General features: G+C 69.7%; 41 protein-coding genes and 2 tRNA genes (2 of these 43 only partly in view). 10 read left to right on the top strand and 33 right to left on the bottom strand.

All coding sequences use genetic code 11. From position 1 onward, the window contains the following. The 9 genes from OG413_RS18770 to rplU all read right to left on the bottom strand — a co-directional run. Positions 1-473, bottom strand: partial view of a hypothetical protein gene (locus OG413_RS18770; RefSeq protein ID WP_073723111.1) — the 5' portion only. Its footprint begins 16 nt before the window's first position; 473 of the gene's 489 nt are visible here — the first part of the coding sequence; its start codon is at positions 471-473; the stop codon falls past the left edge of the window. 132 nt (positions 474-605) lie between these two features. Beyond that, on the bottom strand, positions 606-1,724 hold the full coding sequence (gene proB / locus OG413_RS18765; RefSeq protein ID WP_266810236.1) for a glutamate 5-kinase: 1,119 nt from the start codon (positions 1,722-1,724) through the stop codon (positions 606-608). Between the two features lie 278 nt (positions 1,725-2,002). Then, the gene (locus OG413_RS18760) at positions 2,003-4,753 is read right to left on the bottom strand and encodes a CDP-glycerol glycerophosphotransferase family protein (protein ID WP_266807009.1); all 2,751 of its coding nucleotides are present in this window, start codon (positions 4,751-4,753) and stop codon (positions 2,003-2,005) included. 231 nt (positions 4,754-4,984) lie between these two features. Then, a complete protein-coding gene (locus OG413_RS18755) occupies positions 4,985-6,223 on the bottom strand; it encodes a glycosyltransferase family 2 protein (protein WP_266807007.1) in 1,239 nt (412 codons plus the stop codon). Between the two features lie 304 nt (positions 6,224-6,527). Beyond that, positions 6,528-8,657 (bottom strand): hypothetical protein, encoded by a 2,130-nt coding sequence (locus tag OG413_RS18750; protein ID WP_266810234.1) that lies wholly within the window; start codon positions 8,655-8,657, stop codon positions 6,528-6,530. A 196-nt stretch (positions 8,658-8,853) separates the two neighbouring features. After that, entirely contained in the window at positions 8,854-10,353 is a 1,500-nt protein-coding gene (locus OG413_RS18745; RefSeq protein WP_266807006.1) for a bifunctional cytidylyltransferase/SDR family oxidoreductase, read from the bottom strand. Between the two features lie 473 nt (positions 10,354-10,826). Further along, entirely contained in the window at positions 10,827-12,263 is a 1,437-nt protein-coding gene (gene obgE / locus OG413_RS18740; RefSeq protein WP_266807004.1) for a GTPase ObgE, read from the bottom strand. Between the two features lie 146 nt (positions 12,264-12,409). Then, positions 12,410-12,667 carry a 50S ribosomal protein L27 gene (gene rpmA / locus OG413_RS18735; protein WP_015608479.1) on the bottom strand — a complete coding sequence of 86 codons (258 nt, stop codon included), beginning with the start codon at positions 12,665-12,667 and terminating at the stop codon, positions 12,410-12,412. A 14-nt stretch (positions 12,668-12,681) separates the two neighbouring features. Next, on the bottom strand, positions 12,682-13,002 hold the full coding sequence (rplU, locus tag OG413_RS18730) for a 50S ribosomal protein L21 (RefSeq protein WP_073723125.1): 321 nt from the start codon (positions 13,000-13,002) through the stop codon (positions 12,682-12,684). Positions 13,003-13,137: 135 nt separating this feature from the next. Here rplU and OG413_RS18725 point away from each other — a divergent pair, with 135 nt between their 5' ends. From OG413_RS18725 to OG413_RS18710, 4 genes are all read left to right on the top strand, one after another. Next, the gene (locus OG413_RS18725) at positions 13,138-13,881 is read left to right on the top strand and encodes an ALF repeat-containing protein (RefSeq protein ID WP_266807001.1); all 744 of its coding nucleotides are present in this window, start codon (positions 13,138-13,140) and stop codon (positions 13,879-13,881) included. Between the two features lie 84 nt (positions 13,882-13,965). Beyond that, entirely contained in the window at positions 13,966-14,562 is a 597-nt protein-coding gene (locus OG413_RS18720) for an acyltransferase (RefSeq protein ID WP_266807000.1), read from the top strand. 16 nt (positions 14,563-14,578) lie between these two features. After that, positions 14,579-16,087 carry a glycosyltransferase gene (locus OG413_RS18715; RefSeq protein ID WP_266806998.1) on the top strand — a complete coding sequence of 503 codons (1,509 nt, stop codon included), beginning with the start codon at positions 14,579-14,581 and terminating at the stop codon, positions 16,085-16,087. Next, positions 16,084-18,342, top strand: a complete 2,259-nt coding sequence (locus OG413_RS18710) for a glycosyltransferase family 4 protein (protein WP_266806997.1) — start codon at positions 16,084-16,086, stop codon at positions 18,340-18,342. The genes OG413_RS18715 and OG413_RS18710 overlap by 4 nt, the downstream gene beginning before the upstream one ends. Before the next feature lie 92 nt (positions 18,343-18,434). On the opposite strand, the gene OG413_RS18705 is transcribed toward OG413_RS18710, so the two are convergent. The 17 genes from OG413_RS18705 to OG413_RS18625 all read right to left on the bottom strand — a co-directional run bounded on the left by OG413_RS18705 (position 18,435) and on the right by OG413_RS18625 (position 43,147). Continuing rightward, positions 18,435-19,718, bottom strand: coding sequence for a nucleotide sugar dehydrogenase (locus tag OG413_RS18705; RefSeq protein ID WP_266806995.1), 1,284 nt, complete (start codon positions 19,716-19,718; stop codon positions 18,435-18,437). A 5-nt stretch (positions 19,719-19,723) separates the two neighbouring features. After that, positions 19,724-21,343: a glycosyltransferase family 2 protein gene (locus tag OG413_RS18700; protein WP_266806993.1), complete on the bottom strand. Its 1,620-nt coding sequence runs from the start codon at positions 21,341-21,343 to the stop codon at positions 19,724-19,726. Further along, the gene (locus OG413_RS18695; protein WP_266806991.1) at positions 21,340-22,365 is read right to left on the bottom strand and encodes a Gfo/Idh/MocA family protein; all 1,026 of its coding nucleotides are present in this window, start codon (positions 22,363-22,365) and stop codon (positions 21,340-21,342) included. The genes OG413_RS18700 and OG413_RS18695 overlap by 4 nt, the downstream gene beginning before the upstream one ends. Next, positions 22,362-23,480 carry a DegT/DnrJ/EryC1/StrS aminotransferase family protein gene (locus OG413_RS18690; protein ID WP_266806989.1) on the bottom strand — a complete coding sequence of 373 codons (1,119 nt, stop codon included), beginning with the start codon at positions 23,478-23,480 and terminating at the stop codon, positions 22,362-22,364. The genes OG413_RS18695 and OG413_RS18690 overlap by 4 nt, the downstream gene beginning before the upstream one ends. Before the next feature lie 331 nt (positions 23,481-23,811). Continuing rightward, complete coding sequence (locus OG413_RS18685) at positions 23,812-28,011, bottom strand: Rne/Rng family ribonuclease (protein WP_266806987.1); 4,200 nt, start codon at positions 28,009-28,011, stop codon at positions 23,812-23,814. A gap of 228 nt (positions 28,012-28,239) precedes the next feature. Continuing rightward, complete coding sequence (locus tag OG413_RS18680; RefSeq protein WP_266806985.1) at positions 28,240-29,022, bottom strand: TIGR03936 family radical SAM-associated protein; 783 nt, start codon at positions 29,020-29,022, stop codon at positions 28,240-28,242. Positions 29,023-29,145: 123 nt separating this feature from the next. Beyond that, positions 29,146-30,324 carry a hypothetical protein gene (locus OG413_RS18675; protein WP_266810232.1) on the bottom strand — a complete coding sequence of 393 codons (1,179 nt, stop codon included), beginning with the start codon at positions 30,322-30,324 and terminating at the stop codon, positions 29,146-29,148. A 137-nt stretch (positions 30,325-30,461) separates the two neighbouring features. Next, on the bottom strand, positions 30,462-32,387 hold the full coding sequence (locus OG413_RS18670; protein ID WP_266806983.1) for a TIGR03960 family B12-binding radical SAM protein: 1,926 nt from the start codon (positions 32,385-32,387) through the stop codon (positions 30,462-30,464). A 52-nt stretch (positions 32,388-32,439) separates the two neighbouring features. Beyond that, complete coding sequence (locus OG413_RS18665; RefSeq protein ID WP_266806981.1) at positions 32,440-34,011, bottom strand: CYTH and CHAD domain-containing protein; 1,572 nt, start codon at positions 34,009-34,011, stop codon at positions 32,440-32,442. A gap of 60 nt (positions 34,012-34,071) precedes the next feature. After that, positions 34,072-35,265, bottom strand: a complete 1,194-nt coding sequence (rodA, locus tag OG413_RS18660; RefSeq protein WP_073723151.1) for a rod shape-determining protein RodA — start codon at positions 35,263-35,265, stop codon at positions 34,072-34,074. Continuing rightward, positions 35,265-37,430: a penicillin-binding protein 2 gene (mrdA, locus tag OG413_RS18655; protein WP_266806978.1), complete on the bottom strand. Its 2,166-nt coding sequence runs from the start codon at positions 37,428-37,430 to the stop codon at positions 35,265-35,267. The genes rodA and mrdA overlap by 1 nt, the downstream gene beginning before the upstream one ends. A 49-nt stretch (positions 37,431-37,479) precedes the next feature. After that, positions 37,480-38,142, bottom strand: a complete 663-nt coding sequence (mreD, locus tag OG413_RS18650; RefSeq protein ID WP_266806977.1) for a rod shape-determining protein MreD — start codon at positions 38,140-38,142, stop codon at positions 37,480-37,482. A gap of 9 nt (positions 38,143-38,151) precedes the next feature. After that, positions 38,152-39,303, bottom strand: coding sequence for a rod shape-determining protein MreC (gene mreC / locus OG413_RS18645; RefSeq protein ID WP_266806975.1), 1,152 nt, complete (start codon positions 39,301-39,303; stop codon positions 38,152-38,154). 98 nt (positions 39,304-39,401) lie between these two features. Further along, positions 39,402-40,421 carry a rod shape-determining protein gene (locus OG413_RS18640; RefSeq protein ID WP_073723157.1) on the bottom strand — a complete coding sequence of 340 codons (1,020 nt, stop codon included), beginning with the start codon at positions 40,419-40,421 and terminating at the stop codon, positions 39,402-39,404. Positions 40,422-40,711: 290 nt separating this feature from the next. Then, positions 40,712-41,125, bottom strand: a complete 414-nt coding sequence (gene ndk, locus OG413_RS18635) for a nucleoside-diphosphate kinase (protein WP_266806971.1) — start codon at positions 41,123-41,125, stop codon at positions 40,712-40,714. Positions 41,126-41,269: 144 nt separating this feature from the next. Continuing rightward, positions 41,270-41,620, bottom strand: coding sequence for a DUF4233 domain-containing protein (locus OG413_RS18630; RefSeq protein WP_266806969.1), 351 nt, complete (start codon positions 41,618-41,620; stop codon positions 41,270-41,272). A gap of 3 nt (positions 41,621-41,623) precedes the next feature. After that, positions 41,624-43,147, bottom strand: coding sequence for a folylpolyglutamate synthase/dihydrofolate synthase family protein (locus OG413_RS18625; protein ID WP_266806968.1), 1,524 nt, complete (start codon positions 43,145-43,147; stop codon positions 41,624-41,626). 115 nt (positions 43,148-43,262) lie between these two features. Here OG413_RS18625 and OG413_RS18620 point away from each other — a divergent pair, with 115 nt between their 5' ends. The 3 genes from OG413_RS18620 (at position 43,263) to OG413_RS18610 (ending at position 46,767) form a co-directional block, all read left to right on the top strand. Next, the gene (locus OG413_RS18620) at positions 43,263-44,033 is read left to right on the top strand and encodes a response regulator transcription factor (RefSeq protein ID WP_266806967.1); all 771 of its coding nucleotides are present in this window, start codon (positions 43,263-43,265) and stop codon (positions 44,031-44,033) included. A gap of 136 nt (positions 44,034-44,169) precedes the next feature. Beyond that, a complete protein-coding gene (wecB, locus tag OG413_RS18615) occupies positions 44,170-45,321 on the top strand; it encodes a non-hydrolyzing UDP-N-acetylglucosamine 2-epimerase (protein ID WP_266806965.1) in 1,152 nt (383 codons plus the stop codon). Positions 45,322-45,396: 75 nt separating this feature from the next. Continuing rightward, positions 45,397-46,767: a glycosyltransferase gene (locus tag OG413_RS18610; RefSeq protein WP_266806963.1), complete on the top strand. Its 1,371-nt coding sequence runs from the start codon at positions 45,397-45,399 to the stop codon at positions 46,765-46,767. 73 nt (positions 46,768-46,840) lie between these two features. Here OG413_RS18610 and OG413_RS18605 read toward each other — a convergent pair whose 3' ends face one another. Beyond that, positions 46,841-49,462: a valine--tRNA ligase gene (locus OG413_RS18605; RefSeq protein WP_266806961.1), complete on the bottom strand. Its 2,622-nt coding sequence runs from the start codon at positions 49,460-49,462 to the stop codon at positions 46,841-46,843. Positions 49,463-49,599: 137 nt separating this feature from the next. Here OG413_RS18605 and OG413_RS18600 point away from each other — a divergent pair, with 137 nt between their 5' ends. Continuing rightward, on the top strand, positions 49,600-50,607 hold the full coding sequence (locus OG413_RS18600; RefSeq protein ID WP_266806959.1) for a hypothetical protein: 1,008 nt from the start codon (positions 49,600-49,602) through the stop codon (positions 50,605-50,607). Between the two features lie 95 nt (positions 50,608-50,702). On the opposite strand, the gene clpX is transcribed toward OG413_RS18600, so the two are convergent. The 5 genes from clpX to OG413_RS18575 form a co-directional block, all read right to left on the bottom strand. Beyond that, a complete protein-coding gene (gene clpX, locus OG413_RS18595) occupies positions 50,703-52,004 on the bottom strand; it encodes an ATP-dependent Clp protease ATP-binding subunit ClpX (RefSeq protein WP_073723175.1) in 1,302 nt (433 codons plus the stop codon). A gap of 156 nt (positions 52,005-52,160) precedes the next feature. Further along, entirely contained in the window at positions 52,161-52,844 is a 684-nt protein-coding gene (locus OG413_RS18590; RefSeq protein ID WP_073723177.1) for an ATP-dependent Clp protease proteolytic subunit, read from the bottom strand. A gap of 79 nt (positions 52,845-52,923) precedes the next feature. Continuing rightward, the gene (locus OG413_RS18585; protein ID WP_073723895.1) at positions 52,924-53,529 is read right to left on the bottom strand and encodes an ATP-dependent Clp protease proteolytic subunit; all 606 of its coding nucleotides are present in this window, start codon (positions 53,527-53,529) and stop codon (positions 52,924-52,926) included. A gap of 291 nt (positions 53,530-53,820) precedes the next feature. Continuing rightward, on the bottom strand, positions 53,821-55,215 hold the full coding sequence (tig, locus tag OG413_RS18580; RefSeq protein WP_266806957.1) for a trigger factor: 1,395 nt from the start codon (positions 55,213-55,215) through the stop codon (positions 53,821-53,823). A gap of 150 nt (positions 55,216-55,365) precedes the next feature. Next, positions 55,366-55,442, bottom strand: a tRNA-Pro gene (locus tag OG413_RS18575). A gap of 168 nt (positions 55,443-55,610) precedes the next feature. On the opposite strand from OG413_RS18575, the gene OG413_RS18570 reads away from it, so the two are divergent. After that, positions 55,611-55,684, top strand: a tRNA-Gly gene (locus OG413_RS18570). 113 nt (positions 55,685-55,797) lie between these two features. On the opposite strand, the gene OG413_RS18565 is transcribed toward OG413_RS18570, so the two are convergent. Next, complete coding sequence (locus tag OG413_RS18565; RefSeq protein WP_073723181.1) at positions 55,798-55,992, bottom strand: hypothetical protein; 195 nt, start codon at positions 55,990-55,992, stop codon at positions 55,798-55,800. 521 nt (positions 55,993-56,513) lie between these two features. On the opposite strand from OG413_RS18565, the gene OG413_RS18560 reads away from it, so the two are divergent. Beyond that, a protein-coding gene (locus OG413_RS18560) for an acyltransferase family protein (protein WP_266806956.1) crosses the window boundary here: on the top strand, positions 56,514-57,671 show its 5' portion. It continues 9 nt past the right edge of the window; only the first 1,158 of its 1,167 coding nucleotides appear in the window; it begins with the start codon at positions 56,514-56,516; its stop codon lies beyond the right edge, outside the window.

Below are 57,671 nucleotides of genomic sequence, written 5' to 3'. Positions count from 1 at the left end.
CCGACCGGTGCCGCGGGCGGCGGCCCGTACCCCTCGGCGATGCGCTGGTGGTACGTCTCCCGATCGATCACTTCCAGCCCGACGATCTTCCAGGGCGGGAGCTGGGCACTGGAGCGGTGCTCACCCCACAGCCGCAGGGCCACCGCCGCCGCGTCGTGCAGGTCGCGGGCCTCTTCCCAATAGCGGATCTCCGCATGGTCGTTGGCGTAGCGGCTGGTCAGCAGGAAGGGGTGGTCGTGCGCCAGCTGTTCCAGGCCGCGTCTGACCTCCTTCAGCGGAGTCTCGGTTCCCGAGACGCAGAGGGTGATGTGCCACAGCTTCGACTGGGTGTGTTCCTCCTTCGCCGTCACCGGCTCCTGCTCGGTGGTGCGGTCCGCGGGCACACTCCTGTCGAAGTCGGCCCCCGCTCCGACGCTGGTCAGGGCGCGGCTGCCCGATCCGCGGGGCGGCGCCCCCGGGCGCGCTCGTCTCACCGGCGGCCTCCTGTGAATGTGTTGCTGTGCTGTGTACCCCTGGTGTCCCCGCTACAAAGTTGACCAGTCCGAGGCCGGGCGTGGGGCGGTTTTGGGGAAGCTCTCTGCCCTGAGGCCGGACTTTCAGCCGATTCAGGGGGCGAGGCGGGGCGTGAGAACGACCAGATCGTCCCTGTGTACGACCTCGCGCTCATAGGCGGGGCCCAGCTCTCTGGCCAGGTCGCGGGTGGAGCGGCCGAGCAGCTGGGGGATCTCCTTGGCATCGAAGTTGACGAGTCCGCGGGCGACGGGCCGGCCGCGGAGGTCGCGCAGCTCCACCGGGTCGCCAGCGGTGAACTCGCCCTCGACGGCGGAGATTCCGGCGGGCAGCAGCGAGGTCCGGCGCTCCACCACGGCCCGTACGGCTCCGTCGTCGAGGGTCAGGGCGCCCCGCGGGGTGGAGGCGTGGGCCAGCCAGAGCAGCCGGTCGGCGGAGCGGCGTCCGGTGCGGTGGAAGTACGTACCGGTGTCGCGGCCCGCGAGGGCGTCGGCGGCCCGGCTCGCGGAGGTGAGGACGACCGGGATACCGGCGGCGGTGGCGATCCTGGCCGCCTCGACCTTGGTGACCATGCCTCCGGTGCCGACGCCCGCCTTCCCGGCTTTGCCGATCGTGACGTCGGCCAGGTCCTCGGGGCCGCAGACCTCGGCGACGCGGGTGGTGCCCGGGGTGCTCGGGTCCCCGTCGTAGAGGCCGTCCACATCGGAGAGGAGGACCAGCAGGTCGGCGTGGACGAGGTGGGCGACGAGCGCGGCGAGCCGGTCGTTGTCGCCGAACCGGATCTCCTCGGTGGCCACGGTGTCGTTCTCGTTGACGACGGGGAGGGCGCCCATGTCCAGGAGCTGGTCGAGGGTGCGGTAGGCGTTGCGGTAGTGGGCGCGGCGGCTGGTGTCGTCGGCGGTGAGGAGCACCTGGCCGACGCGTACGCCGTAGCGCGCGAACGAGGCGGTGTAGCGGGCCACGAGCAGTCCCTGCCCGACGCTGGCCGCGGCCTGCTGGCGGGCCAGGTCCTTGGGCCTGCGGACCAGGCCGAGCGGGGCGAGTCCGGCGGCGATGGCACCGCTGGAGACGAGGACGACCTCCCGCTCGCCGCCGCTCCTGACCTTGGCCAGTACGTCGACGAGGGCGTCGACCCGGTCGGCGTCGATGCCGCCCGCCGCCGTGGTGAGCGAGGAGGAGCCGACCTTGACGACGATCCGGCGGGCTTCGGTCACTCCCGGCCTTGCAGCTGACACGTGCTTCCTCGCTCTGGCTCGCCCGGTGGATCCGTGGGGCCGGCCGTGGGCGCCGTGAGGTGGTGGTGATGCCGGGGCCCGCCCCGGCTCAGCACAGTACGCGAGCGGCCACGCCCCGCGCCCGCCCATTCCGTCCGGTGGACAGCGGCGGACGACGGGAACGGCGGGCAGCGGGAACGGCGGGCGACGGGACCGGCGGGCACCGGGGCGGCGGGAGCGGCGGGCGGACGCGGGGCGGGAAGCGGCGAGGCCGCTCCTCAGCCGTCGTTGACCGTCAGCATGCGGTCGACGACCCGGGCGGCGGCCCGGCCGTCGGACGGTTCGCAGAAGTCCACCCGGAACTGGGCGTACTTCTCCTTGTACTCCTCCGTCACCGCGCCGATGTTCCGGATCGCGGAGACGAGGTCCTCCGACGTCTTGATCAGCGGGCCCGGGGCGCGCGAGGTGAAGTCGAAGTAGAAGCCGCGCAGGGTGTCGCGGTAGTGCTCCAGGTCGTACGTGAAGAACAGCATCGGCCGCCCGGAGTGCGCGAAGTCGAACAGCACCGAGGAGTAGTCCGTGATCAGCACGTCGGCGATCAGGTAGAGGTCGGCGATGTCCGGGTAGTACGTGACGTCCCAGACGAAGCCCTGTCCGGCGCCGGGGATGCTGTCGAGGACCTTGTGGTGCTTGCGGTACAGCAGCACGTGGTCCTCGCCGAGCTCCCGCTGGGCCGCGTCGACGTCGATCTGGTTGTCCAGCTTGAAGCGGCGGCCACCGTAGCGCTGGTCGTCGCGCCAGGTCGGCGCGTACAGGACGACCTTCTTGCCCGCGGGGATGCCGAGCTTCTCCCGTACCGCCGATGCCCGCTTCACCCGGTCCGGGGCGTGGAAGACGTCGTTGCGCGGGTAGCCCGCCTCCAGCACCTCGCACTCCAGCCGGAAGGAGTTGGTCATGATCGGGGTGGTGAAGGAGTTGGGCGTGATGAACAGGCTGTACTGGCGGGAGCGTTGCGGCAGGCTCGCGATGTAGGCCAGGTTCGCCTTCGGAGTGCCGAGGAGGTCGGCGCCGATGCGCTTGAGCGGGGTGCCGTGCCAGGTCTGGACGACGACCTGGCCCTCGCGGCGGACGAACCACTCGCGGATGCCGCCGTTGGTGACGACGTAACGGCTGCGGGCCAGCGCCTCGTACCACTCCTTGCTGCCCCACTCCACGCCGCGTACCCCGGGCGGCAGGACGACCTGCTGGTCGTGGACCATCGCGATGTGCTCGACCTCGGTCCCGCGGCGCACCAGTTCCTCGTAGACGGCACGCGGCGAGTCGGAGAACTGCTTGCCGCCGAAGCTGTTGTAGAGCACGGCTTCGCGCAGCGGCAGCGCGCGCTGCTCGGGGGTGTACACGTCGCGCATCAGCCGCTGGCGGTAGGCGCCGCGCAGTTCGGGGTCGAGGACCGGCCCGGACTCCACGAAGATCCGGTCGAAGTCCAGCCGCTCCACGGTGTACGTCCGGTGGGCGCCGCGGTGGGTCAGCGGCACGGTGTCGACGAGGTCGGGGCGGATCGTGACGGGGATGTCGCGGGTGTGGTCCCATTCGGCGCGGGCGCGCAGGAAGGGCAGCCAGCGCCCGGCCCGCAGGGGCAGGGTGCCCTCGTACGCGGGCATGCTGTCCGGTGTGACGCGGGCGGTGAACCGGCCGTCCTCGAACTCCGCGGGGAGCGGCCGGTCCTCGTTGCGGCCGGTGTGGCGCAGGATCAGCTTCATCGCCCCGGCGGGGCCGGTGTACGTACCGGAGAGCACCAGTTCGCCGTCGGCCGACCACTCGACGCGGTCGACGACCGGCTGGGTGGACCGCAGCTGCGGGGTGAAGTTGCCCGCTCCGTCGGTGAGGACGGCGAACTCCAGTCCGCCGGGGAGCGGGTGCACACCGGTGGCCGGCCGCTGTCCGATGGTGGCGCGGCGGGTGGTGCCGTCCTCGAACACGATGAGCGCGCGGTACTTCCTGGCCCGGCCGGGGGTGACCCCGTCGACGGGGAGGTCCGCGAAGGACAGGCGGGCGGTGTGGCGGACCCAGCCGTCGGCGCCGGTGTCGCCCTTCTCCAGCGGGAGGTCGGTGGCGTACCCGCTGGCCTCGTGGTCGATGCGCAGCGCGGTGGGCTTCTTGCCCGTGGCGCGGGAGCGGAGCGTCACGGTGAGGGTGTCGGCGTCCGCTTCCTGGGCCTCGACCTCGGCGGGGACGACGTCCACGGTGAGCTTCAGCCGGTTGCGGTCGAAGCCCGCGACGAGCCGTACGCCGTCGTCGAGCACGTGGACCTGGCTGTGGCCCGCGGCGCCCGCGTTGTTCTTGGTCACGCTGCCGACGGACATGCCGCCGGGGCGCGGGATGCCGACGCCCAGGCGCCAGGTGCCCGGCTGCCACTGGCCGCGGGTGCGCAGGCGGGCCGGGTCGATGCCGATCTCGAAGCCGGACCAGTCGTAGTTGTGCAGGGCGCCCTTGGCCTCGGCGGTCGCCCTGGGCTCCTGGACGGTGCGCACGCGCAGCGGGAGGGTGCTCCGGCTGCCCTGGCGCCGCAGGACGGCGACCCGCAGCGAGCGCTTGCCGGTCGCGGAGGGGACGTTGGGGATGTACGCGTACCCGTGGACGACCAGCCGGCCGTCCTTCCAGGTCAGGTCCAGCAGCTTGCCGCGTACGGGCAGCTCGCTGCGGTTGAAGTTGCGCACGGTCGGCGGCAGCGAGGAGTTCTCCAGGCCGGGCAGCTCGATCCGGGCCCGCCGCAGGCCCCTGACGGAGAAGGCGCCGGGGTTCTCGCGCTCGTAGTGGAGCAGGCCCTCAAGCTCGTCCCCGCGCCCGCTGGCCGCCAGGTGCCACTTGACCCGGGCCATCGGCGAGAACTTGCGGACGAGCTTGGGCGCGGCCTGTGCCAGGAAGTCCTTGGCCGCGCTGTGGAAGGCGGGACGTTCCTCGACCGGGGTCTCCGGAAAGTACTTCATGAGCCGACTGAGCTCTTCGGGAATCGCTTCGAGGGACGCCACGGCGGGAGGGCCTTTCCGGGGGGACGTACAGAGGTGAACCCCAGGAAGACGGGGCGTAAATGAGACGCCTACAACGGTCTCATGGTTGCCCCACAGTATGACGTGACACCAGTCACAGGATCGACCCGCCCCCGGCACTTACGGGACGGGCCTCCGGTGGTGGACCGCCGTACCGCGCGCGAGCGCGAACCCGCCGCACCGCGCCCGGAGTTGAGCGCGGTGCGGCGACTGTCAGGCGCGGCGGGCCCGCGGTGCGCGCAGGGCCGCCAGCACCGTACGGCGGGCCTTGCGGACCACGCGCCGGGCGAAGGACACAGCGGGCCGCGGCTCCGGCGGCAGGATCCGCTCGCCGCCGACCCACTCGGTCACGGTCACCGCGTACGCCTCGTCGGGCAGTCCGGAGCCGTCCCCGAAGTGCGGATACGCCAGGTAGAGCCGGGCCGGGTCCGCCCTGCGGACGAGTTCCGGGTCCTCCTTGGCCCGCAGGAAGCGCAGGACGTCGAGCAGCAGGTCGAGCCGGCCCTTCGCCACGCAGACCAGCCGGAGCCGCTCGTGGACCTTGAGGCGGTGCGCGAGCCCCGGTGTCCAGTAGGACTCCATCAGCGGGGCCGCGAGCGCCATCTTCTTCCGGTGGACCGCGGCCGTCTGCTTCAGCATTCTGGGGCCGAACTGCGGCAGCAGGGTGATGACGAACGGCCGGACCATCAGGGCGTCGCGGCGGGGCCCGGCGGGCACATGGGTGGCGATGAGCCCCATCAGCGCCCTGGCCGAGTCGAACCGCAGGACGTAACCGCCGCTCTTGGTCACGTGCTTGCCGTCGTCACGGCCCACCAGGTAATAGCAGGTGTAGTCGGCGACGACGGAGACACCGTTGCCCCGCAGGTACGCCTCCATGGTGAAGAGCGCGTCCTCACCGGTCTTCAATTCCTCGTCGAATCTCATCCCGAGCCGCACGAGAAGCTCGCGCCGGAACAGCTTCTGGGCGCTCAAGGTGAATTTGATGTTGGAGGAATACAGGTCGGCACGCTCGACCGTCTCCTTCCACATCGACTTGGCCGCGCCGCGATTGACGCCGACGATCTTGCCGAGCACCACATCCGTACCGGCCCGGTCGCCCATCGCGACCATGCGTTCCAGGGCTTCCTCACCGAAGTAGTCGTCGGCGTCGAGGAAGAAGACGTACCGGCCGCGGGCGAGCCCGAGGCCGACGTTACGGGGCCCACTGGGCCCGCCGGAATTGGCCTGCCGGATCACTCTCATGGGGATGTCGGTCCGGGCGGCGAACTTCTCCAGGTACTCCCCCGTACCGTCCGTGGAGCCGTCGTCGATCGCGACGATCTCCATGCGCCCGGCGCCGAGCGTCTGCGCTTCGACGGACTCCAGACAGCGGACCAGGTAGGGCATCGCTTCGTAGGCGCCGATGATCACGCTGACATCGGGCTCGCTGTTCTTGGTCGGCATTTCGGCCATGCTGCACACCTGTCGATTTGATCATGATTGAGGACCAATTGTCCGACTATCACACTTGATGTGCATCAACATGCCGAACGGCCCGTACGTCTCTCCGGAGAGAGAGACGTACGGGCCGTTGCGGTGGTTGCTCTATTTTCGGCCAGTTTTGACCGTCTTTGCCAGCTGGTGAACGGAATCGACCGGGTCGGTCTGAACAACCCGGTCGGCCCAGTCGGCCGTGGGGCAGTCGGCCGTGGGGCAGTCGGCCGTGGGGCAGTCGGCGCACGGCCGCGGTGCGGTCAGCGCACCACTGTGGGGACGGTCAGCGCACCGTCGTGGGCCCTGCGGCGATCGGGGCGTCGCCGCCGGGCGCGCCCACCGCGTCCGCGTCGGCCGTGGTCGCGGCCTCCGCGAGGATCTCCGCCTCACCGGTCCCGGCGCCGCTGGAGACGGCCTCCCGGTCGGGCTGTGCGACGACCTGCTCGGAGACGCGCTGCGCGACGCCCGCGTTGCGCGCCTCGGCCTTCGCCGCGAGGGCCACCACCGCGGCGTTGAACTGCTCCATGGAGGTCGGCTCGTCCGGGCCCAGGAGGTAGCTCTTCAGCTCGCGGCGGGCGTCGGCCAGCGCGTCGGCCGCCGGATCGGTGACCGCTTCCAGCAGCTCGCCGATCTCCTCGGCACTGTTGGACAGGATGACCGCGGCCCGCACGGCGGTGTTCTGCCGCTTGAACTCCTCGGCACCGAGCCGGGCGGAGTCGGTGACCGCGTACGGCTTGCCGCTCGCGATGAAGTCGGAGACCACGCTGGAGATATCCGAAACCATCGCGTCGGACTCGTTGAAGCAGTCGTACAGCTTCGGCTGGGCGCCGGACACGGTCCGGTGCTCCCACCAGCCGAACGAACGCCAGTAGGCGTCGTCCCACTCGGCCCGCAGGGCGGCCGTCTCGGCCTCTTGCGCGGGGTCGGCGAGCGAGACCCGCGACTCCTCCGCGTCGTCGCCGCCGGACCGGCCGGGCGCCGAGAGCGCGGTGAGGCGGGCTTCGATCCGGGCCAGCTCGGCCTTGGCCGCGCTCTGCCCGGCGGCGGCCGAGGCCGCCTCCTTCGCCCAGCGGGGTTCGGCGGCACGCTCGGCCGCCGCCTGGTCCAGCATCGCCTTGATCCGCGCGTTGACGGCCTTGGCCTTGGCGCTGCGAATACCGGTGAAGGGGTGCGGCTTGTAGATGATCCGGACCGGACGGTCGGCGGCCAGCAGCCGCCGCACGATGTTCTCGCCCGCCAGCAGCAGGGAGGTGTTGCCCGGGTTGTCGTCCCAGCCCTCCCAGGTGGGGGCGTACAGCACGGTCGGTACGGCGTTCTTCGTGGTGCCGGTCCAGCTCTCGATGGGCGCCAGCTGCGGGCGTCCGACCTCGACGATGTCCTCGTCGCGGATGCCCACATCGGCCAGGGCGTACCGGTCGCGGCCGGCCCGGCCCGCGGTCCACACCTCGTCGTACACCTTGGAGTACGGGTTGACGCTGGCCAGCTTGTCGCTGTCGCCGTGGCCGATGAAGACGTGCTTCATGGTCGGGACCCGCAGCATGTGGATGTTCTTGCCGACATTGGCGGGGTAGAGGCAGACCCGCACGGTGGAGAGGTCCAGGTTCATCAGGTGGGTGCCCGCGGGGACACAGATCACCGGTACACCGGTCTCGGCCAGCTGCGGCACCAGACCGCGCTCACGCATGATGATCAGCGGGCGGCCCTCGACGCGCGCCATCGTGTCGAGCCACATGTTGCCCTGGTACGCCGACTCGTTGGAGCCGGAGAAGTAGAGCACGACGGTCGGCTGGTACTCACGCAGCCAGGTGTCCACGGCCTTGAGCACGGCGGGGGCCGGCGGGACCAGCCGGCCGCGACGCAGGTACGGGACGAGCACCGCGTTGTACAGAACGGCCAGCACCAGCGTGATCGCGGCGCCCACGTAGCCGATGACGTCCTTGCCGGTCTCGGCGGCGATCAGTATCCCCACGACGGCCGGGATGTCGAGGTGGAGCATCTTCTCGGCGGGGCGGTGCAGCAGCACGTTCGGCGGGGCGTCGGGGATGCGGACGGCGTGCAGGTCCACGTTGCGGGTGACGACCGGCATCGTGCGGCGCATCCGGATCAGGGTGGTCAGGGCGCCGTGCGGGGCCTGAAGTCCGTAGAAGATCAGGAAGCAGGCGACCGCCGTGTAGAAGAGCGGCTCCTCCGCGAGATCCAGCCGGGCCAGCAGCAGGATGACCATCAGCTGGCGGAGCAGGAAGCGGATGGGCAGTCCGGCCCGCACCTTGCCGAGCCGGTTGACCAGATAACTCCCCCGCTGGTGCAGGTACCAGTCCGCGACATACGTGAGCGCCCCGGCCGCCGCGAAGAACCAGATATTGGGGAGAAGAGCGGCGACCATGACGCAGGGATATCCCAGCCCCATCAACATTGCTGCCGCCAGTTCCGACCTGCTGCCCACACGGGCCAGGCGAATGGCTGTCGAAATCACGAAGAACCTGCTCCAGGGGGGTGCCGGTTGATTCACCTATTGAGGGAAATGTGAAGGTGCGGCTTCACGCATTCGGGCCTCTGCGATCGCGCTAAGCGATCACAGAGGCCCGGAAAAGCACAATTTTCAAGAATTATTACACATCTTCTTGACGATCAAGCACCGAGGCCAGTGCCTGCTCGAACCCGGAGGATTCGGCGGCCTCGCGCGTCGGGTCCTGCTGCCGTACGTCGATGACATGGCCGGTCAGCGCGGAGAGGAGCACGTCCAGCGAGGTACGCGCCACCGCCTCCGAGGAGAGCAGCGAGCCCTCGGGCTCCTGGCCGAACGCCTTGGTGCGCATCGGCGTCGCGGTGCGCTCCGGGTTGACGCAGTTGACGCGGATGCCCTCGCCCGCCCACTCGTCGGCCAGCGCCTGGGTGAGGTTCACCATCGCGGCCTTGGTGGAGGAGTAGAGGCTGTACTCGGCACGGCCCCGGGTGTAGCTGCTGGAGGTGTAGAGCAGCAGCTGGCCCTTGGTCTCCGCCAGATACTTGTACGAGGCGCGGGCGATCTGGACGGGCGCCAGGTAGTTGACGTTCAGCGCTTCCTGGATCGTCGTGTTGTCGGTCTCGGCCAGCTTGCCGATGCGCAGCACGCCCGCGGTGTTGATGACGTAGTCGACGCGGCCGGTCTCCGCGTACGCCTTGGAGAGCGCGTCGTCGACGTGCTCCGGGTTCTCGACGTGCGTACCGGTGGTGGAGCGGCCCAGCGCGTACACGCTCGCGCCGTACTGCTCGGCCAGCTTGGCGATGTCGGCGCCGATGCCGTACGAACCGCCGAAGACGACGAGGGTCTTGCCGGAGAGCAGCTCACGGTAGGCGGCCTCGTCGGCCTGGCGCGGGGCGGCGGTGGAGGCCAGCTGGAAGAGCTTGTCGGTGATGAAGACGTCGACCGGCTGGGTCACCTTCATGTTGTACTCGTCGCCCGCGACCACATAGATCGGCACGTCGGGGAGGTACTTGAGAACCACCGAACAGTCGTCGGTGGCCTGGAAGTTGGGGTCTCCCGCCGCGATCCGGTACGCCTTGCGGATCGTGGAGAGCTTGAACGCCTGCGGGGTCTGCCCCCGGCGCAGCCGGGACCTGTCGGGCACGTCGGTGATGAACTCGCCGTCCCCGCCGTGGGTGCGGGTCACGATGATCGTGTCCGCGGAGGGGATGGCGACATCGACGGCCTCGTAGCGGCCGAGTGCGTCGACGCAGTCCTTGATGACGCGCTGTGACAGGAGAGGCCGGACCGCGTCATGGAAGAGGACGTTGCGGTCCTCGCCCTCGGCGAGGCCCTCGCCGAGCGCCGCGATGGCACGCTCGGTGGTCTCGTTCCGGGTGCTGCCGCCCTCGATGATCCTGGTGACCTTGGTGAGCCCGGCCTTGGCGACGATCTTCTCGACCTCGGGCACGAACCCCGGCGCCATCAGCACGATCACATCGTCGATGCCCTCGGCGTTCTCGAAGATGGTCAGCGTGTGCTCGATGACTGCCTTGCCGGCGATCTTCAGCAGCTGCTTGGGGATCGACAGTCCCACGCGCTGACCGGTACCACCGGCGAGCACGACTGCTGTGGTCCGGGGCTTGGCTTCATGCGGCACAGACACAGACGACCTACCTTGCTATGACGAGGGAACAGTGTGATGGTCGCACTCTCCGTGACCGTCTCGCAAGGCGGACGTCGATCGTCGCATGCCCTGCGGATACCCGCAGTTCACGGCCTGGCCAGGGAGGTTGGGCTTCACAGGGCCGGTACGCGAGGTGACCGAGCCCACAGAGGTGTTGCGTAATCCGCACATCTACCGCACGGATACCGGCCGTCACCAGGCAATTCCCGGTGCGGTACGGGCCAATGGGCGCCGCACGGCGGGCGGGACTCCTTCACGGACCGGTCGGACCGGGGCCGGACCGGACAGAACAGGTCCGTACCGACGAGCGGATCCGTACCGATGACGAGCCGGTCCCACACGGCGGACCCGTACCGATGACGAACCGACCGCGCACGGCAGACCCGGGCCCGGACCGGCCGGGCCCCGCCGCACGATGCCTCTCGCGGCGGGGCCCGGCCGGTCGCTCCGGCCTAGAAGGGGTCGAACTCGTCGTACTCCTTCTGCGCGTCGTCCCGCTCGGAGTCCCGGTCCCGGCGGCGCTGCGCGGCGGGCCGCGGCTCCTCCAGGCGGTGGTCCTCGCCGCGGCGGCCCAGCATCTCGGCGCCGGCCGTCACGGTCGGCTCCCAGTCGAACACGACCGCGTTCTCCTCGGGGCCGATGGCGACGCCGTCACCGGCGCGGGCGCCCGCCTTCATCAGGGCGTCCTCGACGCCGAGGCGGTTGAGCCGGTCCGCGAGGTAGCCGACGGCCTCGTCGTTGTTGAAGTCGGTCTGCCGGACCCAGCGCTCGGGCTTCTCGCCGCGCACGCGGTAGATGCCCTCGTCGTCCACGGCCACCTGGAAGCCCGCGTCGTCGACGGCCTTCGGGCGGATGACGACCCGGGTCGCCTCCTCCTTCGGCTTGGCGGCGCGTGCCTCGGCGATGATGCCCGCGAGCGCGTACGAGAGGTCCTTGAGGCCCTTGTGCGCGATGGCCGAGACCTCGAAGACGCGGTAACCGCGGTCCTCCAGCTCCGGGCGGATCATGTCGGCGAGGTCCTGGCCGTCGGGGATGTCGACCTTGTTCAGGACGATGACGCGCGGCCGGTCGTCGAGACCGCCGTACTGCCGCAGCTCCTCCTCGATGATGTCGAGGTCGGAGACGGGGTCGCGGTCCGACTCCAGCGTCGCGGTGTCCAGGACGTGCACGAGCACCGAGCAGCGCTCCACATGGCGCAGGAACTCCAGGCCGAGGCCCTTGCCCTGGCTGGCGCCCGGGATGAGCCCGGGGACGTCCGCGATGGTGTAGACGGTCCCGCCCGCGGTCACGACACCGAGGTTCGGTACGAGGGTGGTGAACGGGTAGTCCGCGATCTTCGGCTTCGCCGCGGAGAGCACGGAGATCAGCGAGGACTTGCCCGCGCTCGGGTAGCCGACGAGCGCGACGTCGGCGACGGTCTTCAGCTCCAGGACGATGTCCCGGTCCTCGCCCGGCTCACCGAGCAGCGCGAAACCGGGCGCCTTGCGGCGGGCCGAGGCCAGCGCCGCGTTGCCGAGGCCGCCGCGGCCGCCCTGACCGGCGATGAAGGTGGTGCCCTGGCCGACCAGGTCGGCGAGCACATTGCCCGCCTTGTCGAGGACGACGGTGCCGTCGGGAACCGGCAGGACCAGGTCCTGGCCGTCCTTGCCGGAGCGGTTGTCACCCGCACCGGGCTGGCCGTTGGTGGCCTTGCGGTGGGGGCTGTGGTGGTAGTCCAGCAGCGTGGTCACGGCCTGCTCGACGACGAGGATCACATCGCCGCCGCGCCCGCCGTTGCCCCCGTCGGGGCCGCCCAACGGCTTGAACTTCTCACGGTGGACGGAGGCGCAGCCGTGGCCTCCGTTACCCGCGGCGGCATGCAGCTCGACGCGGTCCACGAAGGTGGTCATGGTTGGTGCCTCCAGGTACTGCGGAAAAATACGGGATTGTCTCTGTCGTAACACGCCGAGGGCGGACCCGCTTCCCCGTTTACCGGGAAAGCTGAGATCCGCCCTCGGAAGGTGCTGTGTGTCGCTCTGCGTGCGCCGAAAAAAGATCAGACGGCGAGCGGAACGATGTTCACGACCTTGCGGCCACGGTGCGTACCGAACTCCACCGCACCGGCGGTCAGCGCGAACAGCGTGTCGTCGCCGCCACGGCCGACGCCCGTGCCCGGGTGGAAGTGGGTGCCGCGCTGGCGGACCAGGATCTCACCGGCGTTGACGGCCTGACCGCCGAAGCGCTTCACGCCGAGCCGCTGAGCATTGGAATCGCGCCCGTTCCGAGTGGACGATGCGCCCTTCTTATGTGCCATGTCTCCTCAGTCCCTTACTTCGCAGCCGCGGGGATACCGGTGACCTTGATCGCCGTGTACTGCTGGCGGTGACCCTGGCGACGGCGGTAGCCGGTCTTGTTCTTGTAGCGAAGGATGTCGATCTTCGCGCCCTTGTGGTGGTCCACGATCTCGGCCTGAACCTTGATCCCGGCCAGGACCCACGGGTCACTGGTGACGGCGTCGCCGTCGACCACGAGCAGCGTAGAGAGCTCTACGGTGTCGCCGACCTGGGCGGTGGGAATCTTGTCAACCTCAACGATGTCGCCGACAGCTACCTTGTGCTGGCGACCACCGCTGCGCACGATGGCGTACACGCGGATCTCTCTCTCGCTCGGAACGGATCCCCTGATGCCAGCCGCTCGCACGGGCCGGAGCCCGGGACGATCCGGAAGGATGAGCGGCCTCTCCCGTGACGGACGGCGCGAACGCCGGCCGGGTCCGGAAGGGATGTGCTCAGGGGTAGGTGCGTACAGAAACACACCGAGGGTCAAGGTTACGGGGCGGGGTACGGGGGGGTCAAACCGGGCCGGGACCGCCGGGCGACGCCCCGCGCGGGCCGGGCGTGGGGCGGGCGCGGCCCGCTCGGCGGCGGACGGCGGAGCGACCGCCACAGCAGTCACCGTACGTGTTCACCTCGTCGCGACCGTGGCGTCGCGGGCCCTCCCGCGGCCTCCGCCCTCAACAACGGCGGCGTCGCGGTGAAGCGCGAAGCGGCCAAGGCCCTGGACGCGAACACCAAGGAAGCGCTGGAGACCGTCCTCACCACGACGCGGTACACCGCGCAGCAGGAGGACGACCGGGTGGCGGTCTTCACCATCCTCGGCCCCGCGTCGCCCGAGGTGAAGAAGTACGCGGAGCGCGCCCTGGAGGACGGGTCCCCCGAGGCGATCCGGCTGTTCCCGTCCTGCGGCCAGTACATCGCCCGTGCTCGCGACGAGGAGACCGCGACCATCGAGCAACTGGTCGAGATCGTGGAGCAGGAGGGCAAACGCGCCCCGCGGACGACGGACAAGGCCGTCGCCTTCTCCGAGCGCGCGAAGGAACCCGCCGAGAAGGCCAAGGCCGCCGCGCTCAAGGCCGCGGAAGAGGCCAAGGCCGCCCAGAACGACGTCCGTAAGTCGGCCAACGCGGCGAATTCACCAGCACCGGTACCGGCATCAAGGCACCCGTACTGCACTGGTCCGGCAGCGTGATCCGACCGTATGCCCTCACGCCTTCCGGGGAATGGAGGATCGTATGCTCTGCGGCATATCCGCTCTCCGGAAGGCGCACAGTACGTGAACTACAGGATCCAGCCCACCGCCCAGGTCGATGAGACCGCCGAGATCGGCAACGGCAGCAGCGTGTGGGAGCTCGCCCAGATTCGCGAAGGCGCCAAGCTGGGTGAAGGATGCGTGATCGGCCGCGGCGCCTACGTGGGTACGGGCGTGCAGATCGGCAACAACGTCAAGCTTCAGAACTACGCCTTGGTCTACGAGCCCGCCGAGCTCGGCGACGGCGTCTTCGTCGGTCCCGCCGTCGTCCTCACCAACGACCACAACCCGCGCTCCGTCGATCCCGACGGCAAGCAGAAGCGCGGGGGCGACTGGGAGGCCGTCGGCGTGAAGGTGGCCGAGGGCGCGTCGCTCGGTGCGCGTTCCGTCTGCGTCGCCCCGGTGCGGATCGGACGCTGGGCGATGGTGGCCGCAGGTGCGGTGGTCACCAAGGACGTGGCGGACTTCGCCCTGGTCGTGGGTGTACCGGCCCGGCGGATCGGCTGGGTGGGCCGCAGCGGGGTGCGTCTCGTCGAGCGAGCGGGTGAGCCCGGCGTATGGGAGTGCCCGCAGAGCGGTGCGGCTTACCAGGAGACGGACGGAACGCTCACCGAGCTGTGATCGTCATTCCCGCTGTGTGAGTGGTCACCCGAATCGTCGGGCGGCCCAATATGCCCTGGCCCTGGACGTCGGTGTATCAATCGAAAGACAGGCGACCGGCAAACCCACCGCTGCCCAAGCTCAGCACAATATGGGCTACCGCTCGGGTAAGCTCACCATCACCGCACCTTCAGGAAAGGTCCCACATCCCATGCCGCCTGGTCAACGTGAACGCCCGCTGCGCGTTCTCTACCTCGCGTATTTCTTCCCGCCCAGCCGCGCGAGTGGTGTTTTCCGGGCCAGGGCGACAGCAAATCATTTTGCTCAGGCCGGCTGGGACGTATCCGTCTACACGGCTCCGCGAGAATTCTTTGAGACATATCTCGGGAATGCCTGCGACCCTTCGCTCGAAGAAACGGTCGACCCTCGCATCAACGTGACCCGCCCTCCCATGTCCTACTACGGCTGGGAAAAGGATATCCGTCAGTACGGCAAGCTGCGCCGAAACTTCCCGACGGTGTCCGCGAGTCTCTACAAGATGTTCCAGGGCAAGGCGATTCCCGAACACTACGCGACCTGGATTCCTGGAGTCATCTCCAGCGCCATGAAGGCACACTTCAGGAAGAAATTCGACCTCATCATAGCCACGGGAAACCCTTTTGCGTCCTTTGTGGCCGCACAAGCATTGGGGCGCCTGCTCAAGGTACCTTATGCGGTGGATTATCGGGATTCCTGGACTTTCAACCAGTTCACCGAGACGCTGAAATTCGCGGAGGGCAGCAAGGCGTTCGAGTGGGAGGCCAAGGTCCTTCGCGACGCCGCCGAGATCCTCTATGTGAACGACGGAATGCGGCAGTGGCATGCCGATCGCTATCCGTTCGCGTCCGATCGCATGACCGTGGTTCCGAATGGCTGGGAGCCTGAACTCCTCGGCGTGAGCGAATACGTGCCGCCGAGCGAGAACCGCCCGTTGCGCTTCGGCTACCTGGGCACAGTGACCTCCTATCTGCCGCTTGAGGAGCTATTCGACGGATGGCGCCTCGCCCGCAGCCACCCGCTGCTGCAGGATGCCGAACTCGACATTCATGGCCACCTCGGATTCTTCCCCGGCGATGCGACTCCCCTGATGGAGCGGATTCCTTTGGAGGAGGACCTCGGCGTGCGCTACCACGGCGCCTTCGAGAAAACCGACGGAAAGGCGCTCTACGCGCAGACCGACGCGCTGGTGTTCTGTGTTCCCGGCGCGCGTTATGTCACTTCCGGAAAAATCTTCGAGTACATGGCATCGGGCAAGCCGATCGTCTCGGTGCATCAGCCCGATATCGCGGCCGCTGAAGTCCTGGAGGGCTACCCTCTCTGGTTTTGCGGAAAAGAACTGACGGCGGAAGATGTCGCCCAGTCGTTCATCGCGGCGGCCAAGGCCGCGCGTGCGGTGGACCGCTCCCAGTACGCGCTCGCTGTGAAGCACGCCCACTCGTACACCCGCGCTGCCACGCTGGGGCCATGGGAAGAACGCATGCGTCAGCTGGTGGAGGAAACCCGATGAGCGCGAGCACACACGTCCTTTATCTGGCGCTCGGCGAATCTCGCGTACGGGCCACGCGCGCGCATGTCGAGAGCCTGACGGCCCAAGGCCGCGATGTCGTTCTGGTCATCGCCGATCGCGAGGAATGGAACGACCTGCCCGAGAATCCCCGTGTACGGGTGATCCGGGCCTCGCGGAACAGAAAGGGGGCCGCCTGGCGCGCCGCACGCGGCATCATCACCTCCAGGAACGGACCCCTGCGGCACGCGGACCTCCTCGTCGCAGGTGACGCACAGGCGCTTCCGGCGGCGTGGGCCGCCCTGCGACGGCGTCCGGACCTCGACTTCCGCCTGGAGCCGTACGCGGAGTCCGGCCGGCCCACCGAGCCGGCCGACCTGGCGGTCGTCACACCCTGGTACCCGTCGCCGAACAATCCCTTCGCCGGGGCGTTCGTGCAGGCGGCCGTCAAGGCCGTGGCGGGCGACTACGAGCGCATCTCGGTCCTGCACACCGAGGACTGGGCCGGCAAGGCCGACCCGGCGCTCGAGGACGCCATCAAGATCACCTCGGACCGGCTCCGGGATCAGCATGCCCTGATTCCGGTGCTCGACACTCCGGAGGGTGCCGTCACCCGGGTCCCCGTACCGTTGACCACCCGCCGCCGCTACGCGAATTGGGCCGGAGCTCAGACCGCCGCGCTCCGCCGGGCGCTGCCGACCGGCCGGATCGAAGCCCCCGTCATCCACGCTCACACCGGGATCTACGGCGGAGTGCTGGCCATGCGCCTGGCCCGGCCCGACGCGCGCATCGTGGTGACCGAGCATTCGAGCTTCCTGGCGAAGGTCTTCAAGCAGTCGGCCAGTCGCAAGCTGTACGACCAGGTGCTGCACCGAGCCGATGAGTTCCTGTGCGTCAGCACCTATCTGCGCGACCAGATCGTGCAGGAGTTCCCGCATCACGTCGGCAAGATCCGCATCGTGCCGAATGTCATCAACTTCGAGCAGTTCACACCCGAGGCCAAGCCCTCCGAGAAGCTGCTCAAGTGGCTGTATCTCGGCCGGCTGATCCCGACCAAGGGCGTGAGCACGCTCCTCGAAGCCTTCGCGGAGGTCGCCGGGTCCGAGCCGGAGGCCACGCTGACCATGGTCGGCACCGGCAGCCTGCGGGAGGACCTGATCGCCCGGGGCCATGAACTCGGGCTGGGAGACCGGTTCCGGGTCCTGGCGCCGGTACCTCCCGAGGAGGTCAACAAGCTGATGCACCAGTACGACCTCCTGGTGCACCCCAGCCACTTCGAGACCTTCGGCATGACCGTCGTCGAGGCCAACGCGGCGGGCCTGCCCGTTCTGGTGACGCGCAGCCACGGACCCGAAGACTCCCTGGAAGGCATCGAGGAGCTCGCGGGCGCGTTGATGGACGTGGACGAGGACCCGAGCATTATCGTCACTGCTTACTGGGGCCTGCGTGAACGCTACTCCGGCCTCGACCTCGCGAAGGCGCGCGCGACTCTGGTCGGGAAGTACAGCCGCGAGGTCATCGGCCATCAGCTCGTGGAGCTCTACGAGGGCCGGGCGCCGGCCATCGAGCCCGCCGTCGAGGAAGTGAGCCGCAACGCCGGGCCCGCGGTGGCGTCCGGCGCCAAGGCGGCGTCCCTCCCGGCGAAGACCGGGACGAGCGCCGTCGTGGCGGACGCCGTTCCCGGCCGGGTGGTCCTGCTTGCCTTCACACCCGCCCGTGCGCAGGCCATCGCCGAGTTCGCCAACTTCCTTGCTGCCAGGGGCGTCCAGATCGACCTGGTGACCGCGCGGAAGGGCACCCTGGCCCGTGCCGCACTCGACAGTCGTGTACGCCTCGTCGACGTGGAGCCCGCCGAACGTCGGCTGGTGATCCCCCGCGGAGAACGGTTCGTCGTCTACCGGGTGCCGCGCGCGGTTCTCAAACGAGCCGACCGACTGGCCAAGAAGCACCAGGACAAGCTCGCACCGGAACTGGCCGTGAAGGCCGCCAAGCGCGCTCACAGCAGGATGGCGGACGGCTTCCACAAGAAGGTGTTCCAGCCCAGCTACAGGACGATACGTCCCCGCGTCTTCGCCAAGATCGCACAGCGTAACGCCCTGGAGCAGCTGGAGCTCGACCAGACGGACCATGTGTTCGTCTGCGACACGAACGCGACGCTGACGGGGTGGCGGATAGCACGGGCTCACCCCCATCTGAACGTCACCACCCATTTGTCCCACGCCTTGTTCGAGCACCTTCCGGTCCTCGACAAGCCCTGACGCCCGTACCCGTAAAAACATCAGGCGGGCGGCCCCTTCCCGTGGGAAGGGGCCGCCCGCCTGATGTTTTTCGAGAATCCGCTCGGCCGGGCTCAGCCGCCGATGACGACGCGTCGAACGCCTTCCCAGTTCGCCGGGTCCGTCGTCCGGCGCCCGTCGACCAGGACGCGTACGTCCGGCAGGTCGGCGGCGGCCAGCTCGCGGTACTCGGCGTGGTCGGCCTGGAGGACGGCCGCGGTGACGGTCTGTCCCTCGTGCGGCACGAGGCCGTGCGCGATCAGTTCCTCGGGCGTGTACATCGGGTCCGAGACGAACGGCATCGCGCCGCGTGCCTTCAGCGCCTCGACGACTCCGAAGACACCGGAGAACGCGGTCTCCTTGACCCCGCCGCGGTAGGCGGCACCCAGCACCAGCACGCCGGCACCGTCCAGGTCGCCGTAGGCGGCGGCCAGCAGGTCCACGGCGTACTCGGGCATCGCGGCGTTGGCCTCGCGGGCCGAGCGCACGACGGTCGCCTCCGGGTCGTTCCACAGGTACATCCGCGGGTAGATCGGGATGCAGTGGCCGCCGACGGCGATGCCGGGCTGGTGGATGTGGCTGTAGGGCTGGCTGTTGCAGGCCTCGATGACCTTCTTGACGTCGATGCCGGTCCGGTCGGCGAACCGGGCGAACTGGTTGGCCAGGCCGATGTTGACGTCGCGGTAGGTGGTCTCGGCGAGCTTGGCGAGCTCGGACGCCTCCGCCGTACCGAGGTCCCAGACGCCGTTGGAGCGCGGCAGGTCCTCGCGGTCGTCGAAGTCGAGCACGGCCTCGTAGAACTCGACGCCGCGCCGGGCGGACGCCTCGTCGATGCCTCCGACGAGCTTGGGGTAACGGCGCAGGTCGGCGAAGACCCGGCCGGTCAGCACGCGCTCCGGGGAGAAGACCAGGTGGAAGTCCTCGCCCGGGGTGAGACCGGAGCCCTCGGCGAGCATCGGCGCCCAGCGGGTGCGGGTGGTGCCGACCGGCAGCGTGGTCTCGTAGCTGACCAGGGTTCCCGGCTTCAGCCCCGCGGCGATCGCCTTGGTGGCATTGTCCATCCAGCCGAAGTCCGGGGTGCCCTCGGCATCCACGAAGAGCGGGACGACGACCACGACGGCGTCGGACGCGGCGACCGCGGCTGTGGTGTCCGTCGTCGCGGAGAGCAGCCCGGCGCCCACCGTCTCCTTGAGCTTGACGTCCAGGTCGTGCTCGCCGGGGAACGGCTCGGTGGCCGCGTTGACCAGCTCTACGACCTTCTCGTTGACGTCCGCGCCGATGACCGTGTGGCCCTTGGCGGCGAACTGCACGGCGAGCGGAAGCCCGATCTTGCCGAGCGCGACTACGCAGATGTTCATCGGTGTTACTTCCTCTTCCGACCGGACAGCTTGCGGCGCAGCCGCGCCAGCGTCCCGGACTTGGTCTCCCACAGCGGGGCCGTCGTGATCACGAGCCGGCCCTTGGTGTTCGGATTCGCGGCGACGCGATACGGGACGACTCGGCCCCATCTGCGTGCCAGCGGCATCGGCAGCCCGTCGGTGCGTACGGGGATCTCGTACGTCGAGCCCGCCACGTCGGCGTAGACCCGGACTCCCCGCTTGGCCTTGACGGGCCGGATCGGGATGCGGGCGCTCAGCAGGGTCCCGCGGTCGTCGCCCACGGTCTCCCTGACGAACTCGCCGACCGCCTCGGGGCGTCGGGCGTCCTTGGACATCCGCAGCGCTCCCGGTTTGTCCGCGCTCTTGGGCATCGCGCCCTGGGCCAGCGCGACCACGGCCGAGGACGTGTCGCCGATGATGCCGAGCCGCACCTTCAGGGCGAGTGACAGCTCCGCCCCGTCCTGCTCCCACGCGGCCGACTCCAGCTCCGTCCCCTTGGAGAGCCTGCCCGGCACCGCCTCGCCCAGCACCTCGTAGAAGCGGTCGGCCAGGCCGACGGCGTCGTCCCGGAAGCCGGGGTAGGAGGCGAAGGCCCGGTCGCCCTCCAGGAAGAAGGGCGGTGCGCCGTGCTCGGTCTCCTCCGCGATGGCGCGGCTGAGCTCGTCGACGGCACCGCGCTGGGCGAGGCCGAAGCGCACCCGTCGCGTCACTCCCGTACCGTCACGCAGTCCGTCGGTGTAGTACGCGTCCACCAGGGCGGCCAGACCCTCGCACACCAGGCGCTTGGTGCCGGTGTCGAGGGCGGGGAAGTCCTTCTGCAGAAGCTTGGACAGCTCCCAGTCGAAGTGCCGCTTGAAGACGGCGTCGCGCTGCGGTCCGGGCTCGATGAGACCGGCCGTGTGCTTCATGATCTTCGTGGTGCACCGGAGCCGGGCCAGATGATCGGCCCGGTAGGTGATATTGCTCGCGTCGCCGCGCTTGACCGCGTAGTAGTACGTGTAGTCGGAGAGCACGGAGATCTTGCGGGCCCGGACGCACGCCTCGATCGTGAACGGCTGGTCGCTGCCGACCGGCAGGTCCTCCGGGAAACGGAGCCCGTGCTTCTCCACCAGTTCGCGGCGGAAGAGCTTGGTGTTGGCCAGCGTGTACGGAAGAGCCGACTCATAGAGGCTGATATCCGGATTGTTCCCGGAATACAGCTTCTGGTGGACATAGCGGCCGTTCGTGCCGACCATCTTGCCGATAACCACATCGGATTCATGCTCGTCGGCGCAGGACACCATCCGTTCCAACGCCTCTTCACCGAGATAGTCGTCGGAACCGATGAAGTAGACATAACGTCCGGTGGCGATCTCCAGGGCCCGATTACTGGGAGCGGCCGGCCCGCCGGAATTCTCCTGGTGAATGACCTTGACCGTGTCCGGGTAAAGCGCCGCGAAACGGTCCAGTTCCTGCCCGCTGTCGTCGGTGGACCCATCGTCCACCGCGATCACTTCGAGCCGTTCCCGTCCGATGCTCTGCCCCACGAGCGAATTCAGGCACTCGGTGAGATACGGCATGGTGTTGTAGACGGCTACGACGACGGTGACAGCCGGTTCGGTCAACTGGCCACACCCTCAAGCGGTGCGTCCAGGGCCTTCAGCGATACCGCGAGTCCGGTCGACGCCGATTCGAGCACGGCGGCGGCCACCTCGACGGTACGCAGGCCCTGACGCAAGGTGCAGATGTCGGACGGCTTGCCCTGCACGGCGTCCCGGAAAAGCTCGTGCTCGACGAGCAGCGGCTCACGCTTCGGGATGGCGTAGCGGATCATGTCGCCCTCGGAGACCCCGCGGAACGCGCGCAGCGCCTCCCACTCGGTGGTCACCGACGCGTTCGAGTGGAACGTGAGGTCGGCGGTGAGGGTGTCGGCGATGAAGCAGCCGCGCTCACCGGTGACCGAGGTGAACCGCTCCTTGAGCGGGCTCAGCCAGTTGACCAGGTGGTTGACCATCGTGCCGTCGGAGAGCTGGCCCACGGCGGAGACCATGTCCTCGTGCGGGCGGCCGGACTTCGACACGGTGTGGGCCGCGATCGAGTTGTACGTCTGACCGGTCACCCACCCCGTCAGGTCGATGTCGTGGGTGGCGAGGTCCTTGACCACGCCGACGTCGGCGATCCGGTGCGGGAAGGGTCCCTGGCGCCGGGTCACGACCTGGTACACATCGCCGAGCTCACCGGCCTCCAGCCGGGTGCGCAGCGAGCGCAGGGCCGGGTTGCAGCGCTCGATGTGGCCGACACCGGCCACCAGGTCACGCGACTCGAAGGCCTCGACGAGGCGGCGGGCACCGTCGACGGTGTCCGCCAGCGGCTTCTCGATCAGCGCGCAGACACCGGCGTCGGCCAGTTGCAGGCCGACTTCCTCGTGCAGTCCGGTGGGACAGGCCACGACCGCGTAGTCGATGCCGAGGCCGATGAGTTCCTCGACGGTCGACAGGACGGGTGCGCCCTGCGCCCAGCCGTTCTTGTCCCCCATCGGGTCGACGACGCCGACCAGGTCCACGCCCTCCAGGCCGGCGAGCACCCGGGCGTGGTGGCGGCCCATGGAACCGAGGCCGACGAGCCCGGCCTTCAGTACGGCGGTCACAGGTTCTCCCCCAGCGCGTTCACGGCGGCGGCGATGCGCTCCAGGTCGCTCTCGCCGAGCGACGGGTGGACGGGCAGCGAGACGACCTCGGCGGCGGCGCGCTCGGTCTCCGGAAGGTCCCAGGTGCGGCCGGCCTTCTGGTCCGGCTCCCAGTACGGCTTCAGCCGGTGGATCGGCGTCGGGTAGTAGACCGCGTTGCCGATGCCCGCCTCGGTGAGCTTCGCCATCGCGGCGTCCCGGTCGCCCAGCACCCGGATCGTGTACTGGTGGTAGACGTGCCGGGCGCCCTCGGCCACCGGCGGGGTCACCACGTTCGGGGCGGTGATGTGCGCGTCGAGGTACGCCGCGTTGGCCCGGCGCCGCTCGGTCCAGCCGTCGAGCTTGGTCAGCTGTACGCGGCCGACGGCGGCGGCCACGTCCGTCATACGCATGTTGGCGCCGACGATCTCGTTGGCGTACCGCTGCTCCATGCCCTGGTTGCGCAGGAGGCGCAGGGTGCGGGCGATCTCGGCGTCGCCCGTGGTGACCATGCCGCCTTCGAGCGAGTGCATGTTCTTGGTCGGGTAGAAGCTGAAGGTGCCGCCCGCGCCGAACGCGCCGACCGGGGTTCCGTTCAGCGCCGCGGCGTGCGCCTGGCAGGCGTCCTCGACGACGGCGAGCTTGTGCTTGTCGGCGATGGGCATGAGCTTGTCCATGGCCGCCGGGTGACCGTAGAGGTGCACCGGCATGATCGCGGCGGTGCGCGGCGTGATCGCGGCCTCGACCGCGGCCGGGTCGAGGCCGAAGCTGCCCGGCTCGATGTCGGCGAACACGACATCCGCGCCGACCAGGCGGACCGCGTTCGCGGATGCCGCGAAGGAGAAGGAGGGGACGATCACCTCGTCGCCCGGACCGATGCCCAGGGCGAGCAGCAGCAGGTGAAGTGCCGATGTGCCGGAGTTCACGGCGACACAGTGCCGGCCGTCGACCAGGTCCGAGAAGCCTTCTTCGAAGGCCGCGACCTCGGGCCCCTGGACGACGCGGCCGCTGCGCAGCACGCGCACCGCGGCCTCGATCTCGTCTTCCCCGATGACGGGGCGGGCAGCAGGAATCGGCTGCTCGTTGATGCTCGTCATGGACGTCCTCCTTGAACACCGCAAGAGCTCTTGACAGGCAGAGGTCTGGGGTGCGGGGACGTCTCACGAGGCCGCGCCCAACCCCACCGGCGCAATGCCGACGCCCTGCCGAGGATTCTGGGTCCGGTCTGTCCATCACCGGGCCGGTCACCGATTGTAGTTTCTGTTAAGAACAGATTCAGGACAGCGACCGCCGTCACATTATCAGGGATTTCTCGGCCGATTTCGGGCCTGTTAACCCGTGCCTGCATCAGTTCTGAAACAAAACCCGTGTCCCGCCCCAAAGCGATCGGGGCGGGACACGGGAGATGAACTACCGGTTACGGATTCGTCAGCTGTCGGACGGCGCGCCCTTCGCGGACGGCGCCGAAGCGGTCACGGAAGGCGACGACTGCTCTGCGGCAACCGTCTTCTTCGTGGCCTTCTTCGTGGTCGTCTTCTTCGCGGCGGTCTTCTTGGCGACCGTCTTCTTCGCAGCCGTCTTCGTGGCGGTGGCCTTCTTGGCCGTCGCCTTCTTGGCGGTCTTGCGCGCCGTCTTCTTCGCCGGGGCTTCCGGGGCCTCCGGGGCTTCCGCCTCGGTCCGCGCGCCGTCGGCCGGAGCCTCGGACTCGGGCGTGGTCGTCACGACGACGACCGCCGGCTCGTCGGCACCCGCGGGCGAGCCCGCCGGGGCGGTGGCCTTACGGGTCGCCCGGCGCCGGGCACGCGGCGGGGCTGCCGGGGTCTCGGTGACCTCGGCCGCGGGGGCCTCGGAGACCGGAGCCGCGGCGGCCGGCGCCTCGACGACCGGGTCCTCGACGGCGACCGGGTCCGTGGTGGGCTCGGCCGGCTGGACCGGCTCCGCCGCCTCGGCCTGCTTCGGCGAACCCGCCGGGGCGGACGCCTTGCGAGTCGCGCGGCGACGCGTCCGGCCCTGCGGAGCCGCCTCGGCCTCGGGGGCCGGAGCGGCCTCCGGGGTCTCGACGACCGGCTCGGGCTCGGGCCGCTCCTCGGCGACCGGGACACTCTCGGTCACCGGGGCGGGGGCGGCGGCCTTCGGGGCACCGGCCGGGGCCGTCGCCTTACGGGTCGCACGCCGACGGCCGCGGCCGCGCGTGGCGGCCGCCTCGGCCTCGGCCGGGCTGCTGTACAGCTCCTCGTCCGGGACGAACTCCGGCTCGGGCAGCGCCACCGGGGCGGCGACCTCGGCAGCCAGCTCGGCCTCGGTCTCGGCCGCGTGCTCCGCCTCGTGCTCGGCGTGCTCGGTGAACTGACCGCTCTCGTGGTCGTGCTCCTGGCCCGAGCCGCCGCGGCGCTTCTTGGAACGCTTGCCACCGCCGCCGCCACCGACGGACGTCGGCTGCTCCATGTGCACGATCACGCCGCGTCCGTTGCAGTGGACACAGGTCTCGGAGAAGGACTCCAGCAGACCCTGGCCCACCCGCTTGCGGGTCATCTGGACCAGGCCCAGCGAGGTGACCTCGGCGACCTGGTGCTTCGTACGGTCCCGGCCCAGGCACTCCAGCAGTCGCCGCAGCACCAGGTCCCGGTTGGACTCCAGCACCATGTCGATGAAGTCGACGACGACGATGCCGCCGAGGTCGCGCAGCCGCAGCTGACGCACGATCTCCTCGGCCGCCTCCAGGTTGTTCTTGGTGACGGTCTCTTCCAGGTTGCCGCCCTGGCCGGTGAACTTGCCGGTGTTGACGTCGACGACGACCATCGCCTCGGTCTTGTCGATCACCAGCGAGCCCCCGCTCGGCAGATAGACCTTGCGGTCCAGCGCCTTCATCAGCTGCTCGTCGATCCGGTACGTCGCGAAGACGTCGACCTCGGAGGTCCACCGCGACAGGCGGTCCGTCAGATCCGGGGCCACGTGCGAGACATAGCCGTGGATGGTCTCCCACGCGTCGTCACCGCTGACGATGACCTTCGAGAAGTCCTCGTTGAAGATGTCGCGGACGACCCGGACGGTCATGTCCGGCTCGCCGTAGAGCAGCGTCGGCGCGTTGGAGCTGCCGCTGTTCTTCGACTTCTTCTGGATCTCTTCCCACTGCTCCTGGAGCCGCTCGACATCGCGGCGCAGCTCGTCCTCGCTCGCGCCCTCGGCGGCGGTGCGCACGATGACGCCCGCGTCCTCGGGGACGATCTTCTTGAGGATGGACTTCAGCCGGGACCGCTCGGTGTCGGGCAGCTTGCGGCTGATCCCGGTCATCGAGCCCTCGGGCACGTACACCAGGTAGCGGCCGGGCAGCGAGACCTGGCTGGTCAGGCGGGCGCCCTTGTGGCCGATCGGGTCCTTCGTCACCTGGACGAGGACCGACTGGCCGGACTTCAGCGCGGTCTCGATACGGCGCGGCCCGTGGGCCATGCCGAGCGCCTCGAAGTTGACCTCACCGGCGTACAGGACGGCGTTGCGGCCCTTGCCGATGTCCACGAAGGCGGCCTCCATGGACGGCAGAACGTTCTGCACCTTGCCCAGGTAGACGTTGCCGACGTAGCTGGTGGCCTGCTCCTTGTTGACGTAGTGCTCGACGAGCACGTTGTCCTCAAGGACGCCGATCTGGGTGCGCTCGCCGTTCTGGCGGACGACCATCACCCGCTCGACGGCCTCGCGGCGGGCCAGGAACTCGGCCTCCGTGATGATCGGGACGCGACGGCGGCCCTGCTCACGGCCTTCGCGGCGGCGCTGCTTCTTCGCCTCCATACGGGTCGAGCCCTTGATGGACTGGACCTCGTCGAAGCCGGTGCCGGGCTCGCGCTCCTCCTTCTTGCGGGGCTCGCGGACCTTGACGACCGTACGCTCCGGGTCGTCCTGGCCGTTCTCGGCCTCGGGGCCGGCGTCACCGCTGCGACGGCGGCGACGGCGACGGCGGCGACTGCTGCTCGAACCGGCGGCCGAGGAGTCGTTGTCCTCGTCGTCCTCCGCCTCGTCGGCGTACTGCCCCTGCTCGTCCTCGGAACGGTCGGAGCGGTCAGAACGGTCGGAGCGGTCGGCATGCGTCTCGTCGCTGTGCTGCTCGGCGTCGTCCGCGTCGTTGATCTCACCGCGGCGACGACGGCGGCCACCGCGACGGCGGCGGCGCGAGGGCCGGTCACCGTACTCGTCGGAGTCCTCGCCGTCGCCCTCGTGCTCGGCGTCCGTCGCGCCCTCGGGCTCGTCCTGCTCGTTGCCGGGCTGCTCGACGGGCTCCTCGACCGGGGCGGCGGGCGCGGCGGTCTGCTCGGGCTCGGCGTTCTCACCGCGACGGCGGCGACGGCGGCGCGAGCCGCCCTGCGACGCGGCCTCGGCGGGTTCGGCCTCGGCGGGCGCGGCCTGCTGGGCGGGCTCGGCCTCGGCCGTCAGCTGCTCCTCGGCCTCGTCGCTCTCGTCGTACGACGCGACGGGACCGGCCGCGGCAGCGGCGGCAGCGGCGGTCTCGGGGGTCTGGAACATCGGCTCGGCGAAGACCGGCGCCTGGAAGACGGCCACGGCGGGGCGCGCCGCACGGCGGCCCTTGCGGGTGGGCTCCTCGATCTTGCCGGTGAACTCCGGGCGGCCCGCGGCGGCGGTGGCCCGACGGCGCTGACGGCCACGCGGCGCGGCGTCCTCGACCTCTTCGGTCTCGGTTGCCAGTTCCTCGGCGACGGCCTCGGGAAGGCTCTCGCCGGTCTCGGCCGCCAGTTCCTCGGAGGCCGCTTCGGTGACCTGCGGGGCTCCGGCGGGGGAGGTCGCCTTGCGGGACGCACGACGACGGCCACGGGGAGCCTGCGGCTCCTCGACAACCTCGACGGGCTCCACGACGGCCTCGACCACGGGCTCCACGATCTCGACGGCGCTCTCCGCCGCGGCGGCCTGCGGCGCTCCGGCCGGGGCCGACGCGCGGCGCCGGGCACGGGCGCGGGGTGCTGCCGGGGCTGCCTGCGGTTCCTCGACGGCTTCGGCGGGCTCCGCGACGGTCTCGGGCTCGGCGGCCGCGGCCGGCTCGGCCACGACGGCGGCCTCGGCGGTCTGCGGGGCACCGGCGGGGGAGGTCGCCTTGCGGGACGCACGACGACGGCCACGGGGAGCCTGCGGCTCCTCGACAACCTCGACGGGCTCCACGACGGCCTCGACCACGGGCTCCACGATCTCGGCGGCGCTCTCCGCGGCCTCGGGGGTCTGCGGGGCTCCGGCCGGGGCGGTCGCCTTACGGACCGCACGGCGGCGGGCACGCGGCGCGGGGGCCTCAGCGGGCTCGGGCTCGGCCGGGGCCACTGCCTCCACGGGCGCGGGCTCGGCGGCGCTCTCCACGGTCTCGGCGGTCTGCGGGGCTCCCGCCGGGGCGGTCGCCTTACGGACGGCACGGCGGCGGGTGCGCGCCGGGGGCGCGGCCTCGTCCGGCGCGGTGTCCGCGGCTTCGGCGGCCGGTATGGCCGGCGTCACGTCTTCGGCGCCCGTGCCCGGTGCGCCCGCCGTCGGCGGGCCCGCGGGGCGGGATGCCGCGCGGCGCCTGCGGCGCGGCGGCAGCTTGTCGCCGGGGGTGTCGTCTTCGCTGTTTCCGGTCGTACCGGGTTCGTTCGACTCAAGCATGCGGGCGGTTCTCCCGTCACGCTCCCGGGCGCCGCGTCTGATTCCGGTCCGTCACGGTCCGCATGTGGTGCGATACCGCCGTCCGGGGCGCGGGCGCCGCACAGGAGCTGATGTCTGGCTCGCCGGTTCCGTACGCGTTGTACGCACGGCCTGGCGAAAGTCTTCTGGTCAGTGCGCGGCCCGACCCAGGTGGCTCCCGAGTCCAAGGGCTGCGCTTCAACGACCGCCTTACGCGGAACCTGTACCTTCCGGCGCTGTCGCGACGGCAGCCTGTGCGACCGCTGATTGAGCGGTCGGGGCTGCCTCGCGGTCAGGCGCGAGCGGGTCGGTCACCGTGCCGGACTCCTCGTCGAAGAGCCCCTGCGCCAGCCTGGTCACCGCTGCGGGGACCGGCGGCGCGAGGTCGGCCACAGCTCGGAGACCGGACAGGACGTCGTCGGGTCGGACGGCAGGTGTCACGTGCCGAACAACCAGCCGCAGTATCGCACAGGGCTTGTCCCCGGGCCTATCAGGCTGTGGATCAAGAGCCTGCAGGTCGGCGACGGCGGCACGGGCGTCGAAGGTCCGCATCCCGTTCTTCGCGCGGCGCTGGACCTCGACGGTCTCGGCGTCGTTGAAGGCGGAAACGGCCTTGCGGGCGTCCTCGGACGTGACTCCGTCGAGACGCATCTCCCAGACGGAGGCGGTCAGCCGGTCGGCGAGACCCGGGGTCCGGGCCTCCACCGCGTCGGTGACATCGAGGCCGTCCGGCAGCGACTCGTTGAGCAGGTCGCGCAGCACGTCGGGATCACGCGCCTCGGTGAGGGCGATCTCCAGGAACTCGGCCTCGCTGCCCGTGCCGGTGGGGGCGGCATTGGCGTACGACACCTTGGGGTGGGGGGTGAAGCCCGCCGAGTACGCCATCGGCACCTCGGAGCGGCGCAGTGCCCGCTCGAAAGCCCGCTGGAAGTCTCGGTGGCTGGTGAACCGGAGGCGGCCGCGCTTGGTGTAGCGCAGGCGGATGCGCTGCACTGCCGGTGCGGGCGGCGGGCCTTCGGGCTGTCGCTTGCCCAGTGGTTCTTCTCCTCGGTGCGGGGCGGGCGCGGTGGCGCGCCGCCCACGAAATACGGGTGGCCCCGGGGTGCCCGTACCGGCTCACCCCCGCTTGGTGAATCCTTCTCCGAGCGGGGAGATCTCTGGTGCCTGCGCCGCGCTGGGGACAGTCGTTGTTTGTTGCGCACCACCCAGCGTACGCGCAGCGACCACGCCCTGTTCCCCGGCCCGGGGGTCCGGCCCTCCCCCGACCAGTGCCCGCCAGGCGTCCCGCCGGGCCTGCCGGACGCTCTCGCGGGCCGCGCGCAGGGCCCCGCGCATGGCCTGGCCCGTCTCCACGGCGGCCCGTTTGGCGGGGGCCCAGACCGCGTCGCGTACGAAATGTCCGACCGGGGTGCACACGGTGCGGTAGGCCCAGGTCACCGGCGCGCCGACCAGATGCCACGCCAGCCAGGCCAGGGCCCGGCCGACCGCCCGGGAGAGGTACCCGGCGACGCGCCAGGCGACCCCGATCGCGGTGCCGATCTCGCGGCAGACCGGGACGAGGACGCGCATGTACACCCAGGAGACGGGCACGACGAGCAGATTGCGGATCAGCCACACGCACGTCATCGCGAGGCCGTTCCCGACGGCGGCGAGGCCCCGTCCCAGCAGGCCGAGCAGCCACGAGACGCCGTGTCCGACCGGGGTGAGGACGGCCTCGTACAGCCACACCACGGGTACGACGAGCCCGTACCGGACCACCGGCACCACCACGTACCGCCACAGGCCCACCACCGGCCGGACGAACACCGCGCCCAGCAGCCATCCCAGCGCGGTGCCGATGCCCCGCCCGGCCGGGGCCAGCAGGGAGCGGTACAGCCAGGAGAGCCCGTGGCCAAGTGGAGTGAGGACCGCCTCGTACAGCCACACCAGCGGTACGGCGAGCCCGTACCGGACCACCGGCACCACCAGGTAGCGCCACAGGCCGATCCAGGGCCAGACGAACAGGGCGGTGGCCAGCCACAGCAGGGCGTGGCCGAGCGGGGTGAGGACCGTGCGGTACAGCCAGACCGACGGGATCACGACGAGTACGTCGAACAGCCACGCCAGGGCCCGGCCGAGGGGGTGCAGCAGTACCCGTTCGGCGGCGTGCCAGGTGGCGGCGAGCACGTCCCAGACCATGCGTACGGGCAGCACGATCACCAGGACCACGATCCGTACCGGAATCCTGATCACGGTGGTCAGACAGCCCTCGCCGGGCTCGTACCGCGCGGGCGCCTGGTGCTTGCCGTAGTCCATGCCGTACATGACGCGATGGCCCGGTCCGGGGTTTCCCGGACCGGGCCATCGTCACCGAGCTGTCACTCGCGCGGCCGCGGGCGGATACGCGCCGCGCGGCCGCCGAGCCCCGTGGAGTCGGGTGGAGCGCCGTGGAGCTACTTCACGACCGTGAGCGGAAGCAGCTTCTTGCCGGTCGGGCCGATCTGGATGCTGGTGTCCATCTGCGGGCAGACGCCGCAGTCGAAGCACGGGGTCCAGCGGCAGTCCTCGACCTCGGTCTCGTCGAGCGAGTCCTGCCAGTCCTCCCAGAGCCAGTCCTTGTCGAGGCCGGAGTCCAGGTGGTCCCAGGGCAGGACCTCCTCGTACGTCCGCTCCCGGGTGGTGTACCAGTCGACGTCCACGCCGAAGCCGGGCAGCGTCTTCTCGGCGCTGGCCATCCAGAGGTCGTAGCTGAAGTGCTCGCGCCAGCCGTCGAAACGGCCGCCGGCCTCGTAGACGGCGCGGATGACGGAGCCCACCCGGCGGTCGCCGCGCGAGAGCAGTCCCTCGACGATGCCGGGCTTGCCGTCGTGGTAGCGGAAGCCGATGGAGCGGCCGTACTTCTTGTCGCCGCGGATCTTGTCGCGGAGCTTCGTCAGCCGGGCGTCGGTCTCCTCGGCGCTGAGCTGCGGGGCCCACTGGAAGGGCGTGTGCGGCTTGGGTACGAAGCCTCCGATGGAGACGGTGCAGCGGATGTCGTTCTGGCCGGAGACCTCGCGGCCCTTGGCGATCACCTTGACCGCCATGTCACCGATCTGGAGGACGTCCTCGTCGGTCTCGGTGGGCAGGCCGCACATGAAGTACAGCTTCACCTGGCGCCAGCCGTTGCCGTACGCGGTGGAGACCGTACGGATCAGGTCCTCCTCCGAGACCATCTTGTTGATGACCTTGCGCAGGCGCTCGGAGCCGCCCTCGGGGGCGAAGGTGAGACCGGAGCGGCGGCCGTTGCGGGTCAGCTCGTTGGCCAGGTCCACGTTGAACGCGTCGACGCGGGTGGAGGGCAGCGAGAGGCCGATCTTGTCCTCGGTGTACCGGTCGGCGAGGCCCTTGGCGATCTCACCGATCTCGCTGTGGTCGGCGGAGGAGAGGGACAGCAGGCCGACCTCCTCGAAGCCGGTGGCCTTGAGACCCTTCTCGACCATCTCGCCGATGCCGGTGATGCTTCGCTCCCGCACGGGGCGCGTGATCATGCCTGCCTGGCAGAAACGGCAGCCGCGGGTACAGCCGCGGAAGATCTCGACGGACATCCGCTCGTGGACGGTCTCGGCGAGCGGGACCAGCGGCTGCTTGGGGTAGGGCCATTCGTCGAGGTCCATGACGGTGTGCTTGGACACCCGCCACGGCACGCCGGACCTGTTGGGCACGACCCGGCCGATGCGGCCGTCGGGGAGGTACTCGACGTCGTAGAAGCGCGGGACGTAGACGCCGCCCGTCTTCGACAGCCGGAACAGCACCTCGTCACGGCCACCTGGACGGCCTTCGGCCTTCCAGGCCCGGACGATCTCGGTGATCTCCAGGACGGCCTGCTCGCCGTCGCCGATGACCGCGCAGTCGATGAACCCCGCGATCGGCTCGGGGTTGAACGCCGCGTGGCCGCCCGCGAGCACGATCGGGTCGTCGACCGTACGGTCCGCGGCCTCCAGCGGGATGCCCGCGAGGTCCAGGGCGGTGAGCATGTTGGTGTAGCCCAGCTCGGTGGAGAAGCTGAGGCCGAAGACGTCGAAGGCGCCGACGGGCCGGTGGCTGTCCACGGTGAACTGGGGGACCCGGTGCTCACGCATCAGCGCTTCGAGGTCGGGCCAGACGCTGTACGTGCGCTCGGCGAGGACCCCTTCGCGCTCGTTGAGCACCTCGTAAAGGATCATGACTCCCTGGTTGGGGAGTCCGACCTCGTAGGCGTCGGGGTACATGAGGGCCCAGCGGACGTCGCAGCTGTCCCACTCCTTGACGGTGGAGTTCAGCTCACCGCCGACGTACTGGATGGGCTTCTGCACATGCGGGAGCAGAGCTTCGAGCTGTGGGAAGACCGACTCGGCAGACATCTCGCGAACCTTCGTGAGCTGGCAGGGGTGACCATCCAGCCTACCCCGCGGCTCAGCCCTTCAGATCCGCGCGCAACCCCGGTCCCGACGCCCTCGCCCAGGTCTCCGGCAGCTCGCGTTCGCGGGCCGCCGCCCGCGCCGCCTCCTGCCCGTGCAGCAGCCCCCAGGTGAAGGCGGACTCCCCCGCCGCGTGGGCCTGGATCGCGAGGTCGCGCAGGGCGTCGCGGGCGACCACGCTGTCCTGGTGGTCGCCGAGGAGCTTCTGTACGTCCTTCATCCGACGGGCGAACCGCTTGGCGGGCCCGCCGAGCGCGGGCCGGGCCGCCTCGCCCGCGTACCGGGCGCGCTTGGCCGCCTTGCGGGCCTCGTGCAGGGCCAGGTCCCGCTCGTGGCCCGGCGGGTGCGCGAGCGCGTGGTCGATGCGGGCGGCGAGGCGGTCGTGGTCCTTCAGCACCGCGCGGGACAGGGCCTTGCCGGGTGGCCGGGCGGCGGCGGGCAGCAGGGGCGGGTCGGCGAGGAGCGCGTCGAGGGAGTCCAGCAGGGCGAGGTAGCGCTGTCCGTCGAGTACGGCGACTGTCCTGCGGCGGGAGCCCGCGCGACGGGCCGTCGACCAGATGCGCAGTCGGCCCCTGACCGGGCCGAGGCGCAGGGTGCGGGGCAGCGCGGCGATCGCGGCGCTCAGCCGTTCGTCGAGGACTTCCTGGTCGCGGTCGACGCCCAGCTCCGCGGCCAGCCACTTCAGTTCCTCACCCACCGGGTCGGTGAGCGTGCGGTCCAGGATCCCGCGGTACGTCCTGAAGGCGCTGCGCAGCCGGCGCGTGGCGACGCGCATCCGGTGCACGGAGTCGGGGAGGTCACGGCGTACGGCGGGGTCGAGGGTGATGATCGCCTCGGTCTGTTCGCGTACGTAGGCCAGGACGTGGTCGCCCGCGGTGGCCCTCGCGGGGCTGTTCGCGGGGGCCTTCCCGGAGGCCTTCCGACGGTCGTTCTTGTGCTTGCTCTTGTGGTGCCCGGTCCCCGGGGCCGTCTCGTCGAGGGCTCTGGCCAGCTTGGAGGAGGACGCCGAGGGCCGTACCCCGGCCTTGCGCAGCCGCCGCTCGACCACGTCCAGGAAGGCGGGGTCGCCGCCGTCGGCCAGTTCGACCTCGATCTCGGTCCATGCGGCGGTGGCGCCGCCGCCGTCCTCGGTGAGCCGTTCGGCGCGGACCGCGTCGATGCTGAGCTCGGCGAGGAGGGCGCCGTCGGCGTCGAGCAGATGGTGGACGTCGCGGGCGGAGCGCAGCCGGACGACGGGGGCGAGCGCGGCACGGCGGACCCGGGAGCGCAGCAGCGCGGCGAGGCCGTCCGGCAGGGTGTCGGCGAGCGGGGCCCCGATCTCGTCCCGGATGCCGGAGGCGACGGGGAACTTCAGGTGCCAGCCCTCGTCGTCGCCGCCGGTCCTGCGTCGCAGGGTGAGGGAGGCGGCGGCGAGGCGGAGGTCGTCGGTGTCGTAGTAGACGGCGTCGAGTTCGCGGACGCCCCGGTGGGCGACCTCGAAGACCCCGGCCGCGCGGGTCAGGTCGGGCAGCCGGGTCTCGGGAGTCGCTTCGTACTTCCGCTCGATCTCACGCTTCGAGTCCGCCATGTACCGAATCTAGACGCGTTGTCCGCAGATGGGGAGGGGCGTGGCGGAAATCCGCACGGCTCAGGCCGTTATCGGCCGCTGCACCCTGATCGACTGCAACAGCCCGATCGCCACCCAGACGGCGAACATCGACGACCCTCCGTACGACACGAACGGCAGCGGCAGACCCGCCACCGGCATGATGCCGAGCGTCATCCCGATGTTCTCGAACGCCTGGAAGGCGAACCAGGCGATGATGCCCGCGGCCACGATCGTGCCGTACAGCTCGGTGGTCTCGCGGGCGATCCGGCAGGCGCGCCACAGGACGACACCGAGCAGGACGAGGATCAGTCCGGCGCCGAGGAAGCCCAGTTCCTCACCGGCGACGGTGAAGACGAAGTCGGTCTGCTGCTCGGGGACGAACTGGCCGGTGGTCTGCGTGCCTTCGAACAGCCCGGTGCCGGTGAGGCCGCCGGAGCCGATCGCGATGCGGGCCTGGTTCGTGTTGTAGCCGACGCCCGCCGGGTCCAGCGCCGGGTTGGCGAAGGCCGCGAAGCGGGCGATCTGGTAGTCGTCGAGCAGACCGAGCTGCCAGATGGAGACGGCGCCCGCGGTGCCCGCGCCGAGCAGTCCGAAGACCCAGCGGTTGGACGCCCCGGAGGCCAGCAGCACGCCGAGCACGATGACGGCCATGACCATCACCGATCCGAGGTCCGGCATCAGCATCACGACGGCCATCGGGATGACCGCCAGGCCGAGGGCCTTGGCGACCGTCCGGTGGTCGGGGTGCAGCTGGTCGCCCGCGTCGACGCGGGCGGCGAGCAGCATCGCCATGCCAAGAATGATGGTGATCTTGGTGAACTCGGAGGGCTGGAGGGAGAATCCGCCGCCGATGATGATCCACGCGTGGGCGCCGTTGACCGTGGCGCCCAGCGGGGTGAGGACGGACAGGACCAGGAGCACCGAGAGCCCGTACAGGATCGGGACGGCCCCGCGCAGGGTGCGGTGGCCGAGCCAGATCGTGCCGATCATCAGCGCGAGGCCGATGCCGGTGTTCAGGGCGTGCCGGAAGAAGAAGTAGTACGGGTCGCCGTGGGTGAGCGTGTCGCGGTTGCGGGTGGCGGACCAGACGAGCAGTGAGCCGATGAAGGAGAGCGCGAGCGCCGAGCCGAGCAGTGGCCAGTCCAGCCGCCGCACGACGGAGTCACGGGCGGTGAGCTTGGCCCAGGAGCCGCGCTCGGGGGCGTACCGCGAGACGGAGAAGCCGCCGGCCATCAGTCCCGCCTTCCCGGTGCACCGGCGAGCGCCTGCTGTCCCTCTTGGACCGGCGGCTCGGGGGTGTACGGCTTGATGTTCGGGGAGTCGATCGAGCCGTCGGGCTGGATCTTCGGGAGCGCCTTCTGCGGCTTGGGCAGGAGGGCCTTCTTCGGGTCCTGCTTGCCCGCGGCGTCGAGACCGTAGAGGGCGTTGTAGATGTTGCGCACGGCGGGCCCGGAGGCACCGGAGCCGGTGCCGCCCTGGGAGATCGTCATGACGATCGAGTAGTCCTTGGTGTACGTGGCGAACCAGGAGGTCGTCTGCTTGCCGTAGACCTCGGCGGTGCCGGTCTTGGCGTGCATCGGGATCTTGTCCTGGGGCCAGCCGCCGAATCGCCATGCGGCCGAGCCCCGGGTCGCGACACCCGCGAGGGCTTGGTCTATTTTGTTGCGCGTGTCTCCGGTGAAGGGGAGCTTGCCGTGCGACTCGGGCTTGATCTCCTGGACGGTCCGGCCGTCGCCGCTGACGATCGCCTTGCCGACGGTCGGGTTGTACAGGGTGCCGCCGTTGGAGATGGCGCCGTAGATGGTCGCCATCTGGATCGGGGTGACGAGGGTGTCGCCCTGGCCGATCGAGTAGTTGACGGAGTCACCGGCGCGCATCTTGTTGCCTTCGAGGCAGTTCTCGTACGCGATCTGCTCGACGTACGTGCCGCCCTTCTTGCCCTGCTTGCACCAGGCGTCCTTGTTCGCCTTGAAGAAGTCCTGCTTCCACTTGCGGTCGGGGACCCGGCCGGTGACCTCGTTGGGGAGGTCGATGCCGGTCTCCTTGCCGAGGCCGAACTGGTGGGCGGTCTTGTAGAACCAGTCGTGGGCGTTCTTCTTCGGCTGGGTGCCGCCGTCCTTCTGCCACTCCCTGTGAGCGAGGCCGTAGTAGACGGTGTCGCAGGAGACCTCCAGGGCGCGGCCGATGCTGATGCTGCCGTAGCCCTGGGACTCGAAGTTCTTGAAGGTCTGGCCGCCGATGGAGTACGAGCTGGGGCAGGGGTAGTTGCCGTCGAAGTCGTAGCCCGCGTTGACCGCGGCGGTGGAGGAGATCACCTTGAAGATCGAGCCGGGGGCGGCCTGCCCCTGGATGGCCCGGTTCAGCAACGGGAAGTTGGACTTCTTGCTGGTGAGCTTGGTGTAGTCCTTGCCGGAGATGCCGCCGACCCAGGAGTTCGGGTCGTAGGTGGGCAGGGACGCCATCGACACGATGCGGCCGGTCTTGGCCTCCATGACGACGACGGCGCCGGAGTCGGCCTTGTAGTTCACACCGGTGTTGCGGTCGAGTTCCTTGCGGGCCGTCTCCATGGCCTTGTTGAGCTCGTACTCGGCGACCCCCTGGACGCGGGCGTCGATGGAGGTGACGACGCTCGCGCCGGGCTCCGCCTTGTCGTTCGCCGCCTGGCCGATGACCCGGCCGAGGTTGTCGACCTCGTAGCGGGTGACGCCCGCCTTGCCGCGCAGCGCCTTGTCGTAGGTGCGCTCCAGGCCGGAGCGGCCGACCTGGTCGGAGCGGAGGTAGGGCGACTCGGTGTCCTGGGCCTTGGTGATCTCTTCGTCGGTGACCGGTGAGAGGTAGCCGAGGACCTGAGCGGTGTTGGCCTTGCCGGGTGCGGCGTAGCGGCGTACGGCGGTGGGTTCGGCGGTGATGCCGGGGAAGTCCTCGGCGCGCTCGCGGATCTGGAGGGCCTGCTGGGTGGTGGCCTCATCGGTGACCGGGATCGGCTGGTACGGCGATCCGTTCCAGCAGGGCTGCGGGGTCTTCGCGTCGCAGAGCCGGACCTTGTCGAGGACGTCCTTGGGCTTCATGTCCAGGACCTCGGCGAGCCGGGTGAGGACGCTGTTGCCCCTGTCGTCCATCTTCATCAGCTCGGTGCGGCTGGCGGAGACGACGAGGCGGGTCTCGTTGTCGGCGAGCGGTACGCCGCGGGCGTCGAGAATGGAGCCGCGGACGGCGGGCTGGACGACCTGCTGGACGTGGTTGTTCTTGGCCTCGTCGGTGTATTCCTGGCCGTTGCGGATCTGGAGGTACCAGAGGCGGCCGCCGAGGGTGAGCAGCAGGGAGAAGACGAGGACCTGAATGACGATGAGCCGGATCTGGACCCGCTGGGTCCGGCCGGTCTCGGGGATGTTGCTCACGGGGCGCCCCCGGTGGTGGTCCGGGGGGTGTCCCCCGGGAAGTGCGGCCTCACAGGCGCTTGACCCCCTTGATCCTTCCCGCGCGTGCGGCGCGGTTGCGGGCCGCCTTGACGCGCAGCCCGCCGCGCTGGCTGCCGATCCGCAGCCCGGTGCCCGAGGCGAGCCACCCGGCGGCGACGTCGCCGCCGGAGGAGGACTCGGCGAGCGGATCGTTCTCGGTACGTCTGGCGAGGGCCATGATCAGCGGCACGGTGAACGGTGCCAGCAGCAGGTCGTAGATCGCGGCGGTGAACAGCAGGCTGCCCAGGCCCACATGGCGGGCGGCCGTGTCACCGACGAGGGCGCCGACTCCGGCGTAGAGCAGGGTCGAGCCGATGGCCGCGGCGACCACGACGGCCATCGGGGCGAACGCCGACTTGAGCTGTCCGTTCTCCGGCCGGGCCAGGCCCGCGAGGTAGCCGATGACGCACAGCACCAGGGCGTAGCGCCCGGCGGCGTGGTCGGCCGGCGGTGCCAGGTCGGCGAGGAGGCCCGCGCCGAAACCGATGAGGGCGCCGCTGACGTGCCCGTACACGAAGGCGAGTCCGAGGACGGTGAGCAGCAGCAGGTCGGGGACGGCGCCGGGGAGCTGGAGCCGGGCGAGCACGGAGACCTGGACGACGAGGGCGACCACGACCAGCGTGACGGAGAGCAGAGTCCGGTTGAAGCGCATGGGAATCAACTACTCCTGGTCGTTTGCCGCGTTGTCGGGATTACCGGTGCCGTCGGGATCGGCCGCGTTGTCGGCGTTCCCGGTGGCATTTCCGGCGGGATCTCCCGCGGCGTTTCCGGTGTTCCGCGCCGGGTTGTCCGTGGCGTTCCCGGTGTTCCCCGCCGGATTGTCCGTGGCGTTCCCGGTGGGCTTCGTGCCGGGCTTCTCGTTGATGTTCCCGACGACCTTTCCACCGGGGCCGACGAGATCGCCGTTCGGCTGGACGGTGACGGTGACCGTGGGGGTGGGCTTCGGCTTGGCGGGCTTCTTCGGCAGGACCATGTCGCGGGGGTCCTCGCGCGGGGCCTGGACGACGATGCCGACGATGTCGAGCTTGGTGAAGCCGACGTACGGCTTCACATAGACGGTCCGGGTCAGATCGCCGCCGGACGGGTCGACGCGGACGACCTCGCCGACCGGGACGCCGGGCACGAAGGGCTTGTCCTTGCTGGAGCCGAAGGTGACCAGGCGGTCGCCCTTCTTCACCTTGGCCTTGCCGTTGAGGAACTGGACCGACAGCGGCCGCGAGCCCTGGCCGGTGGCGAAGCCGAGCTCGTCGGTCTTCTCCATCCGGGTGCCGACGGTGAAGTCGGGGTCGTTGGCGAGCAGGACGGTCGCCGTGTTCGGGCCGACGGTGGTGACCCGGCCGACCAGTCCCTGGCCGTTGAGCACCGTCATGTCCCGCTTGACGCCGTCGTTGCTTCCGGCGTCGATGGTGATCGTCCAGGAGAAGCCCTGGGCCGCTCCTATGGCGATGACCTCGGCGCCCTTGATGCCGTACTGGCCGGCGCCCGCGTCCTTCATCATGGCGTCGAGCTGGCGGACCCGGCTGTTGTTGCGGTCGTCGCTGCCGAGCCTGGCCTTCAGCGCGGCGTTCTCCCGCTCCAGGACGGCGATCCGGTCGTGCCGGTCGCCGGAGTCCCGTACGGCGCCGATGGCGTTGCCCACGGGGTCGACGGCTGCCGCCACCCCGTTCTCGACCGGTCCGAAGACCGTCGCGGCGGCCTGCCGGGCGCCGTCCACCGGTGACTCCTCGCCGCCGCGGATATCCACCGTAATCAAAGCGAATGCGATGGCGATCAGCAGCACCAGGAGCAGCCGGCTCTCTCGTGTGTCCCTCACGTGCGGCGGCCGTGCCTTCCTCGTCGGAATGTTCGTGCCTGTATATCAACGATCCGACGTACGGAGCGGCAGCGTCCGCACGTCGGATCGTGGAGTTTCTACCGTCGGGGCTGGGCGTCCAGCACCTGCTGGAGCGCCTCGAACTCCTCGACGCACTTGCCCGATCCGAGGGCCACCGAGTCCAGCGGGTCCTCGGCGATGTGGATCGGCATGCCCGTCTCGTGGCGCAGCCGCTCGTCGAGTCCGCGCAGGAGCGCGCCGCCGCCGGTGAGGACGATGCCGCGGTCCATGACGTCGCCGGAGAGCTCCGGCGGGCACTTGTCGAGCGTCGTCTTCACCGCGTCGACGATCGCGTTGACCGGCTCCTCGATGGCCTTGCGGACCTCGGTCGCGGAGATCACGACGGTCTTGGGCAGCCCTGAGACCAGGTCCCGGCCGCGGATCTCGGTGTGCTCGTCCTTCTCCAGCTCGAACGCGGAACCGATCGTGATCTTGATCTGTTCGGCGGTCCGCTCACCGAGGAGGAGTGAGTACTCCTTCTTGATGTGCTGGATGATCGCGTTGTCCAGCTCGTCCCCGGCCACCCGGATCGACTGGGCAGTGACGATTCCGCCGAGCGAGATCACGGCGACCTCGGTGGTGCCGCCACCGATGTCGACGACCATGTTCCCGGTGGCCTCGTGGACCGGCAGACCGGAGCCGATGGCCGCGGCCATGGGCTCCTCGATGATGTGCACCTGGCGCGCGCCGGCCTGCGTCGATGCCTCGATGACGGCGCGTCGCTCGACCCCGGTGATACCGGAGGGCACACAGACGACGACCCGCGGGCGGGCCAGGTAGCGGCGCTTGTGGATCTTGAGGATGAAGTAGCGGAGCATCCGCTCCGTGATCTCGAAGTCGGCGATCACGCCGTCCTTCAGTGGCCGTACGGCAACGATGTTGCCCGGCGTACGGCCGATCATCTTCTTGGCCTCGGAGCCGACCGCCAGGATGCCGCCGGTGTTGGTGTTGATGGCCACGACGGACGGCTCGTTCAGAACGATGCCGCGCCCCCTGACGTACACCAGCGTGTTGGCAGTCCCGAGGTCGATAGCCATGTCACGGCCGATGAACGACATTGAGTTCCCCTTGTTCCCCATGAGGATGCGTCGGGCCTTCCCAAGAAGCGATAGTGGCTTGTTTTGGTAGGCGAGGTTGGCGCTGCGGGCGTGGAAGCTTCCATCGTAGTGCCGTATGCACGGACACAGCGCGAGGGTCCTTCGCCATTGTGAGCGGAACGGGTTCCCGTTCTACCCATGGTGACGTTACGTCGGAGGAATGCGTTCCCGCGATCTCGAACCCTATGCCGAAGGGCGACCGAATTACTTCGGTCGCCCCAGGTCATGAGCGCTGTTTGGCGGATCCCAGGTCAGGAAAGTCCCGGAAAGAAGAGCTTCAGTTCTCGCTCCGCGGACTCCTCGGAGTCCGAGGCGTGGATGAGGTTCTCCCTGGTGATCGTGCCGAAGTCGCCACGGATCGAGCCGGGCGCGGCGGCGATCGGGTCGGTGGGGCCGGCCAGGGCACGGACACCCTCGATGACCCGTTCGCCTTCGGCCACAAGGGCGACGACGGGGCCGGATGCCATGAACTCCACGAGCGGCTCGTAGAACGGGCGGCCCTTGTGCTCGCCGTAGTGCTGCTCCAGCGTGTCCCCGTCGAGCGTACGCAGCTCCAGCGCGGTGATCTGCCAGCCGGCCTTGCGCTCGATACGGCCGACGATCTCGCCGATCAGCCCGCGCCTGACGGCGTCCGGCTTGAGAAGGACGAGGGTGCGCTGAGTCATGTACGGCTCCTTGCAGGCATACGGGTGCGGTGAGGCGAGATTACAGGGGTACGGGAACGGGCCGACGGCCGGGTTACGCAGCGTCATCCCCAGGCCCACGACCGGGCCTTCCGGAGCCCCGCACCCGGGCGGGCCGGGCCGGGCTCAGGCCGGGGCCTCGGTGGTCTCCTGCGCCGCCCACCGGGCCTTCGCCTCGTCGATCTTCCGGCCGTAGTGCACCGAGGCCCACCACAGGCCGCCGAAGGCCAGACCGAGGATGAACATCATCGGGACCACGAAACCGCTCAGCACCAGCGCGATCTGGAGCGCCCAGCCGAGCTGTACGCCGCCGGGGCGGGTGATCACGCCGCACAGCAGCACGGACAGCACCATGCCGATGCCGCAGACCGTCCAGACCGTGGCCGCCGTCAGGTCGTCGGACTTCATCGCGACGAGTCCCGCGAAGCCGATCACGAAGAACTCACCGATCAGCGTGGACGCGCAGAGAGTACGCACGGCTCAGCCCCTTCCCAGCAGCAGCCGGGCCTCGCCGACCGTGATCACGGATCCGGTCACCAGGACCCCGGCGCCCGCGTACTCCTCGTGCTCCTCGGCGAGGGTGATCGCCGCCTCCAGCGCGTCGTCCAGACGCGGCTCGACCTGGACCCGGTCGTTGCCGAAGACCTCGACGGCGATACCGGCCAGCTCGTCCGCGTCCATCGAGCGGGCGCTGGAATTCTGGGTGATCACGACCTCGGCGAAGATCGGCTCGAAGGCTTCGAGCAGCCCCCGCACGTCCTTGTCGCCGCTCGCCCCGACCACACCGATCAGCCGGGAGAAGCTGAACGCCTCGGAGATGCCGTCCGCCGCGGCGGACGCACCGGCGGGGTTGTGGGCGGCGTCCAGGACGACGGTCGGGCTGGAGCGGACCACTTCGAGACGGCCCGGCGACAGCACCGAGGCGAAGGCCTTGCGGACCGCGTCGATGTCGAGCGTCCGGGCCTGCTCGGCGCCGATGCCGAAGAACGCCTCGACGGCGGCGAGCGCCACCGCGGCGTTGTGCGCCTGGTGGGCCCCGTACAGCGGGAGGAAGATCTGGTCGTACTCGCCGCCGAGACCGCGCAGCGTCAGCAGCTGGCCGCCGACCGCGATCTCCCGGGAGCCGACACCGAACTCCATGCCCTCGCGCGCGACGGTGGCGTCCACCTCGACGGCCTTCTTCAGCATCACCTGCGCGGCGTCCACCGGCTGCTGCGCCAGGATGACCGTGGCGCCCTGCTTGATGACCCCGGACTTCTCCCCGGCGATCTCGGCGGGCGTGTCGCCGAGCCGGTCGGTGTGGTCCAGCGAGATCGGGGTGACGACGGCGACCGTCGCGTCGATGACGTTCGTCGCGTCCCAGGTGCCGCCCATGCCGACCTCGACCACCGCGACGTCGACCGGGGCGTCGGCGAAGGCCGCGTACGCCATGCCGGTCAGCACCTCGAAGAACGACAGGCGGTAGGGCTGCTGGGCGTCGACCATCTCGACGTACGGCTTGACGTCCTCGTACGTCTCGATGAAGCGCGCAGCCTCGATCGGGGCGCCGTCCAGGCTGATCCGCTCGGTGATCGACTGGACGTGCGGCGAGGTGTACCGGCCGGTGCGCAGCTCGAAGGCGTTCAGCAGGGCCTCGATCATGCGGGCCGTGCTGGTCTTGCCGTTGGTACCGGTGATGTGGATGGAGGGGTACGCGCGCTGCGGCTCACCGAGCACGTCCATCAGTGCCGCGATACGCGTCACCGAAGGTTCGAGCTTGGTCTCGCCCCAGCGGCCTGCGAGCTCCTGCTCCACGGCGTGCAGTGCCCTGTCGGTCTCGGGATCGGCCGGGCGGGTGGGGACGGTGTCGCCCAGGGGCGGTCCGGACCGGGTGCGCAGGGTGCGGCTCCCGGCCTCGATCACCGCCAGGTCGGGGTCGCGCTGGGTCGCTTCGTCGACGATCTCCTCGAAGGTGTCGTCGGACTCTGACGCGTCGTGCCGGTCTGAAGGGCGGGGCTCACTCACGGGGCCAGTCTACGGATGGGCACGGACATCGCGCGCAGCGCCCGGCGGCCGGGGCGGATCGGCCGTTCGGAGGGAGCGCGCGGTGCGAAGCCGCGGGGTGCCGCATGGTGGAGGAGTGCGACCCATCCCGCTGATCCTGATCGCGGCCCCGGACGGATTCCATCCGGGGCTCGTCGGCGTGACCTCGGGCGAGGGCTACGAAACCCTGGTCGTGCACAGCGGCGAGAGCGCTCTGCGTGCCCTGTACAAGCATCGGCCTGACCTGCTGATCCTGAGCCTGCGCCTCGGCGGGCTCAGCCCCTGGGAGGTACTGAGCCGGGTACGGGACATGAGCGATCTGCCGATCGCGGTCGTGGACGCTTCCTTCCATGTACGGGACGCCGTACGGGCACTGAATTCCGGGGCCGACGACTATGTGACCGCGGAGGTGCCGCAGGCACTGTACGAGCCGATGCTGCGGGCCCGGCTGCGGCGGGCGACGGGCGGGGCGCCCGAGGTGATGTCCCTGGTGGAGGACGGCCGGCTCACGCTGGACCTCAGGGCGCACGAGGCGGTGCTGGACGGACAGTGGCTCGATCTGACCCCGATCGAGTTCGCCCTGCTGACGGCGCTCGCCCGGCACTCCGGTCAGGTGCTCTCCGCCGATCAGCTGCTGCACATGGTGTGGGACGTACCGCCCGGCAGCGATCCGGCGCGGGTGAAGTACACCGTGCTGCGGCTGCGCCGGAAGATCGCCCGGACGACGGGGCGGCCCGCGCCGGTCGAGACGGTGCGGGGCCTGGGCTACCGCTATCCGGCTCCGGGGACTTCTGAGGCTCCGGAGGCTCCGGAGGGGACGTCCACCGGGCCGTTGGACCCGGCCGGACCGCCCCCGGCCGGGCCATAGGTCCCGGGACCAACTTCCCCATCCGCGCGCACCGGCGTCGCGCAACGCCGCCGCACCCCCCGTACACCCGCTGTGCAACCTGCGCCGCCGAGCCTGGGACGCCCCCGGCCGGGAACGGCGAAAGGAACGGCCCTCCATGTCCCCCGAACTCCCCGAGCTGCCCGCGCGCTCCGTCGCCGTCGTCCTGGGCACCCGGCCCGAACTGGTCAAGCTCGCACCCGTCATCCACCGCCTCGGTTCCTCGGCCCGGCTCATCCACACCGGTCAGCACGGGGACGAGGCCATGTCGGGCCGGTTCGTCGCGGAACTGGGTCTGCCCGCACCGGAGCTCCTGCGCAGTGTCGGCGGCACCTCGCGCGCCGTCCAGATCGCCCGTTCGCTGGAGCAGCTCGACGCGCTGTTCGGTGAGCACCCGCCCGCGGCCGTCGTCGTGCAGGGCGACACGAACGCCACGCTCGCGGGCGCCCTGGCCGCCAACGCGCGGAGCATCCCCCTCGTCCACGTCGAAGCCGGACTGCGCAGCCACGACCCGGCGATGCCCGAGGAACACAACCGCGTCCTCGTCGACTCGATCGCCGACGTCCTGTGCGCCGCCACCCCGGAGAACCGGGCGAACCTGCTGGCCGAGGGCACCGACCCGGCGCGCATCACCCTGACCGGCAACACCGTCGTCGAGGCGGTACAGCGCCATCTGCCCCCGGCCGAACGGCGCGAAGCCCTGCTGACGCACCACGGCCTGGAGCCGGACCACTACATCCTGGCGACCCTGCACCGGCCCGAGAACACCGACGACACCGCGACCCTGCGCACCGTCCTCACGGAACTGGCCGCGCTGGCCACCGACGACCTGCCGGTGCTGCTCCCCCTGCACCCGCGCACCCGCGCCCGTATCGAGGAAGCCGACCTGGGCGGGCTGCTGGACGGCGTCACGGTGCTGGCCCCGCTGGGGTACGGGGAGTTCCTCGCCCTGGCCCGGCACGCGGCGCTGCTGATCTCCGACTCCGGCGGCATCCAGGAGGAGTGCACCGTCCTGGGCCGGCCGCTGATCGTGGTCCGCCGGTCGACCGAGCGCCCGGAGTCGATGGCCCACTTCGCCCACCTCGTGCCGCCGGGACCGCGGATCGGCCGGCTGGCCCGCCATCGCCTCGCCCAGGGCGCCCACGGGCTGCGCCTGCTGGAGCGGACCCCCAGCCCGTACGGCGACGGCCGCGCCGCCCAGCGGATCGCGGCGCTCGTCACCGCGCTCGTGCGGCCCGCCGCCCGCGACGCGGCGGCACTCGCCGCCTGAGAGCTGTCCCGCGATCCCCGGCGGGACAGCCCTCAGTCCGTCCCCGCTTCCGTCCGACTCCCCCGGAGCCTTGTCGTGCCTGCCCCACTGACCACCGCTCTCCACGTCTATCCGTTCGCCCTCCTGCTCGGCTTCCTCCTCTACTGGGCGGGATCACGCCGGGCATACCTGCGCCGCCGCCCCACCGCCCCCGGTGACCCGGCGCTGTTCGACTGGCACTTCTTCGTCCCCTGCCGGGACGAGGAGGCCGTGGTGGGCACGACCGTGGCGCGACTGCGCGCGGACTTCCCCGGCGCGGACGTCTGGGTGATCGACGACGACAGCGACGACGCGACCGGCGAGATCGTCGCCGCGCTCGCCGCGGGCGATCCACGGGTACATCTCGTCCAGCGCCGCCGCCCGGACGCCAGGACCGGAAAGGGGGCCGCGCTCAACACCGCGTACGAGCGGCTCGGGGCGTTCCTCCCGGCGGGCACCGACCGCTCCCGGGTGATCGTCTGCGTGATCGACGCGGACGGACAGCTCGATCCCGGGGCCCTGGTCCCCGTCTCGGGCCCCGAGGCGTTGGGCGACCCGGAGACCGGCGGCGTGCAGGTGTCCGTACGGATGCGGAACGCGGGCGAGCGCCGGCCGTTCCCGGAGCGTGGCCGCGCCGCCAACGCGCTGGGGCGGGTCCTCGTACGGGTGCAGGACATGGAGTTCGCCGTGTCGAACACGGGGATGCAGCTGATGCGCAACCGCACCGGTTCGACGGGGCTCGGCGGCAACGGCCAGTTCACCCGGCTGAGTGCCCTGGACCGGATCGCGACCGCCGAACGCCGTCCCTGGCAGCACGGCGCGCTGCTGGAGGACTACGAGCTGGGCCTCCACATGCTGCTCGCGGGATACCGCACCACGCATGTCGCCGACGCCCACGTCACCCAGGAGGCGCTGCCGAGCGGCCGTCGGCTGCTCGCGCAGCGGACCCGCTGGGCACAGGGCAATCTCCAGTGCGTGCGCTACGCGTCGCGGATAGTCTCCTCCCGGCACATCCGGGGGCGCGGGGTGATGGAGACGCTCTACACCTTCGTCCAGCCGCTGGCACATCTGCTGACGCTGGCCCTCACGGTGGTGATCCTCGCGTCGCCGGCCGTCGGGGCGGTGCGGGGCGACGGCGGGCACGAGCTGGACCGTCTGCTGGTCCACTGGCCCGTGATGGTCGTCCTGGCCGTGGTGTCGGTGACGCCGTTCATCCTGTGGGGGCCGCTCTACCGCCGCGATCACGTGCCCGACGCGTCGTTCCTGAAGTCACTGGTGTGGGGCGTGGCGCTGTGGCTCTACGCGTACCACCTGTTCATCGTCTCGGCCCGGGGCTTCGTCCGGATGCTCCGGGGGCGCAACGGCTGGGCGAAGACCCGGCGCAACGCGGAGCCGCTGATGGTCGGACCGGCCGCGCGGGAGACGTGAGGGGCGCGCCGGGTACGGCGAAGCCCCCGCGCTCCCGGTCGGTCGGGCGTGCGGGGGCTTCGTACTCAGGTCATCATCCCTGCGGCAGGCTCGCCAGCTGGGCGGTGATCCGCTCGATGTCGGCCTCGGCCTTGGCCAGGCGGCCGCGGATCTTGTCGACCACGTTGTCCGGGGCCTTGGCCAGGAACGCCTCGTTGCCGAGCTTCCCGTTGGCCTGGGCCTTCTCCTTCCCGGCCGCCTCCAGGTCCTTCGTGAGGCGCTTGCGCTCGGCCGGGATGTCGATCGTGCCGGAGAGGTCGAGGGCGACCGTGGCCCCCGCGACGGGCAGGGTCGCGGTGGCGTGGAAGCCGTCCTCGGCGGGCTGGAGCCTCAGCAGCTGACGGATGGCCGCCTCGTGCGGGGCAAGCGCAGTACCGGTCAGGGTGAGCCGGGCCGGGACCTTCTGGCCGGGCTGGAGGCCCTGGTCCGAGCGGAAGCGGCGGACCTCGGTGACGACCTGCTGGACGAGCTCGATCTCCCTCTCGGCCTCGGCGTCGCGGAAACCGGAGTCGGCGGGCCAGTCGGCGATCACGACGGATTCCCGGGCGGTGAGCGCGGTCCAGAGCGTCTCGGTGACGAACGGGACGATGGGGTGCAGCAGTCGCAGCATCACGTCGAGGACCTCACCGAGGACCCGGCCGGAGACCTCGGCCTGCCTGCCGCCCGCGAAGAACGTGGTCTTGGACAGCTCGACGTACCAGTCGAAGACCTCGTCCCACGCGAAGTGCCGCAGCGTCTCGCTGAGTTTGGCGAACTGGTAGTCGTCGTAGAACGCGTCGACTTCGGCGACGGTCTTGTTGAGCCGGGACAGGATCCAGCGGTCGGTCACCGACATCTCGTCGGCGGACGGCAGATCGCCCTCGATCGTGGCCCCGTTCATCAGCGCGAAGCGGGTGGCGTTCCAGATCTTGTTGGCGAACTTCGCCGAGCCCTGGACCCACTCCTCACCGATGGGGACGTCGGTGCCCGGGTTGGCGCCGCGCGCCAGCGTGAAGCGCAGGGCGTCGGAGCCGTACTTGTCCATCCAGTCCAGCGGGTTGACCACATTGCCGAAGGACTTCGACATCTTCTTGCCGTGCTCGTCGCGGACCATGCCGTGCAGGACGATGGTCCCGAACGGCGGGACGCCGTCGTTGACGTACAGGCCGAACATCATCATCCGGGCGACCCAGAAGAAGAGGATGTCGTAGCCGGTGACCAGGACTGAGTTCGGATAGAACTTCGCGAGGCTGTCGGTCTGCTCCGGCCAGCCGAGCGTGGAGAACGGCCACAGGCCGGAGGAGAACCAGGTGTCCAGGACATCGCTGTCCTGGGTCCAGCCCTCGCCCGTGGGCGCCTCGTCGTCCGGTCCGACGCAGACGACCTCGCCGTTCGGGCCGTACCAGACGGGGATGCGGTGGCCCCACCAGAGCTGGCGCGAGATCGTCCAGTCGTGGAGGTTGTCGACCCAGTCGAAGTACCGCTTCTCCATCTCCTGCGGGTGGATCTTGACGCTGCCGTCGCGGACGGCGTCACCGGCCGCCTTGGCGAGCGGGGCGACCTTGACCCACCACTGGAGGGAGAGGCGCGGCTCGATGGTGGTCTTGCAGCGCGAGCAGTGACCGACCGAGTGGACGTACGGCCGCTTCTCGGCGACGATCCGGCCCTCGGCGCGCAGCGCGGCGACGATGGCGGACCGGGCCTCCAGGCGGTCGAGGCCCTGGAAGGGGCCGGGGACCGTGATGACGGCGCGCTCGTCCATGACCGTGAGGAACGGCAGGTCGTGGCGCTTGCCGATCTCGAAGTCGTTCGGGTCGTGCGCGGGGGTCACCTTGACGGCGCCGGTACCGAACTCGGGGTCGACGTGGTGGTCGGCGACGACCGGGATCGTACGGTCGGTGAGCGGCAGCTTGATCTGCTTGCCGACCAGGTGCCGGTAGCGCTCGTCGTCGGGGTGGACGGCGACGGCGGTGTCACCGAGCATCGTCTCGGCGCGGGTGGTGGCGACGACGATGGTCTCCTCGCCCTCGCCGTACTTCATGGAGACGAGCTCGCCGTCGTCGTCCTGGTACTCGACCTCGATGTCGGAGATCGCGGTCAGACAGCGGGGGCACCAGTTGATGATGCGCTCGGCGCGGTAGATCAGGCCGTCGTCGTACATCCGCTTGAAGACGGTCTGGACGGCCTTGGACAGGCCCTCGTCCATGGTGAAGCGCTCACGGGACCAGGCGACGCCCTCGCCGAGGCGGCGCATCTGTCCCGCGATCTGGCCGCCGGACTCGTTCTTCCACTTCCAGACGCGCTCGACGAAGGCTTCGCGGCCCAGGTCGTGGCGGGACTTGCCCTCCTTGCCGAGCTCACGCTCGACGACGTTCTGGGTGGCGATTCCGGCGTGGTCCATGCCGGGCTGGTACAGCGCCTCGAAGCCCTGCATGCGCTTGCGGCGGACGAGGGCGTCGATCAGGGTGTGCTCGAAGGCGTGCCCCAGGTGGAGACTTCCGGTGACGTTCGGCGGCGGGATGACGATGCTGTAGGGCGGCTTGTCGCTGTGTTCGTCCGCTTCGAAGTACCCGCGTTCTACCCAGCGCTCATACAGCTTCCCCTCTACATCGGCCGGCGCGTACTGGGTCGGCAGTTCGGGGTTGCTGGCTGGCTGCTGCTGAGCGTTCTCGGTCACGGGAGACAGTTTAGGGCCGTCACAGTCCCGTACTGAAACGGGATTGTTCAGTAACGGTGTGATCCACGATGCCCCACGCCTGCGCCGCTTCCGCCAGGATGTTCGGAACGCATAAGCATTCTGGAGGGGACAGCGCAATGAGCTACAACCAGCCGGGCCCGTACGGTGGGCAGCCGCCGCAGGGCCAGCCCGGACCGTACGGACAGCAGCCGGGCCCGTACGGCGGCCAGCCGCCCCAGGGCCCGCCGCAGGGTCAGCCCCAGGGCCAGCCCGGCTACGGGTACCCGCAGCAGGCCCCCCAGGGCGTTCCCCCGCAGCAGCCCCCGCAGGGCTACGGCTACCCGCAGGCCCAGCAGCCGGGCCCGTACGGCCAGCAGCCGCCCACTCCCCCCTACGGCGGCCAGCAGGCCTACGGCGGGCAGCCCCCGTTCCCCCCGGCGGCACCGAAGAAGAAGACCGGCCTGATCATCGGCGTGGCCGTCGTCGCGCTGGCGGTCATCGCGGGCGGGGTGTACTTCCTCACCTCGGACGGCAGCTCCAGCAACAGTGACGTGGCGGACTCGACCAAGGGCTACAAGGTGACGCCCCCGGACTCGGTGGACGACTACAAGAAGAACAACGAGCAGTCGGCGCCGTCCAGCCCTCTCACGGGCACGGAGAAGACCGAGGCCGAGGCCATGGGGATCAAGAACCCCCAGAAGGCGGTCACCAGTTACGCCAGCGGGAGCAAGGACAACCCGCTGGCACAGAAGGCGCTCTCCTTCCAGGGCATGTGGGGCGAGGTCAGCGATCCCGCGAAGGTCGTCGACGGCTCCTTCAGGAACGCCGAGAAGGAGATGAAGCAGGGGGACAACGGCTCGACGTTCTCCCTGGTCGGCAGTCCCGAGAACGTCACGCCGGCCGGCTTCAAGGGCGCGCTGATGAAGTGCCAGAGCATGAAGATGCTCAACGCCAAGGGTGACGGCACGCCCGCCAACGGCCCGAAGGAAATGGTCATGCCGGTCTGCATCTGGGCCGACTACAGCACCATCGGGATCGTTGTGGGCTTCGACGTCGGCGCGTCCGTGACCGGCAAGGCCATGCCGCAGGAGGACGTCGCCGCCCTCACCGCCAAGCTCTACAACACCTCGCGCACCAAGATTTGACCCCGCGTCACCACCCGGCACCGCACAACAACGAAGGGGCGCCCGCCGGTTGACCGGCCGGGCGCCCCTTCGGCGTACGTAGTGCCGCTGTGCCGCTACGCGGACTTCTCGTGGCGGCCGCCGCCGTCGTTCTTGCCGATCGTGCGCGGCTCGCGCGGGACCAGCGTGGGATTGACGTTGTTGCGGACGACGTCCGGGGTGATGACGACGCGGGCGACGTCCTTGCGGGACGGGACCTCGTACATCACGGACTGGAGGACTTCCTCCATGATCGCGCGCAGACCGCGCGCGCCCGTCTGGCGCAGGATCGCCTGGTCGGCGATGGCCTCCAGGGCCTCGCGCTCGAAGTCCAGCTCCACACCGTCGAGTTCGAACAGCCTTTGGTACTGCTTCACCAGGGCGTTACGCGGCTCGACCAGGATCTGGAGCAGTGCCTCGCGGTCCAGGTTGTGCACCGAGGTCAGCACGGGAAGGCGGCCGATGAACTCGGGGATCATCCCGAACTTCACCAGGTCCTCCGGCATGACCTCCTGGAACTGGTCGCTCGCCTGGATCTCCAGCTTGGAACGGATCGTCGCGCCGAAGCCGATGCCCTTGGCGCCGGCCCGCGACTCGATGATCTTCTCCAGACCGGAGAAGGCACCGCCCACGATGAACAGCACGTTCGTCGTGTCGATCTGGATGAACTCCTGGTGCGGGTGCTTGCGTCCGCCCTGCGGCGGTACGGAGGCGGTGGTGCCCTCCAGGATCTTCAGCAGGGCCTGCTGGACGCCCTCGCCCGAGACATCACGCGTGATCGACGGGTTCTCGCTCTTGCGGGCGACCTTGTCGATCTCGTCGATGTAGATGATCCCGGTCTCGGCCTTCTTGACGTCGTAGTCCGCCGCCTGGATCAGCTTGAGCAGGATGTTCTCGACGTCCTCGCCGACATAGCCGGCCTCCGTCAGCGCCGTCGCGTCCGCGATGGCGAACGGGACGTTGAGCATCCGGGCCAGTGTCTGCGCGAGGAGCGTCTTGCCGGAACCGGTGGGGCCCAGCAGCAGGATGTTGGACTTGGCGAGCTCGATCGCGTCCTCGCGATTGGCGCCGCCGCCGTTCTCCCCGGCCTGGACCCGCTTGTAGTGGTTGTACACCGCGACCGAGAGGGCCTTCTTCGCGGGCTCCTGCCCGACGACGTACCCCTCAAGGAACTCGTAGATCTCGCGAGGCTTGGGAAGCTCTTCCCAACGGACCTCGGAGGTCTCCGCGAGCTCCTCCTCGATGATCTCGTTGCAGAGATCGATGCACTCGTCGCAGATGTACACACCGGGTCCCGCGATGAGCTTCTTCACCTGCTTCTGGCTCTTTCCGCAGAACGAGCACTTGAGCAGGTCGCCGCCATCACCGATGCGTGCCACGAGGTGCTTCCCCTTCGCCTGGGAGACGCCTGGTTCAGCGACTCCTGGTGCCTCTATCCGACGGTACCTTGCCTAGCCCCCCGTTCGGGCCCCCCTTGGCACGGTTCACACGGTCCGGACCGTGTGATCGTCATGTGCCAAGGGGAAAAACCGACGTCAGACGGCCGCGCCGGCCGTGGTCTTACGGGTGGAGACGATCTGGTCCACCAGACCGTACGCGAGGGCGTCATCGGCGGTCAGGATCTTGTCGCGCTCGATGTCCTCGCTGATCTTCTCCAGCGGGGTGGTGGAGTGCTTGGCCAGCATCTCCTCCAGCTGCGAACGCATCCGCAGGATCTCGTTGGCCGCGATCTCCAGGTCGGAGAGCTGCTCACGGCCGGTCTGCGAGGACGGCTGGTGGATGAGCACCCGGGCGTGCGGGAGCGCCATGCGCTTGCCCGGCGTGCCCGCGGCCAGCAGGACGGCGGCGGCGGAGGCCGCCTGGCCCATGCAGACCGTCTGGATGTCCGGCTTCACGAACTGCATCGTGTCGTAGATCGCGGTGAGCGCGGTGAACGAGCCGCCGGGGCTGTTGATGTAGATCGAGATGTCGCGGTCCGGGTCCATCGACTCCAGGCACAGCAGCTGCGCCATGACGTCGTTGGCCGAGGCGTCGTCGATCTGGACGCCGAGGAAGATCACGCGCTCCTCGAAGAGCTTCGCGTACGGGTCGTACTCACGCACACCCTGCGAGGTGCGCTCCACGAAGCGCGGGACGACGTAGCGGTTGTCCACCTGCGGGCCGGTGTAGAGGCCGCTCGCGGAGGCGCCGGGGAAGTTGTTCATGTGGGTGTTCACCATCCTGGTGGCGTTCTGTGGGCTGGGGATCTCGGCGTACGAGAGGTGCGCGGAAGGTGCTGCCGGTCCGGTGGAGGCCGGATCAGGCACCGGTGCCGCCGCCGCCCGGGATGCCCGACGCGAACGTGATGATCTCGTCGATGAGGCCGTACTCCTTGGCCTCCTCCGCGGTGTACCAGCGGTCGCGGTCGCCGTCGCGGATGATCGTTTCCACGGTCTGGCCGGAGTGGTGGGCGGTGATCTCCGCCATCCGCTTCTTGGTGCGGAGCAGGTACTCGGCCTGGATCTTGATGTCCGAGGCGGTACCGCCGATGCCGGCCGAACCCTGGTGCATGAGGATGTCGGTGTTCGGAAGCGCGAAGCGCTTGCCCGTGGAGCCGCCGGTGAGCAGGAACTGGCCCATCGAGGCCGCCATGCCCATGCCGATGGTGACCACGTCGTTCGGGATGTACTGCATGGTGTCGTAGACCGCCATGCCGGCCGTCACCGAACCGCCGGGGCTGTTGATGTAGAGGTAGATGTCCTTGTCCGGGTCGGCGGCAAGGAGGAGAAGCTGTGCGGTGATCTTGTTGGCGATGTCATCGTCGACCTGCTGACCGAGGAAGATGATGCGCTCGCCGAGCAGTCGGCTGTAGACCTGGTCACCGAGGCCTCCACCGAGGGACGGCTCTCCGGCGGCGTAGGGCATCAGATTCGTCACGTATCCACCTGCTCGTCTCTGACGGCTCCGGCCGTCTCAGCGTCTTCGTACCGGGTGGGCGGGGACTCCCCCACCCTTCCTATTCATGGACCCTAACGCGCAGGTAGGACAACGCCATCCCGCTTCCCCAACTGTTCGCTGGGAGCGCAAGGTCCGCAGTGGGCACAAGGGTTCCGGTGGTCGCACGGCGATACGACGACGGGCCCCGGACGCGATGCGTCCGGAGCCCGTCGTACGGACCGGTCCGTGCGGATCAGCCGGAGCCGATCAGCGCGGGACTCAGGCCTCGGTCTTCTCCGTGGACTGCTCCTCGGCGGCGGCCTCGGTGGTCTCCTCGGCCGCGGCCTCGGTGGCCTCGTCCTCGTCGTCCTCGAGGTCGACGACCTCACCGTTGGTGTCGACGACCTTGGCGGCCTCGACGACCACGGCCAGCGCCTTGCCGCGGGCGACCTCGCCGACGAGCATCGGCACCTGGCCGCCTTCGACGACGGCCTGGGCGAACTGGTCGGGGCTCATGCCGGAGGAAGCGGCACGCCGCATGAGGTGCTCGGTGAGCTCCTCCTGGTTGACGTTCAGCTTCTCCTTGTTGACGAGCTCGTCAAGGATGAACTGGGTCTTGATGCCCTTGATCGCCTGCTCGGCGGTCTCGGCCTCGAACTCCTCAAGGGTCTTGCCCTGGATCTCCAGGTACTTCTCCAGGTCGAGACCCATCTGGCCGAGCTGGTGGTGCTCCAGGTTGTGCTTGCGGGTCTGGACCTCGTCCGCGAGAAGCTTCTCGGGGATCGGGACCTCGGCGAGCTTCAGCAGCTCGTCCAGGACGCGCTCCTGGGCCTGGGTGGCCTGGTCGTACTGCTTGGTGTTCTCCAGGCGCTTGCGGCTGTCCGCCTTCAGCTCGTCGAGCGTGTCGAACTCGCTCGCCATCTGGGCGAAGTCGTCGTCCAGCTCGGGAAGCTCACGGGCGGCGACGGCGGTGACCTTGACGGTGACCTCCGCGGCCTTGCCCTCGGCGGAGCCGCCCTTCAGCTCGGAGGTGAAGGTGGTCTCGCCACCGGCCTCCAGGCCGGTCACGGCCTCGTCGATGCCGTCGAGGAGCTCGCCGGAACCGATGGTGTACGAGACACCGGCGGCCACGCCGTCCTCCAGGACCTCTCCGTCGACCTTGGCCTCCAGGTCGATCGTCACGACGTCGCCCTCGGCGGCGGCGCGCTCGACCGGGTTGGTGGTGGCGAAGCGCTCGCGGAGCTGCTCCACGGCCTTCTCGACGTCCTCATCGGTGACCTCAAGGGCGTCCACGGTGACCTCGATGCCGGAGTAGTCCGGGATCTCGATCTCGGGGCGTACGTCAACCTCGGCGGTGAAGGCCAGCAGTTCGCCGTCCTTCAGCTCGGTGATGTCGACCTCGGGCTGGCCGAGGACGTTCAGCTCACCCTCGTTGACGGCCTCGGTGTAGAACTTCGGGAGGGCGTCGTTGACGGCCTCCTCCAGCACAGCACCACGGCCGAACCGCTGGTCGATGACCCGGGCAGGGATCTTGCCCTTGCGGAAGCCCTTCACCGTGACCTGCTGGTTGATCTTCTTGTACGCCGCGTCGAGGCTGTCCTTGAGCTCCTCGAAGGGCACCTCAATGCTGAGCCGAACCCGGGTCGGGTTCAGGGTCTCCACGGCGCTCTTCACGGTTCGGTCTCCTTGGTGGCTGACTTCTTGGGGTTCTGCTGGGCCGCCGAGAGGCGGCTTCGCGGACCGAGCCCGGTACATCAGACACACGGGCACGCAATTTGCATAGTAACGGCAAGGAGGATGACTCCCACAATGCGATCTTGCTGGTGGTCGGGGTGGCCGGATTCGAACCGACGACCTTCCGCTCCCAAAGCGGACGCGCTACCAAGCTGCGCCACACCCCGTCGGTGCGACACGTAGGGTACATGCAGAAGGGCAGTGCTTCCGCCGCTTTACCCGGCGGCCCGCTACCCGGCCGCCCGCCGGCCGGCACAACGGGTGTGCGGACCGGTCCGGCGACCCGCTACGATGCTCTTCGTGCCGCGGTCGCAGTGACCTGCGGTGCGGTGCTTGCGGGCGTAGCTCAATGGTAGAGCCCTAGTCTTCCAAACTAGCTACGCGGGTTCGATTCCCGTCGCCCGCTCCATGCGTGGGCCCGGTCCGGCGATCCGATCGCCGTACCGGGCTTTTTCGCGTGCCGCTCGTGGTGCCGCGTGCCCCGTGCGCGCCCCCGTAGCGGGGCGCGGGACGGGTCGCGGGTCAGAAGCTGATCTGGTTGATGGTGTCCGCTATCGAGTTCATGAACCTGTTGATCGACGGCGCCATGCCGGTCGATGCCAGGAAGAAGCCGAACAGCACTGCCACGATCGCGGGCCCGGCCTTGATGGATCCACCACGGATCAGCACCACCAGGATGACCGCGAACAGCAGCACCATAGACAGTGAAATAGCCACGTCTGATCACACCCTCGGTCGGTCCGCCTTGCCGGCCCGGAAGCGCACACCAGAGCGCGCCCCGTTGCGTCCATCGTGCCACCAACTCCCCTGTGGTTGCTGCCGCCTGATGAATCGACCTGACCGGATTCCGCCAACCTCACGGCCGGGAGCCGACGAACCCGGGCCGCCGCGGGGCGAGTCGGAGCGCGAGGGGAGCGGGCTCGGGCCGTACTGACGGGGCTTCACCTGCAGCTGTGCGCGGGCTGTGGGTGAACTGTGAGTGCGCCGTCGAGGACACGGGGCCGAATATGAATCACGGTGATCGTTTCCGTATCCCCACAGTTCGTTCACAGGCTTTTGCGGGTGAGACATGCGACGTAATTCACTTGGTCCAACTGGTCGCCGATATGCCCTATTTAAGCAGGATCAATGGTGCCATAACGGTCGGTGTTTGGTAGTTTCACTTTCGAATGGGCGGGAACACGTGATAACTCGCGGCCGTTTTACGAATGCCAATCGACGGGTCTAAGGTGCCTTAGATGTTCCAAGCTCCGAGCGTATTTCAGAGGGCCCCGCTCCCCCCAGCGACCCGGGAGTCGGAGCCCAGACACGAGCAGACCATGACGGCCACCAGGACTCCCCCCACCTCGGCGCCGGTCACCCCGCCGGGCACGACGTCGGCGGCCTCGCCGGCGAGGAAACGCGACCCCTACTTCGACAATGTGAAGTATCTGGCCATCGTGCTCGTCGCGGTGGCGCACGCCTGGGAACCGGTGATGGACGGCAGCCGCGCCACCCGGGCCCTGTATCTCGTCGTATATACGTTCCACATGCCGGCCTTCATCCTTATCTCCGGCTATTTCTCCCGCTCGTTCGACATGACGCCCGCCAAGGTGAAGCGCCTGGTCACCGGCGTGGCCGTGCCGTATGTCCTGTTCGAGACCGCGTACGCGCTGTTCAAGCGGTACGCGGGCGGCTCGGCCGACGAACCGGTCAGCCTGCTCGATCCGCTGTTCCTGACCTGGTTCCTGGTCGCCCTCTTCATCTGGCGGGTCACCACACCGATGTGGCGCGCGCTGCGCCATCCGCTGCCGGTCGCGCTCGCGATCGCCGTGCTCGCCTCCGTGTCGCCGGACATCGGCGACGACCTCGATCTCCAGCGGGTCCTGCAGTTCCTGCCGTTCTTCGTGCTGGGCCTGATCATGAAGCCCCAGCACTTCGACATGGTCAGGCGGCGCGAGGTGCGGCTGCTGTCCCTGCCGCTGTTCGCGGGGGCCCTGCTGTTCGCCTACTGGGCCGCCCCCCGTATGCAGCTCGGCTGGTTCTACCGCAGCAACAGCGCGCAGGAACTGGACGCTCCGTGGTGGTCGGGCGCGGTGATGTCACTGGCGATGTTCGGGTGCGCGCTGGTGCTGACCGCCGGATTCCTGGCCTGGGTGCCGCGCCGCCACATGTGGTTCACGGTGCTGGGTGCCGGGACCATCTGCGGCTATCTGCTGCACGGTTTCCTGATCAAGGGCGCCGGATACGCCGGTCTCTTCGACCGCTACGAATGGCTCGCCGATCCGGCCGGGCTGATCGTCGTCTCGGTCGTCGCCGCCGGAGCGGTGACGCTCCTGTGCACTCCGCCGGTGCGCCGCGCGCTGCGGTTCGCCACGGAGCCGGACATGAAGTGGGCGTTCCGACGGAACGCCGCC

It is taken from the genome of Streptomyces sp. NBC_01433 (assembly GCF_026340105.1).
Lineage (GTDB): Bacteria > Actinomycetota > Actinomycetes > Streptomycetales > Streptomycetaceae > Streptomyces.
Note: the sequence above shows the minus strand (reverse complement) of the source record. Positions and strands in the feature narration are given on the sequence as shown.

Bases quoted from the DNA above. Each gene is read 5' to 3' on its own strand.
- rodA (WP_073723151.1), bottom strand. From the start codon at position 35,265: ATGGCCGGCGGCTTCTCCGTCTCGCGGTACGCCCCCGAGCGCGGCTCC.
- OG413_RS18685 (WP_266806987.1), bottom strand. From the start codon at position 28,011: ATGCTTGAGTCGAACGAACCCGGTACGACCGGAAACAGCGAAGACGAC.
- OG413_RS18710 (WP_266806997.1), top strand. From the start codon at position 16,084: ATGAGCGCGAGCACACACGTCCTTTATCTGGCGCTCGGCGAATCTCGC.
- OG413_RS18665 (WP_266806981.1), bottom strand. From the start codon at position 34,011: ATGGCGGACTCGAAGCGTGAGATCGAGCGGAAGTACGAAGCGACTCCC.
- OG413_RS18675 (WP_266810232.1), bottom strand. From the start codon at position 30,324: ATGGACTACGGCAAGCACCAGGCGCCCGCGCGGTACGAGCCCGGCGAG.
- OG413_RS18690 (WP_266806989.1), bottom strand. From the start codon at position 23,480: ATGACGAGCATCAACGAGCAGCCGATTCCTGCTGCCCGCCCCGTCATC.
- OG413_RS18670 (WP_266806983.1), bottom strand. From the start codon at position 32,387: ATGTCTGCCGAGTCGGTCTTCCCACAGCTCGAAGCTCTGCTCCCGCAT.
- OG413_RS18590 (WP_073723177.1), bottom strand. From the start codon at position 52,844: ATGGTGAACACCCACATGAACAACTTCCCCGGCGCCTCCGCGAGCGGC.
- OG413_RS18705 (WP_266806995.1), bottom strand. From the start codon at position 19,718: ATGAACATCTGCGTAGTCGCGCTCGGCAAGATCGGGCTTCCGCTCGCC.
- OG413_RS18755 (WP_266807007.1), bottom strand. From the start codon at position 6,223: ATGGCCGAAATGCCGACCAAGAACAGCGAGCCCGATGTCAGCGTGATC.
- OG413_RS18585 (WP_073723895.1), bottom strand. From the start codon at position 53,529: ATGCCCTACGCCGCCGGAGAGCCGTCCCTCGGTGGAGGCCTCGGTGAC.
- ndk (WP_266806971.1), bottom strand. From the start codon at position 41,125: ATGACTCAGCGCACCCTCGTCCTTCTCAAGCCGGACGCCGTCAGGCGC.
- OG413_RS18640 (WP_073723157.1), bottom strand. From the start codon at position 40,421: ATGTCGTTCATCGGCCGTGACATGGCTATCGACCTCGGGACTGCCAAC.
- wecB (WP_266806965.1), top strand. From the start codon at position 44,170: ATGTCCCCCGAACTCCCCGAGCTGCCCGCGCGCTCCGTCGCCGTCGTC.
- rpmA (WP_015608479.1), bottom strand. From the start codon at position 12,667: ATGGCACATAAGAAGGGCGCATCGTCCACTCGGAACGGGCGCGATTCC.
- mreD (WP_266806977.1), bottom strand. From the start codon at position 38,142: ATGCGCTTCAACCGGACTCTGCTCTCCGTCACGCTGGTCGTGGTCGCC.
- obgE (WP_266807004.1), bottom strand. From the start codon at position 12,263: ATGACCACCTTCGTGGACCGCGTCGAGCTGCATGCCGCCGCGGGTAAC.
- OG413_RS18750 (WP_266810234.1), bottom strand. From the start codon at position 8,657: ATGTTGATGGGGCTGGGATATCCCTGCGTCATGGTCGCCGCTCTTCTC.
- OG413_RS18600 (WP_266806959.1), top strand. From the start codon at position 49,600: ATGAGCTACAACCAGCCGGGCCCGTACGGTGGGCAGCCGCCGCAGGGC.